This is a genomic window from Rhizobium sp. CCGE531, assembly GCF_003627795.1.
Taxonomy (GTDB): domain Bacteria; phylum Pseudomonadota; class Alphaproteobacteria; order Rhizobiales; family Rhizobiaceae; genus Rhizobium.
On sequence record NZ_CP032684.1, the window covers coordinates 3,984,600 to 4,041,163 of the forward strand.

At 60.7% G+C, this 56,564-nt stretch carries 47 protein-coding genes and 1 pseudogene (1 of these 48 only partly in view); 24 read left to right on the forward strand and 24 right to left on the reverse strand.

Annotated features, from left to right (window positions below; genetic code table 11):
- The 4 genes from CCGE531_RS19340 to CCGE531_RS19355 form a co-directional block, all read left to right on the forward strand.
- Positions 1-1,327, forward strand: the 3' portion of a protein-coding gene (locus CCGE531_RS19340) for a murein hydrolase activator EnvC (protein ID WP_245458911.1). 113 nt of this gene lie to the left of the window's left edge; the window shows 1,327 of its 1,440 coding nt (coding positions 114-1,440); its start codon lies beyond the left edge, outside the window; it ends in the stop codon at positions 1,325-1,327.
- Positions 1,317-2,642 carry a S41 family peptidase gene (locus CCGE531_RS19345; protein WP_120666244.1) on the forward strand — a complete coding sequence of 442 codons (1,326 nt, stop codon included), beginning with the start codon at positions 1,317-1,319 and terminating at the stop codon, positions 2,640-2,642. Before CCGE531_RS19340 ends, CCGE531_RS19345 begins: the two co-directional genes overlap by 11 nt.
- Before the next feature lie 221 nt (positions 2,643-2,863).
- On the forward strand, positions 2,864-4,048 hold the full coding sequence (locus CCGE531_RS19350) for a divergent polysaccharide deacetylase family protein (protein ID WP_120666246.1): 1,185 nt from the start codon (positions 2,864-2,866) through the stop codon (positions 4,046-4,048).
- Positions 4,049-4,063: 15 nt separating this feature from the next.
- On the forward strand, positions 4,064-4,600 hold the full coding sequence (locus CCGE531_RS19355; protein ID WP_120666248.1) for an RNA pyrophosphohydrolase: 537 nt from the start codon (positions 4,064-4,066) through the stop codon (positions 4,598-4,600).
- Between the two features lie 47 nt (positions 4,601-4,647).
- Here the strand turns inward: CCGE531_RS19355 and bfr are convergent, their stop codons facing one another.
- The gene (gene bfr / locus CCGE531_RS19360) at positions 4,648-5,133 is read right to left on the reverse strand and encodes a bacterioferritin (protein ID WP_162943939.1); all 486 of its coding nucleotides are present in this window, start codon (positions 5,131-5,133) and stop codon (positions 4,648-4,650) included.
- Positions 5,099-5,371, reverse strand: a complete 273-nt coding sequence (locus CCGE531_RS19365) for a (2Fe-2S)-binding protein (RefSeq protein ID WP_245459190.1) — start codon at positions 5,369-5,371, stop codon at positions 5,099-5,101. The genes bfr and CCGE531_RS19365 overlap by 35 nt, the downstream gene beginning before the upstream one ends.
- Here CCGE531_RS19365 and CCGE531_RS34815 point away from each other — a divergent pair.
- Positions 5,258-5,500 (forward strand): hypothetical protein, encoded by a 243-nt coding sequence (locus CCGE531_RS34815; protein ID WP_245459192.1) that lies wholly within the window; start codon positions 5,258-5,260, stop codon positions 5,498-5,500. The genes CCGE531_RS19365 and CCGE531_RS34815 overlap by 114 nt on opposite strands.
- Before the next feature lie 51 nt (positions 5,501-5,551).
- Here the strand turns inward: CCGE531_RS34815 and CCGE531_RS19370 are convergent, their stop codons facing one another.
- The 3 genes from CCGE531_RS19370 to CCGE531_RS34820 are packed head-to-tail and all read right to left on the reverse strand — an operon-like array spanning position 5,552 to position 11,479.
- Entirely contained in the window at positions 5,552-9,019 is a 3,468-nt protein-coding gene (locus CCGE531_RS19370; protein WP_120666255.1) for an error-prone DNA polymerase, read from the reverse strand.
- A complete protein-coding gene (locus tag CCGE531_RS19375; protein WP_245459196.1) occupies positions 9,016-10,443 on the reverse strand; it encodes a DNA polymerase Y family protein in 1,428 nt (475 codons plus the stop codon). The genes CCGE531_RS19370 and CCGE531_RS19375 overlap by 4 nt, the downstream gene beginning before the upstream one ends.
- Positions 10,444-10,483: 40 nt before the next feature.
- Positions 10,484-11,479, reverse strand: coding sequence for a hypothetical protein (locus CCGE531_RS34820; RefSeq protein WP_245458914.1), 996 nt, complete (start codon positions 11,477-11,479; stop codon positions 10,484-10,486).
- A gap of 277 nt (positions 11,480-11,756) precedes the next feature.
- Between CCGE531_RS34820 and CCGE531_RS19385 the strand changes: the two genes are divergently transcribed.
- Positions 11,757-12,194, forward strand: coding sequence for a metallopeptidase family protein (locus CCGE531_RS19385; protein ID WP_120666259.1), 438 nt, complete (start codon positions 11,757-11,759; stop codon positions 12,192-12,194).
- 53 nt (positions 12,195-12,247) lie between these two features.
- Here the strand turns inward: CCGE531_RS19385 and CCGE531_RS19390 are convergent, their stop codons facing one another.
- Together CCGE531_RS19390 and CCGE531_RS19395 are read right to left on the reverse strand one after the other, a co-directional pair.
- Entirely contained in the window at positions 12,248-12,454 is a 207-nt protein-coding gene (locus CCGE531_RS19390) for a DUF1737 domain-containing protein (protein ID WP_120666261.1), read from the reverse strand.
- A gap of 21 nt (positions 12,455-12,475) precedes the next feature.
- The gene (locus CCGE531_RS19395; RefSeq protein ID WP_120666263.1) at positions 12,476-13,417 is read right to left on the reverse strand and encodes a CoA ester lyase; all 942 of its coding nucleotides are present in this window, start codon (positions 13,415-13,417) and stop codon (positions 12,476-12,478) included.
- 111 nt (positions 13,418-13,528) lie between these two features.
- On the opposite strand from CCGE531_RS19395, the gene CCGE531_RS19400 reads away from it, so the two are divergent.
- From CCGE531_RS19400 to CCGE531_RS19445, 11 genes and pseudogenes are all read left to right on the forward strand, one after another.
- Positions 13,529-13,765: a hypothetical protein gene (locus tag CCGE531_RS19400; protein WP_120666265.1), complete on the forward strand. Its 237-nt coding sequence runs from the start codon at positions 13,529-13,531 to the stop codon at positions 13,763-13,765.
- A 194-nt stretch (positions 13,766-13,959) separates the two neighbouring features.
- The gene (leuD, locus tag CCGE531_RS19405; protein WP_120666267.1) at positions 13,960-14,568 is read left to right on the forward strand and encodes a 3-isopropylmalate dehydratase small subunit; all 609 of its coding nucleotides are present in this window, start codon (positions 13,960-13,962) and stop codon (positions 14,566-14,568) included.
- Between the two features lie 426 nt (positions 14,569-14,994).
- Positions 14,995-15,813 (forward strand): sugar phosphate isomerase/epimerase family protein, encoded by an 819-nt coding sequence (locus CCGE531_RS19410; RefSeq protein ID WP_120666269.1) that lies wholly within the window; start codon positions 14,995-14,997, stop codon positions 15,811-15,813.
- A gap of 329 nt (positions 15,814-16,142) precedes the next feature.
- On the forward strand, positions 16,143-17,255 hold the full coding sequence (leuB, locus tag CCGE531_RS19415) for a 3-isopropylmalate dehydrogenase (protein WP_120666271.1): 1,113 nt from the start codon (positions 16,143-16,145) through the stop codon (positions 17,253-17,255).
- A gap of 159 nt (positions 17,256-17,414) precedes the next feature.
- A complete protein-coding gene (gene lpxE, locus CCGE531_RS19420) occupies positions 17,415-18,179 on the forward strand; it encodes a lipid A 1-phosphatase LpxE (RefSeq protein ID WP_120666981.1) in 765 nt (254 codons plus the stop codon).
- Positions 18,180-18,402: 223 nt separating this feature from the next.
- Positions 18,403-18,657 (forward strand): helix-turn-helix domain-containing protein, encoded by a 255-nt coding sequence (locus CCGE531_RS19425; protein WP_112339939.1) that lies wholly within the window; start codon positions 18,403-18,405, stop codon positions 18,655-18,657.
- Between the two features lie 159 nt (positions 18,658-18,816).
- Entirely contained in the window at positions 18,817-19,566 is a 750-nt protein-coding gene (locus CCGE531_RS19430) for a glucose 1-dehydrogenase (RefSeq protein ID WP_120666273.1), read from the forward strand.
- A gap of 299 nt (positions 19,567-19,865) precedes the next feature.
- The gene (locus CCGE531_RS19435; RefSeq protein ID WP_120666275.1) at positions 19,866-20,375 is read left to right on the forward strand and encodes a DNA starvation/stationary phase protection protein; all 510 of its coding nucleotides are present in this window, start codon (positions 19,866-19,868) and stop codon (positions 20,373-20,375) included.
- Positions 20,376-20,476: 101 nt separating this feature from the next.
- Positions 20,477-20,667: pseudogene (locus CCGE531_RS34655) on the forward strand (hypothetical protein).
- A gap of 110 nt (positions 20,668-20,777) precedes the next feature.
- Positions 20,778-21,812 (forward strand): aspartate-semialdehyde dehydrogenase, encoded by a 1,035-nt coding sequence (locus CCGE531_RS19440; RefSeq protein WP_120666277.1) that lies wholly within the window; start codon positions 20,778-20,780, stop codon positions 21,810-21,812.
- A gap of 288 nt (positions 21,813-22,100) precedes the next feature.
- Entirely contained in the window at positions 22,101-22,922 is an 822-nt protein-coding gene (locus CCGE531_RS19445) for a lytic murein transglycosylase (protein ID WP_120666279.1), read from the forward strand.
- 97 nt (positions 22,923-23,019) lie between these two features.
- Here the strand turns inward: CCGE531_RS19445 and CCGE531_RS19450 are convergent, their stop codons facing one another.
- A complete protein-coding gene (locus tag CCGE531_RS19450; RefSeq protein ID WP_120666281.1) occupies positions 23,020-23,661 on the reverse strand; it encodes a carbonic anhydrase in 642 nt (213 codons plus the stop codon).
- 72 nt (positions 23,662-23,733) lie between these two features.
- A complete protein-coding gene (pdxY, locus tag CCGE531_RS19455) occupies positions 23,734-24,609 on the reverse strand; it encodes a pyridoxal kinase PdxY (protein WP_120666283.1) in 876 nt (291 codons plus the stop codon).
- Positions 24,610-24,901: 292 nt separating this feature from the next.
- Here pdxY and CCGE531_RS19460 point away from each other — a divergent pair, with 292 nt between their 5' ends.
- Both CCGE531_RS19460 and CCGE531_RS19465 read left to right on the forward strand, forming a co-directional pair.
- Complete coding sequence (locus tag CCGE531_RS19460; RefSeq protein ID WP_120666285.1) at positions 24,902-29,692, forward strand: NAD-glutamate dehydrogenase; 4,791 nt, start codon at positions 24,902-24,904, stop codon at positions 29,690-29,692.
- Positions 29,693-29,742: 50 nt separating this feature from the next.
- On the forward strand, positions 29,743-31,131 hold the full coding sequence (locus CCGE531_RS19465; RefSeq protein WP_120666287.1) for an MFS transporter: 1,389 nt from the start codon (positions 29,743-29,745) through the stop codon (positions 31,129-31,131).
- A 182-nt stretch (positions 31,132-31,313) separates the two neighbouring features.
- Here CCGE531_RS19465 and purH read toward each other — a convergent pair whose 3' ends face one another.
- From purH to htpX, 4 genes are all read right to left on the reverse strand, one after another.
- Positions 31,314-32,930: a bifunctional phosphoribosylaminoimidazolecarboxamide formyltransferase/IMP cyclohydrolase gene (gene purH, locus CCGE531_RS19470; protein WP_120666289.1), complete on the reverse strand. Its 1,617-nt coding sequence runs from the start codon at positions 32,928-32,930 to the stop codon at positions 31,314-31,316.
- A gap of 285 nt (positions 32,931-33,215) precedes the next feature.
- A complete protein-coding gene (locus tag CCGE531_RS19475; protein ID WP_245458929.1) occupies positions 33,216-34,862 on the reverse strand; it encodes a heparinase II/III family protein in 1,647 nt (548 codons plus the stop codon).
- A gap of 149 nt (positions 34,863-35,011) precedes the next feature.
- Positions 35,012-36,421 carry an RsmB/NOP family class I SAM-dependent RNA methyltransferase gene (locus tag CCGE531_RS19480; RefSeq protein ID WP_120666293.1) on the reverse strand — a complete coding sequence of 470 codons (1,410 nt, stop codon included), beginning with the start codon at positions 36,419-36,421 and terminating at the stop codon, positions 35,012-35,014.
- On the reverse strand, positions 36,418-37,404 hold the full coding sequence (gene htpX / locus CCGE531_RS19485; RefSeq protein ID WP_120666295.1) for a zinc metalloprotease HtpX: 987 nt from the start codon (positions 37,402-37,404) through the stop codon (positions 36,418-36,420). The genes CCGE531_RS19480 and htpX overlap by 4 nt, the downstream gene beginning before the upstream one ends.
- A 223-nt stretch (positions 37,405-37,627) precedes the next feature.
- Here htpX and CCGE531_RS19490 point away from each other — a divergent pair, with 223 nt between their 5' ends.
- The gene (locus CCGE531_RS19490) at positions 37,628-37,855 is read left to right on the forward strand and encodes a DUF1674 domain-containing protein (RefSeq protein ID WP_120666297.1); all 228 of its coding nucleotides are present in this window, start codon (positions 37,628-37,630) and stop codon (positions 37,853-37,855) included.
- A gap of 312 nt (positions 37,856-38,167) precedes the next feature.
- Here CCGE531_RS19490 and acs read toward each other — a convergent pair whose 3' ends face one another.
- Complete coding sequence (acs, locus tag CCGE531_RS19495) at positions 38,168-40,126, reverse strand: acetate--CoA ligase (RefSeq protein WP_120666299.1); 1,959 nt, start codon at positions 40,124-40,126, stop codon at positions 38,168-38,170.
- A 223-nt stretch (positions 40,127-40,349) separates the two neighbouring features.
- Here acs and CCGE531_RS19500 point away from each other — a divergent pair, with 223 nt between their 5' ends.
- Entirely contained in the window at positions 40,350-41,057 is a 708-nt protein-coding gene (locus tag CCGE531_RS19500; protein WP_120666301.1) for a DUF1013 domain-containing protein, read from the forward strand.
- Positions 41,058-41,180: 123 nt separating this feature from the next.
- Here CCGE531_RS19500 and CCGE531_RS19505 read toward each other — a convergent pair whose 3' ends face one another.
- Both CCGE531_RS19505 and CCGE531_RS19510 read right to left on the reverse strand, forming a co-directional pair.
- Positions 41,181-42,122 carry an IS110 family transposase gene (locus tag CCGE531_RS19505; protein ID WP_120663283.1) on the reverse strand — a complete coding sequence of 314 codons (942 nt, stop codon included), beginning with the start codon at positions 42,120-42,122 and terminating at the stop codon, positions 41,181-41,183.
- A gap of 386 nt (positions 42,123-42,508) precedes the next feature.
- Positions 42,509-43,168, reverse strand: a complete 660-nt coding sequence (locus CCGE531_RS19510) for a YggS family pyridoxal phosphate-dependent enzyme (protein WP_120666303.1) — start codon at positions 43,166-43,168, stop codon at positions 42,509-42,511.
- Between the two features lie 201 nt (positions 43,169-43,369).
- Here CCGE531_RS19510 and leuS point away from each other — a divergent pair, with 201 nt between their 5' ends.
- The 3 genes from leuS to holA are packed head-to-tail and all read left to right on the forward strand — an operon-like array spanning position 43,370 to position 47,562.
- Positions 43,370-46,000 (forward strand): leucine--tRNA ligase, encoded by a 2,631-nt coding sequence (gene leuS, locus CCGE531_RS19515; protein WP_120666306.1) that lies wholly within the window; start codon positions 43,370-43,372, stop codon positions 45,998-46,000.
- Entirely contained in the window at positions 45,990-46,511 is a 522-nt protein-coding gene (lptE, locus tag CCGE531_RS19520; protein ID WP_120666308.1) for an LPS assembly lipoprotein LptE, read from the forward strand. The genes leuS and lptE overlap by 11 nt, the downstream gene beginning before the upstream one ends.
- A gap of 13 nt (positions 46,512-46,524) precedes the next feature.
- The gene (holA, locus tag CCGE531_RS19525; RefSeq protein ID WP_120666310.1) at positions 46,525-47,562 is read left to right on the forward strand and encodes a DNA polymerase III subunit delta; all 1,038 of its coding nucleotides are present in this window, start codon (positions 46,525-46,527) and stop codon (positions 47,560-47,562) included.
- 101 nt (positions 47,563-47,663) lie between these two features.
- On the opposite strand, the gene CCGE531_RS19530 is transcribed toward holA, so the two are convergent.
- The 8 genes from CCGE531_RS19530 to hemE all read right to left on the reverse strand — a co-directional run bounded on the left by CCGE531_RS19530 (position 47,664) and on the right by hemE (position 56,564).
- Positions 47,664-48,548, reverse strand: coding sequence for a ParB/RepB/Spo0J family partition protein (locus CCGE531_RS19530; protein WP_120666312.1), 885 nt, complete (start codon positions 48,546-48,548; stop codon positions 47,664-47,666).
- A 33-nt stretch (positions 48,549-48,581) separates the two neighbouring features.
- A complete protein-coding gene (locus CCGE531_RS19535) occupies positions 48,582-49,379 on the reverse strand; it encodes a ParA family protein (RefSeq protein WP_120666314.1) in 798 nt (265 codons plus the stop codon).
- A 21-nt stretch (positions 49,380-49,400) separates the two neighbouring features.
- The gene (rsmG, locus tag CCGE531_RS19540; RefSeq protein WP_120666316.1) at positions 49,401-50,018 is read right to left on the reverse strand and encodes a 16S rRNA (guanine(527)-N(7))-methyltransferase RsmG; all 618 of its coding nucleotides are present in this window, start codon (positions 50,016-50,018) and stop codon (positions 49,401-49,403) included.
- A 30-nt stretch (positions 50,019-50,048) separates the two neighbouring features.
- Positions 50,049-51,929, reverse strand: coding sequence for a tRNA uridine-5-carboxymethylaminomethyl(34) synthesis enzyme MnmG (gene mnmG, locus CCGE531_RS19545; protein WP_120666983.1), 1,881 nt, complete (start codon positions 51,927-51,929; stop codon positions 50,049-50,051).
- A 106-nt stretch (positions 51,930-52,035) separates the two neighbouring features.
- Positions 52,036-53,355 carry a tRNA uridine-5-carboxymethylaminomethyl(34) synthesis GTPase MnmE gene (gene mnmE, locus CCGE531_RS19550; protein ID WP_245458932.1) on the reverse strand — a complete coding sequence of 440 codons (1,320 nt, stop codon included), beginning with the start codon at positions 53,353-53,355 and terminating at the stop codon, positions 52,036-52,038.
- Positions 53,356-53,508: 153 nt separating this feature from the next.
- Positions 53,509-54,774, reverse strand: a complete 1,266-nt coding sequence (gene rho / locus CCGE531_RS19555) for a transcription termination factor Rho (protein ID WP_120666320.1) — start codon at positions 54,772-54,774, stop codon at positions 53,509-53,511.
- 210 nt (positions 54,775-54,984) lie between these two features.
- Entirely contained in the window at positions 54,985-55,530 is a 546-nt protein-coding gene (gene hemJ, locus CCGE531_RS19560; protein WP_205586457.1) for a protoporphyrinogen oxidase HemJ, read from the reverse strand.
- Positions 55,530-56,564 carry a uroporphyrinogen decarboxylase gene (hemE, locus tag CCGE531_RS19565; protein ID WP_120666322.1) on the reverse strand — a complete coding sequence of 345 codons (1,035 nt, stop codon included), beginning with the start codon at positions 56,562-56,564 and terminating at the stop codon, positions 55,530-55,532. Before hemE ends, hemJ begins: the two co-directional genes overlap by 1 nt.

Consider the following 56,564-nt stretch of genomic DNA (forward strand, 5'->3'; position numbering starts at 1 on the left):
CGCACCGCAGGCGCCTGACGATCGCGCCGCAACGACCGCATCGGTGCCGACGGCGCAGCAGGCGCCCGACCCTGCAGGCGATCTCGCCCACAAGCGCGACGAAACCCGTGCCCAGCTGAACGAGTTGTCGAAGACGATCAATCTCTCCTCCGACAAGACGAAAGAGCTGGAAGACAGTATCGCATCGCTCGACAAGAGCACCGACAGCCTGCGCCAGGCGCTGATCGACAGCGCCGCCCGCCGCAAGGAGCTGGATCGCAAGATCCAGCAGAGCGAAAAGACGTTGACGGACCTTGCCGTCAAGGAAGGCAAGATCCGCGCTTCCCTGCATGATCGCCGCGCCCTGTTGGCCGAAGTGCTGGGCGCGCTCGAGCGCATGGGCCGCAACCCGCCGCCGGCGCTGCTGGTGACGCCGGACGATGCGCTCGCCTCGGTGCGCAGCGCTATTCTTCTCGGCGCCGTCGTGCCCGGAATGCGCAAGGAGACGGACAAACTCATCGCCGATCTCACGGATCTCAGCAAGCTGCATGCCGACGCAGCCGCCGAAAAGGCGAGCTTCACCACCACCATGACCAACAGTCTGGAGGAGGAGCGGCGCATGGATCTGCTGATTGCCGAAAACGACAAGCACAGCAAACAGAATGCCGCCCAGCTCGGGGCCGAACGCAAGCGCGCCGAGGAACTGGCGGGCCAGGCAACCAGCCTGGAGGGGCTCGTCGCCTCGCTGGAAAGCCAGATCGGCTCGGTGCGCGATGCCGCGGCGGCCGCGCGTGCGGAAGAGGCGCGCCGGGCGCAGATGACCGAACAGCAGCGCGAGCAGGCGAAGGCCCTGGCCGAGAACGGTGTGCCCGATAAAAACCGCATTACGCCCGCATATCCCTTCTCGGATCTTAAACAGAAGTTGGAGCTGCCCGTGGCGGGCGATACCCTCCGCCAGTTCGGCGACGACGACGGCACCGGCCACACGGCGATGGGGTTGACCATCGCGACGGGTCCGGAAGCGCTCGTCACGGCTCCCGCCGACGGCACGGTTGTCTACGCCGGCGCGTTTCGCAGCTACGGTCAGATGATCATTCTGGATACGGGCGACGGCTATCACATGGTGCTGTCGGGAATGGATGCGATCAAGACGCGTCCGGGCAGATTTGTCTTCGCCGGCGAGCCGCTTGCCACTATGGGCCAAAAAAGAGTCGCGAGCGCGACCGCATTGGCGCTGGAAACGGATCGGCCAACGCTTTACATTGAATTCAGAAAAGATGGAAAACCGGTCGATTCTCGGCCTTGGTGGACCTCCAAAGACACTGGAAAGGCACGCAATGATACGTAGGGCTTCTCTTGTTCTCGTTGGCGCATTGATGGGTGCGACTGCGATGGGCGTTATCTACTCGGCGGTAGCGCCGGCGGAAGCCGCTGGCACTTCCACCTACAAGGAGCTGTCGATTTTCGGCGACGTCTTTGAGCGCGTCCGCGCGCAGTATGTGACGCCGCCGCAGGAAGACAAGCTCATCGAAGCCGCCATCAACGGCATGCTGACCTCTCTGGACCCGCATTCGAGCTACATGAATGCCAAGGACGCCGAAGACATGCGCACCCAGACCAAGGGTGAATTCGGCGGTCTCGGCATCGAAGTGACGATGGACAACGACCTCGTCAAGGTCATCACCCCGATCGACGACACGCCCGCCGCCAAGGCCGGCGTTCTCGCCGGCGACTACATCACCGCGATCGACGGCCAGTCCGTTCGCGGCCTGAAGCTGGAAGACGCCGTCGAGAAGATGCGCGGTCCGGTCAAGACGCCGATCAAGCTTACCCTGATGCGCAAGGGCGCCGACAAGCCGATCGAACTCACCGTCATTCGTGACGTGATCGCCGTTGCCGCCGTCAAGTCGCGCGAGGAAGGCGATGTCGGCTATATCCGCATCATCTCCTTCACGGAAAAGACGACGCCGGACCTCGAGGCCGCGATCGCCAAGATCAAGAAGGATATTCCGGCCGACAAGCTGAAGGGGTATGTCCTCGACCTGCGCCTCAACCCGGGCGGCCTGCTCGACCAGGCGATCAACGTCGCCGACGACGTGCTCGAGCGTGGCGAAGTCGTTTCGACGCGCGGCCGCAATCCGGACGAAACCCGCCGCTTCAACGCCACGCCGGGCGATCTGACCGACGGTAAGCCGATTATCGTGCTCATCAACGGCGGTTCGGCCTCGGCTTCGGAAATCGTCGCCGGCGCCCTGCAAGATCTGCGTCGCGCCACCGTTCTCGGCTCGCAGTCCTTTGGCAAGGGCTCCGTTCAGACGATCATTCCGCTGGGCGATGGCAACGGCGCGCTGCGCCTGACGACGGCGCTTTACTACACGCCCTCGGGCCGCTCGATCCAGGGCACGGGCATCACGCCCGACGTCAAGGTCGACCAGCCGCTGCCTGATGATCTGAAGGGCAAGCTGACGGCGGAAGGCGAATCCAGCCTGCCGGGCCACATCAAGGGCCAGAGCGAAACCGACAAGGGCTCCGGCTCTTCGGCCTATGTACCGCCGGATCCGAAGGACGATATCCAGCTCAACTACGCGCTCGACCTGCTGCGCGGCGCCAAGACGGATCCGTCCTTCCCGCCGAACCCGGAAAAGGCAGTTTCCTCCAAGTAAGGAATGGCGCCGGGCTGGAAACAGACCCGGCGCTTTCATAAGCGGAGAGCGAGCGGGGCAATGCGTACCGTTCCGCCCTCCTCGGCCGAATGAAATCGGCCCTGTTCAAAAACAGCTTCGTTCATGTTTTAGCACTTTGAGTGTTGCGGGCATTTTGCCGCTCGGCCGCGAGCGGAATGCCCGAGGCCGGTACAGTTTTCCGCTTGGGGTGGATAGGAACTTTGGGAACGGATTTGCATGCACCGTTGGGACAGAATCGCCGCCCCGGCCGCCAGCGGCGTCTTCCGCCCTTTGGGCGCATTCTCGGCGGCCTCTGCCTGATCGCGATTGCCTGTTTTTCCCTCTATTCGGCGCTGCAACGCGACGAGCTTCAGAAGACCCGTCCGATCGAGACCGCAAAGAAGGAAGATCCCGCGCCAACAGCCGAAATCAAGCCGGCGCCGAACGACCAGGCGGCTTTGACTGAGGTTGATCCGCAATCCGGCGCCAACACCGCCCGCATCGTCACCGGTGACGGTTCGGTCGTCACCATGTTCAGCCCCACCAATCGCGACGGCAGCGGCCCGGTATTGATCAACGCCAATCAGGTGGGCCAGGACCCGCGCATGGCGGCAACGCCGAACGAGAACCTCCTGGAGGATTCGCCCTTCGGCAAGCTGCCGATCACCGCGCCGAGCGGCCTCAGGCCGATGGATCAATATGCGCGGCCCTGGTCCGGCGCCCGCGGTATCCGCATCGCCATCGTCGTCAGCGGCCTTGGCCTCAGCCAGACAGGCACGCAGCGCGCCATCGAGAAGCTGCCGGAGGAAATCACGCTCGCCTTTGCCGCCAGCGGCAACAGCCTGCAGCGCTGGATGCAGGAGGCCAGGCGCGGCGGCCACGAGCTCCTCATCCAGGCGCCCTTCGAGCCTTTCGACTATCCCAGCAACAATCCCGGGCCGGATACGCTGCTGACCTCGCTGTCATCAGCGAAGAATATCGACAATCTGCACAAGGCGATGGGCAAGATCACCAATTATATCGGCGTCATGAACTATCTCGGCGGCCGCTTCCTAGCCAATCCGAATGCCCTGGAGCCGGTGCTGCGCGACGTCGGCAAACGCGGCCTGCTGTTCCTGGATGACGGTTCTTCGGCACAATCGAAATCCGGAACGCTGTCGAAAACGCTGGAAGTGCCGCATGCCTTTGCCGATATCCAGCTCGACGGAGAGCTGCAGCAGGATGCGATCCTGAAAAAGCTTGACGAACTGGAGCGCATAGCCCGCCGCAACGGTTCGGCGATCGGCGTCGCCTCCGCTTTCGACGAGAGCGTCGACGCCATCAGCAAATGGAGTGAGGAAGCTGCCATGCGCGGCATTGAAATCGTTGCCGTCTCGGCGCTTGCCGACGACCCGAAACATCCCTGATCGCTGGAGAGAAAGATGAGCACGCACGCCCCCGTGAGAGCCGAAGACCTGCCCTACCGTCCCTGTGTCGGCATCATGATCCTGAACCGGGATGGCCTGGTCTGGGCCGGTCGCCGCATTCCGGTCGGCAATTCCGAGTATGACGGCTCGCCGCAGCTCTGGCAGATGCCGCAAGGCGGCATAGACGACGGTGAAGATGCGCTGAAGGCCGCCTATCGCGAGCTCTACGAGGAAACGGGCATGAAAACCGTGACCCTGCTGGCGGAAGCGACGGACTGGATCAACTACGATCTGCCGCCTCAGCTGATCGGTATCGGCCTGAAGGGAAAGTTTCGCGGCCAGACGCAGCGCTGGTTTGCCTTCCGCTTCGATGGCGATGAAAACGAGATCGCCATCAACCCACCGCCGGGCGGCCATGAACCGGAATTCGACGCCTGGGAATGGAAGCCGATGGAAGCGTTGCCCGGCCTGATTGTCACCTTCAAGCGTTCGGTCTACGAACGGGTCGTTTCGGAATTCAGCCATCTGGCCGGCCTGAAGGCCGAGGACTGAATACAAGAGAACCGGCCGCAAAAGCGGCCGGTTCTGCAAGGCGTGGGTTATTCCGCGGAATCGGCGGAGTCAGCGTTGAGCTGGCCGTATTTGGCTTCGCCGATCTTCCCGAGCAGATCGAGCTGGGTTTCCAGGAAGTCGATATGGCCTTCCTCGTCCGCCAAAAGCTCTTCGAACAGCTTCATTGAAACATAGTCGCCGGCATCGTGACAGATATCACGCGACTTCTTATAGGCCGAGCGGGCGTCGTATTCGCCGGCGAGATCGGCCTCCAGCACTTCCTTGACGTTCTGGCCGATACGCAGCGGCGCCAGCGTCTGCAGGTTCGGATGACCTTCGAGAAAGATGATGCGAGCGACGAGACGATCGGCGTGCTGCATTTCCTCGATGGATTCAGCACGTTCCTTTTTGGCAAGCTTGGTGTAGCCCCAGTCTTCGAGAAGACGATAGTGAACCCAATACTGATTGACTGCGCCAAGCTCGAGAAACAGCGCCTCGTTAAGCCGCTCGATGACTTTTTTGTCGCCTTTCAATGTCCGCTCTCCTGTTGTCTTCATGAAATTTTTTCAGGCGAGACATGAAATCAAATATTTCGGTTTCCGTCGAGTGGCGACGGGCATGATAGTCTTCGGTTGTCTGTATAATGATATCAACGACATTCGGGAAACAGCCGCAGCAACGGCCGCGCTTTTCCATGGCGTGATAGACCTTGGCCGGAACGATGAGCTGCCAACAGTCCTGATCGAGGAGTTCAGTGATGACGTCCCGGATTTCCCTGTCGGTGATGTAATTACAACTGCAAACCAGCATTCTTTGCTCAGCCCGTCAAACATGACATCCGCTGTCTTGTTATCTGCTAAAGAAGACGCCCTTTGTCAAGAAAGAAACGATTCATTTTGATCGGCGGGCGGGAGCATCGGCTCGCGCTCGCCAGCTGCGAGGCCCGGAATCTCAATGAAAATTGCGGCCTCGCGGCATGACTCTCGCCGTTTCGATGCTATTGCTGCGGCCTTCCGCCGCTGTTCCGGCACCGGCTCCGCGCGGCAGCAGAGCGGGCTTTTCCTTCTGCCGGTGGTCCATGGTCGGCCGCAGCGCTTCATCCGCCCGATCGCTGACGCCGAAACGCCGCGCCTCTCGCTGCAGGATGCCGAGCGCAGGCGTCATGTCCTCGATATGATCGACCACCACATGGATGACGCCGCTCTCGCTCTGCAGCCGACCACGGATCTTCACCAGCCGCGCACCCATGACGATGGCGCGGTATTTCTCGAATTTCTTTGACCAGACGATCGCATTGGCGACGCCGGTCTCGTCCTCAAGGGTCATGAAGATCACCCCCTTGGCCGAACCCGGCCGCTGACGCACCAGCACCAGGCCCGCGATCGTCACCATCCGCCCATTCGCCACCTTGGGCAAATCCCGGCTCTGCACGATGCCCTGCCGCGCGAAATCGGCGCGCAGGAAGGAAACCGGGTGCGCCTTCAACGATAGCGACAGATAGCGATAATCTTCGGTGACCTGTTCGCCGGGCAGCATTTCGGGCAGCACGACCGCCGGCTCGACCTGCAGCTCCGCATGATCGCTGAGATCGAAGAGGGGGAGCTTTTCGGCAGCACTTCCGGCATCGAGCGCCCGCACTGCCCAAAGCGCTTCCCGCCGGCTCAAGCCGATGGAGCCGAACGCATCCGCATCCGCCAGGCGCTCGATCTGCGCCTTGGCAAGCCCGGAACGCAGCCAGAGATCGCGCACGGACCGATAGCCATCGCCACGGCGCTCGGCGAGCTGCTTCATCTCCTCCTCGGACAGACCCTTGACCTGCCGGAAGCCGAGACGGACGGCACATTGCGCCCTGATGATCCCGCGCATCGACGCATGCCGCGGCTCGACCGCATCCTTGTCGAAGCGCGCCTTCTCCAGCAGGCAATCCCAGCTGGAACGATTGACATCCACCGGCCGCACCTCGACGCCATGCTCGCGCGCATCGCGAACGAGCTGTGCCGGCGCATAGAAACCCATCGGCTGCGCATTGAGGATCGCCGCGCAGAAGACATCGGGATAATAGGCCTTGAGCCAGGAGGAGGCGTAAACGAGAAGGGCGAAGGAAGCCGCATGGCTTTCGGGAAAGCCATATTCGCCGAAGCCCTTGATCTGCTCGAAACAGTTCTTGGCGAACTCGCGGTCATATCCCTTTGCAGCCATGCCTTCGACCATCTTCTCCTCAAAAGTATGGATGGTCCCGGTTCGCTTGAAGGTCGCCATTGCCCGGCGTAACTTGTCGGCCTCCGCAGGCTTAAATCCCGCTGCCGTAATGGCGATCTGCATGGCCTGTTCCTGAAACAGGGGAACGCCCAGCGTGCGCTTCAGCACCTCCTTCAGCTCTTCACTCGGATAGTCGAGCTCCTTTCCCGCCCGCTTTGCCTCCCGCCGCTTGAGATAGGGATGCACCATATTGCCCTGGATCGGGCCGGGACGGACGATCGCTACCTCGATGACCAAATCGTAGAATTCGCGGGGGCGCAGACGCGGCAGCATGCTCATCTGCGCCCGGCTTTCGATCTGGAAGACGCCGATCGTATCGGCCCGGCAGATCATGTCATAGACCGGTATGCGGTCGGGATACTCACCGCTTCCAAGGTCGGCGAGCTGCTTCTTCACGTCGTAATGCAGCAGCAGCAGATCGAAAGCCTTGGCAAGACAGGTCAGCATGCCGAGCGCGAGCACGTCGATCTTTAGTATGTTGAGATTGTCGAGATCGTCCTTGTTCCACTCGATCATGTAGCGATCGTCCATCGCCGTATGCATGATCGGCACCACTTCGTCCAATCGATCCCGGGTGATGACGAAACCGCCGACATGCTGGGTCAGATGCCGCGGAAACCCCATCAGCGTCGAGGCGTAGGAAAGGACGTTCCGTGTTGTCTTGTCTTTGAGATCGAGGCCGGCAATCTTCGCCTCGCGCTCGGACAGCTCTTCCGTCGACCAGCCCCAGACGCCGCTCGCAAGGGCAGACTGCACATCCTCCGACAGGCCGAAGGCTTTCGCCACCTCGCGGCCGGCCGAGCGCGCCCGATAGCTGGTGACCGCCGCCGTCAACCCGGCATGCTCCTTGTCGTAATGTCTGTAGATGAACTGAATGACCTCTTCGCGCTTCTCATGTTCGAAATCGACGTCGATATCCGGTGGCTCTTCCCGTTCCGTCGATATGAAGCGCTCGAAGAGCAGGGTCGTTATTTCCGGATTGACCTCGGTAATCCCAAGACAATAGCAGACCGTCGAATTGGCCGCCGATCCCCGTCCCTGGCACAGGATATTCTGGCTACGGGCAAACTCCATGATCCGATGCACCGTCAGGAAGTAAGGCTCGTATTGCCGTTCGCGGATGAGCTCGAGCTCATGCTCGATCTGCATCGAGACCTTTTCAGGGATCTTTTCAGGAAAGCGCGACCTGGCCCCCTCCCACGTCAGTCGCTTCAACGTCTCCGCGACGGTCTCGCCATCAATGCTTTCGTCGGGATAATTATGCTTCAGCTCATCCAGAGAAAAAGACAGCCGGCTAAAAAACTTCTGCGTATTGGCGATGGCCTTTAGATAATCCCGGAAAAGGCGCGCCATCTCGGCAGCGTCCTTCATAAAGCGCTCGGCATTGGCCGCCAGCTTGAAGCCGGCTTGCGCGATCGGCACATGCTCGCGGATCGAAACGACGATATCGGCAAGCGGCTTGCGCTCGGTTGCGTGATAGAGCGGCTGGTTGCTGGCGATCAGCCGCACCCCGTTGCGCTGTGCGATGATGGAGAGCGTGGCGAAGACCAGCCGGTCTCGCCCATCATAGGCTGGCGACAGAACCATATGCAGCTTCCTGCCGAAACGCATCCATAGCCGCTTCAGGCACTGCTCCAGCTTTTCCTGCCCCTCCGGCGTCTCGACGCTTGTCGCATCGGGAACAAGCGCCAGCATCATCTCGTCGCCCCATTCCATAAGGTCGGCTTCTTCGAGCTGACAGGAACCTTTCTCGGCCCTAAGATTGCCGGCGCTCAGCAGCCGGCAGAGATGCGCCCAGCCCTTGCGATTCTGCGGATAGGCAAGGATATCGGGCGTGCCATCCGAGAACATCAGACGGGCGCCAGGCTGGAAACGAACCGGCTTCAGGAACGGCTTTTCCGGCTTCCCCTGGGCTCGAAGCAGAAGATTTTCCTTGATGACGTCTTCATATTTCGCCTGGAGAACCTTGGTATGAGCATGCGCCTTGACTACGCCGGCAACCGAATTGCGGTCGGCGATCCCAAATCCGGAAAGCTTCAGGAGGGCGGCCTGCATCACCATTTCTTCCGGATGCGAGGCGCCTTCGAGAAAGGAGAAGTTCGTTCTCACCCCGATCTCGAAGAAAGGCACGGGTTCGTGAAAGCTCGGGCGCGCGTTCATGCGAAGACCCCATGCATATACCAGTTCGGCGGTGTCTCGGTCTGGCCGTAGAGCCCCTTGCGGAACAGCCAGAAGCGATGGCCCTCTTCGTCCTCGACCTGGAAATAATCGCGGGCAGGCTCTTGCCTGTCCTCGACCCACCATTCCGCCGAAAGCCGCTCCGGTCCTTCGGCCCGGTTGATCCGATGCATCACACGCCGCCAGCGGAACTGCCGGGGAGGGCCGTCGGGCACTTCGGCGGCAAGGGCTTCGATCGGCTCCGGCATGCGAAACAGCCGCAGCGGCCGCTCGCCGCGGAAGAAGCCGTAGCCGGCATAGTCGACGCTCGTCCGTCTTCGAGCAGCAAGGACATCCATGACCGGCACCGGCCGTACCGCCCGCTCGGGAATATGGCTCTGCCGCAATTCGAAACCCTGCAGGCAATCCGGCCCCAGCCGCGCGGCCACCCGGTCGACAAAAGCGGCGAGCGACCCGTCCTGGCGGCCTTCTCCGACGAAATCGCCCTGCATCGCGTCGAAGGGCGCATGCTGCAGTACATTGAGACGGACAATCTCGAAACCATATCCGACATCGAGATCGTCATGAATGGCGGTGAAGCGCTCCGTGAACAGGTTGGCGATCCGGCTCGGCTCCCGCAGCGGCTGCGATGCGCCGGCGGCAATGCGGAAGACCGCCCCATCCACCCTGAACAACAGGAGTTCGAAGGAGCGGCCGCCGACACCACGCGCCTCCAGTCCCGGCTTCAGCGTTTCGGCAAGCTGGCGGGCAAGCTGGAGAATATCGGCTTCCGCCTGCACAGGCTCGACCAGCCGGCGCTCGGCCGACAATTGCGCGACCGGCCGGCGCGGCGAGATCGGCTCCTCGACGAGGCCGACGGCCTGATCGAGCCGCAGGAGCAGCTGCGCGCCGAAGCGGCGGGCAAGCGGCGCACGCGGCGCGGCCAGAAGGTCGCCCACCTGCTTCAATCCCAGCTTCTGCAACGCGGCGATGGTCTCTTCGCCGAGCCTCAGCGAAGCCACGGGCAGCGGCGCCAAGGCCTCTTCCATGGCTTTCGGAGGAACAACACGGCTTTCCTCAAAACGGGCGACCGCCCAGGACAGGCCGGGCGCGGAGGAAATGGCGCCGCGCACATCGAGCCCCAGCCGGGAAATCCGGATCAATATATCCTCGAGCAGCGCCTCTTCGCCGCCGAAAAGATGGGCGCAGCCGGTAATATCGAGAAAAAGGCCATCCTTGCCGTCGATCGCCACCAGCGGCGTGTAGCGGTCGCACCAGTCAGCGATCGCTTCCAAAAGCTTGCGGTCCGCGGCGGGATCCTCCTCGACGACATCGAGATCGGGACAGATCGCCTTTGCCTCGGCCACACCCTGCCCCTGCTTCAGGCCGATCATCTCCGCACGCTCGTTGAGCGCGGTGAGCCGCATGGCATTGTTGAGCTTGCCGGCACAGGCGAGCGGCGGCGCTTCAAGCCTGCCTGTCGAACGCCAGGAGAGACCCCAGCGCTTGCGTGCGATGCGGTCGGTCGGCAGATGCGGGAAGGTCAGCGCCAGAATGCGCTGCGTATTCGCCGGGAAGGGCAGGGCGTTGAGCGTCGGGGACAGGGGCAAAGCGGCGGTCATGGGCATTCCACTCCAGGGTTATGGAAAGAGGCGCCGGGTTGTGGCTCTTTTCCAAGGTCAGACGAAAGGCCGGATGACCGATGCTGCCGCCAAGCACCGATCCGTCCGGCAGGGGCCGCGCCAGCGCCGGCGCGGGTTCGACGGAAAAGCGGAAGAGGGCGCTGCTCGCTTCCTCCTCGCCTCCCTGTCGCAACAGAAACAAGGGCCGCCCCGCCGCCTTGGCTCTCAGCGCCAGCCGCCGGCTTTCGGTCAGGCCGAAACGCGAGGGATTGCCGCGCACTTCCAGAATGACGAGAGCAAAGGCAGCACTCCCAAGCGCCGCCTCCGCCACCCAGAGCGCGTCTTCCAGCCTGCGCGGGGAAGCCTGCAGGAAAGCCTCGGGCTCCAGCCCGAAATTCCTGATGCCAATGGCATAGGGCAGGCCCGCCTCCATCGTGGCGACCGTATCGCCGATCCAGAGGATCGGAATTTTGGCCGCCTCTGCGCCTAAAGCTTGCGCATGCAGCCGCGCGGCAAGCGCAAGGGCAAAGCCGCTCGCCGCCCCCGCATCACGCAAGCCGAGGGAGCGGATTTCCGTCAGCGCATCGAGCGGCAGGCCGCCTTGCAGAGCGGCGTCGAGATCATCGACGCCGGTCGCAAGAAACGGCTGAGCAGGCTTAGCCTGAGCAGGCCCGGCTTGGGCAGGCAGTGGCTTTTCAATGCCTGCCGATCCCATGGCCGGCTTGGCCGCCGGCATCTCATGCGCCACTGCCGCCAGTGCCGGGATCGGCCTGCCTTCCAGTCGGGCAATGGTTTCACGCAGGGCAAAAAGCGTTTCCCGCGCCACGGCGGACTCGGCCATGACGTTAGCTCCAGATCGATAATGTTCCTGTTATGTTCTTATGGATTCCAGAGGTCGGGAAAAGAGTCAACACCCTTTTATAAGAAAATATTCCTTTGCCTCAGGCCGAATGGTTTTAGACCTATTCGGCCCAAAATCTGAATCCGCCCTAAAATCAAATAAATAGAGCATGATGTCGTCCGAAAACCGCTCTTACACTTTTCGGCATCACGCTCTAATCCGCTCTCGTAAAAGCCACGCAAAGTCTCTATATGACCAGCCAAGGAAGGAAGCATTCATGGCTCGCGTTGACCAGAGCGAAAACTGGCGGGATCGTCACTCGCCCTCCATCAGCACATTCGAATCTCTGGCAATGGAGGCCTATAGCCACCTACCGGAAGAATTTCGCTCGCTCACCGGCAACCTCATCATCCTCATCGAAGATTTCCCTGATGACGACGTGTTCGAGGACATGGCGCTCGAAACGCCCTTCGACCTGCTCGGCCTCTTCGAGGGTCGCGGCATATCGGAGCGTTACACCGCCCAAACCGGGGATATGCCGAACAAGATCCGTCTCTATCGCCGGCCGATCATCGATTACTGGGCGGAAAACGAGGAAACCCTCGGCGACATCATAACCCATGTCCTGATCCACGAGATCGGCCACCATTTCGGCCTGAGCGACGAGGACATGGAGCGCATCGAGGAGAGCGCCGAAGAGGCGACGGATCGCTGATACCAGCCGGACCGCAAGACGGCCGGGGAAGGGCGAAGAATTTCAGTCGCCGCTTACTGCTCCGAAAGCTTCATCTCCGGATCGTAGTCCTTGCCGGCCACGTTCTTGAGGACGGCCTGGCCGCACTGCATCTGGCCGGTCGTGGCATTGAAGGCATAGGTCGGCGAGCCCGACAGCTCCCAGCCCTTGTTCAGCGCCGCGGTCACCTTGTGGCAGAAGGACGCGTCGTCGGGACCGGTGAGGAAGCGATAGAGTTTCATCAAAGCATCTTTCGTAACGTATCAGCCCTCGCCCCGAGCCTGTCGAAGGGCGATGGAGCGCTGCTCGATCAGGTGAGCTTTATGAACCAGTCTTTCCGCCTGGACAAGGTGCAGCCGCTCCACCATTCGCCCGTTAAGGTTCACGACATTGAGAGCATCGGCACCCGGCTCGGCAAAGGCGGCAATGATGGCTTCGGCCTCGGCGATGGCTGTTACATCGGGGCCGAAATGCCGGTTGGCCGCTTCGATCTGGGTCGGATGGATCAGCATCTTGCCGGCAAAGCCCATGATGCGGCCCTGGCCGCATTCGGCCTCGAATGCTTCCGCATCCTTGAAATCGTTGAGGACGCTGTCGATGGCCTCGAGCCCATAGGCGCTGACAGCAAGCACCACCTGCATCAGCCAGGGCACGAGATAGGCGCGGCCGGGATGCGGCAGGACGCCCGTTTCCTTTCTGAGATCGTTGAGGCCGACGACGAAGCAATCGAGCCGGCTGCCCGCCGTGCGCCCGGCCTCGGCGATCGCGGCCGCATTCAGAATACCGCGCGGCGTCTCGATCATCGCCCAGATCCGCAGGCTTTCCGGCGCATCGGCCTCGGAGAGCCTGTCGCTGACATCAATCACGTCCTGCGGCTCGTCCACCTTGGGCAAGAGTACCGCATCCGGCTGCAGCTCCACCACCAGCGCCAGGTCCTCAGCGCCGAAATTGGAGGAAAGCGCATTGATGCGGATGATCCGCTCCTTGCCCGATAGCGGAGAAGCCGCGAAGAAGGCCCGCAAATTCTCCCGCGCCCCGGCCTTCTTTTCCGGCGAGACAGAATCCTCAAGATCGAAGATGACGGCGTCGCAATCGAGGCTCGTAAGCTTTTCGAGAGCGCGGCGATTGCTGGCGGGAACGCTCAAGACCGACCGACGCAGGCGGGCGGAACGGGAAGGGGAATTTTGGCTCGCGGATTGGCTCATTGTGCCGTTTTGCCGCGCTTTTAATCGCCAGGCAAGTCAACAAAAAGCCATGCTCCTCTTGCAGAGGGAAAGGAAGAGGACCACATTGCTGGGAGTAGAGAGGTCTCGACCATGCAGAATATCCGTTCCCTGTTCATCGCGCTTGCCGGTATCACCGTGTTTGCGGCCATGGCGTTGTTTACCGTTTCGGTCACGCTTGCCGTCGGCGGTATCCTGACCGTGCTCATGGCAGCCCGCGCGATTTCGCTGCGCATGAAGCCGGCACCGGTGCATGCCAAGACAAAGGCGAACGGCCAGCGCGAAATGCGCATCTGGAACGACGGTCGCGGCACCATCATCGACCTCTGAGGTTCAAGGCAGGGCAGGGGCGGCCCGGTATTGCCGGCCGCCGAAATCATTTGCCCATCCGGGCCTCGTCCTGAAGGACAGGCGAGCCAAAGTGGCGCCTTTTAGAGCATCTCCAAGATTCTCCTTCATTTCGGGCCGGATTTGCTCTATTGGCAGGATAATTCGTGCTTAGACGAGAATGAAGGCAGGACCCCATGGACAAGTTCGTGAAGTTGACCGGTGTCGCAGCACCCCTCCCGGTCGTCAATGTCGATACCGACATGATCATCCCGAAGGATTATCTGAAGACCATCAAGCGCACGGGCCTCGGCAAGGGGTTGTTCGCTGAAGCCCGCTACAATGAAGATGGCTCGCTGAACGAAGAATTCGTACTGAACAAGCCGGCCTACCAGAACGCCAAGATCCTCGTCGCCGGTGACAATTTCGGTTGCGGCTCCTCGCGCGAACATGCCCCCTGGGCACTGCTCGACTTCGGCATCCGCTGCGTCATATCCACAAGCTTCGCCGACATCTTCTACAACAACTGCTTCAAGAACGGCATCCTGCCGATCAAGGTCAGCCAGGAAGATCTCGACAAGCTGATGGACGATGCCTCGCGTGGCTCCAACGCCATCCTGACGGTCGATCTGGAAAACCTCGAAATCACCGGCCCGGACGGCGGCTCGCTCAAGTTCGAACTCGACGAGTTCAAGCGCCATTGCCTGCTGAACGGCCTCGACGATATCGGGCTGACGCTGGAAAAGGCCAAGGCGATCGACAGCTTCGAAAAGACGAACGCCGCATCGCACCCCTGGGCTGCCTGATCGGTTTATCCCTATTTTTGCATTTCGAAGCCGGGCCTTGCAGCCCGGCTTTTTTCATGCCGAAAAGGCCCCCCCTGCATGCGGGGAGAGGGCTGGGGTGAGGGGGGCTCAGGCCATCGACTTGATGGAAATCTATGATTTGTTTCGTACAGGAAGAGCGATAGGGCAGGCACCTTCCACCGTTTCTGCAGATCACCCATCGCAAATAGCGACAAGACTGCGCAACTATCGCCTTCGCAAACAGCCCCTCACCCTAACCCTCTCCCCGCAAGCGGGGAGAGGGGACTATTCCGCGAAAACAGCTCAGACACCGCCTTTTCCACCCGTTGTAATATGATCGACAAGAAGCGGGTCCATATAGGCCTGCCGAGGTTTTTCGGACCTCTCTCCCACCCCTAATTCCTCCCCACGCAATGGAGCCTCTCCATGACCTCGCTTCCCATTGTCGGCGCCGCCATGACGCTTGACGACGTCGAAATCCATCGCAACTGGCTGCTCGAAAAGCCGCGCGACCTGGAACTGCAGAGCTTCGTCGAAGCTGAAATCCTCAATGGCGACTGGGCCCCGCTGGCCGAGCGCGCCCGCAAGCTGCTCGCCGGCCACCAGGGCCGCCTTGGCATCCATGGCCCGTTCTGGGGCTTCGTCATCGCCTCGCAGGACCCGGATGTCCGCGCTGTCGTCTCCAGGCGCCTGCTGCAGGCGCTCGACGTCTGCGCCAATATCGGCGCCACGCAGATGGTCATCCATAGCCCCTATACGTCGTGGTCCTACAACAATCTCGACAACAACAAGGGCGAGCGCGAGAAGATCATCGAATATACGCATCTGACGCTGAAAGAAGCCGTCAAGCGCGCCGAAGATATCGGGCTCACCATGGTCATCGAGAATATCGAGGACAAGGATCCCCAAATCCGCGTCGGCCTCGCCGACAGCTTCAATTCGCCCGCCGTCGCTGTTTCCATCGACACCGGCCATGCCCATTATGCCCATGGCTACACGGGCGCTCCGCCGGTCGACTATTATGTCCACGCCGCCGGCAACCGCCTGCAGCATGTCCACCTGCAGGACGCGGACGGCTATGCCGACCGTCACTGGAGCCTCGGCGAAGGCAATATCCACTGGCGTGCCGTCTTTGCCGCCCTTGCCAAACTCGACAGCAATCCGCGTTTGATCATCGAGATCAAGGACAAGTCAAAGATCCCGGCATCATCAGCCTACCTCGCTTTGCTCGGACTGGCTGAGTAAGTCGCCGGAAGGGCGGGGGTCACAAGCCACCCGCCCTCGTGGTTCGAGACGGCCCTATGGGCCTCCTCACCATGAGGACTAACTCTCTCGCCCGACTCACAACTCACTCCGCCCTCATCCTGAGCCTGTCGAAGGATCAGGGCGGCCCATGACCGAGCAAAAAGATCAGCCCTCACCCTGAGGTGGCCCGCAGGGCCTTCGAAGTGTGAGGGCGGGTGATTGTCCGCAAAAGCCCGAAAACCGTACCGTTTCGGCTCCTTCCTCGCTTGAAAAGCCGCATTCGCAGGTCTAAAAACCCCGCAACTTTTTCTTTTCGCGGAGGCTTTCCCATGACAGTGCGCAATCTCTTCCTCCTGCCGGGCGACGGCATCGGCCCCGAGGCCATGGGCGAAGTCCGTAAGATCATCGCCTACATGAATGAGGCCAAGAACGCCGGTTTCGTCACCGACGAGGGCCTTGTCGGCGGCAGCGCTTATGACGCGCATGGAGCGGCGATCTCCGATGCCGACATGGCAAAGGCCATGGCGGCCGACGCCGTGCTCTTCGGCGCTGTCGGCGGCCCGAAGTGGGATGCGGTGCCCTATGAGGTGCGCCCGGAAGCCGGCTTGCTGCGCCTGCGCAAGGATCTGCAGCTGTTTGCCAACCTGCGCCCGGCCATCTGCTACCCGGCGCTGGCATCGGCCTCCTCGCTGAAGCCGGAGCTGGTCGACGGCCTCGATATCCTCATCATCCGCGAACTGACAGGCGGCGTCTATTTCGGCGAGCCGAAGGAAATCATCGATCTCGGCAATGGCCAGAAGCGCGGCATCGACACCCAGATCTACGACACCTACGAGATCGAGCGCATCGCCGGCGTCGCCTTCGAACTGGCGCGCACCCGCAACAACCGCGTCTGCTCGATGGAAAAGCGCAACGTCATGAAGTCTGGCGTGCTCTGGAACCAGGTCGTCACCGCGATGCACAAGGAAAAATATTCCGATGTGCAGCTCGAGCATATGCTGGCGGACGCCGGCGGCATGCAGCTCGTGCGCCAGCCGAAGCAGTTCGACGTCATCGTCACCGACAACCTGTTCGGCGACATGCTGTCCGACGTCGCCGCCATGCTCACCGGCTCGCTCGGCATGCTGCCATCCGCTTCGCTCGGCGCACCCGATGCCAAGACCGGCAAGCGCAAGGCGCTTTATGAGCCCGTGCATGGCTCGGCCCCTGACATCGCCGGCAAGGGCATCGCCAACCCGATCGCCATGATCGCTTCCTTTGCCATGTGCCTGCGTTACTCCTTCGGCCTGGTTTCCGAAGCCGATGCGCTGGAAAAGGCGATCGCCAACGTCCTCGACAGCGGCATCCGCACCGGCGACATCATGTCGGCCGGCAGCCGCCAGATCGGCACCGCCGAAATGGGCGACGCCATCCTGGCCGAATTCAAGGCCCTGTCGGCATAAATCACCTGAAATATTTCACGTGAAACACAAGACCCGCTCTGCGATGCAGCGCGGGTCTTTTACTGTTTGCAGCCTGAACACCACGCAGCGATCTTAAAAATACTGTTACAGGAGCCTGTTACTTGTCGAATTGATTGGAAATCAAAATGGGCGATGATTATGCAGGCAATCTTGACGTCTCTCGATAGGCGTTGGCGGCGAAGCGATGCGGCACTTGCACCGTCTCACTGGAAAATCTGCCTCTTTCTGACAGCCAATGCCGTGCTTCTCTCGGCGCTTCTGTTCGATTGGCCCGTTGGGGCAACCATCAAGGACGTTTCGCCGCCCCTTCACTTCTTCGGCAAAATGCTGACGGATTTCGGCGATTCCGAGTGGATCATCATCATCAGCGCTTTCCTGTTCTTCGAAGGCTGGGCTGGTAGCCGTCTGCTGCATTCGCAGCGCTGTCGCGGCAAGGCATTGCGTATCTGCCAGATCGGCGGCTATCTGCTGACGACCATCGTGCTTTCCGGCCTTCTCGCCAATTTGCTCAAGCGCGCCATCGGCCGCGCCCGACCGACCCATTTTGCCGATTGGGGCCCTTTCGGTTTCTCGCCCTTCAATGGCCGCGCCAGCTTCGAAAGCTTCCCCTCAGGCCATGCGACCACCATCGGTGCCCTCTTTGTGGCGCTTGCTTTCATGTTCCCGCGCTACCGCTACATCTTCGTGGCCTGTGCCCTGTGGCTGGCGATCACGCGTGTCATGGTCGGCGCGCACTATCCAAGCGACGTCATGGCCGGCCTGGCGCTTGGCGGCTGGTTTTCCTTCATGACGGCGATCGTCTATTCCCGCTACGGCCTGCTCTTCCGCATCAACGCCGCCGGCTGGCCGACGCCGAGATGGCAACTGTTCAAGGGCAGCAAGTCAGGACAAGCCAACGCTTGATCCGATCCGCACCATCGAGTCAAGCCGCGCCCACGGCGGACCAAGGCAATAAGGTTCCACCAGCCCCTGACGGCAGCTTTCAATTGCGATCGCACCGCAGGTTGCCAAGGCCGCCGCACATTCATATATCTGGCAAGCGGGTCACCGGAGGCGGTCAACCCGATTTCGTTCACTTGCGAAGAAAATCATGGATGCCGGGCCGATACGTTTAAGCGAAAGGCAGATGGGATTGATCTCCCGGGCACTTGCCGAACCACGACGTGTGCAGATCCTCAAGGAGATCGGCACGCGCAGCGAACCCATGCCCTGCAGCACGCTGAACGAGTGCCATGCCGTCAGCGCCGCGACGATGTCCCATCATATCAAGGAACTTGAGAATGCCGGTCTCATCGAGATCCAGCGGGACGGCAAGTTCGCAAACCTTGTTCTGCGCCGCGATACGCTGAACGCCTATATGGCGGAACTTTCCAAGATCTAACGATTCCGACGATGTCACCAGCATTTGTTGCCACTGCCCTTGTATCAGTTAGATGATTATCTAAATATCAAAGCGACGATGCGGATCTGTTTTCGGGTCGCATGCGCCAAATGATTCGATAATTGTAAAACTGTCTAACAATTTCTGAAGGAAGAAGACATGAGCAAACTGGCAGGCAAGGTCGCGATCGTGACCGGAGCATCCAAAGGAATCGGTGCAGGCATCGCCAAGGCGATGGGCGAGGCGGGAGCCGCCGTCATCGTCAATTATGCCTCAAGCCGCGAAGGTGCCGACAAGGTGGTGGCGGAAATCACCGCCAAGGGCGGCAAGGCACTCGCCGTCCACGGCGATGTTTCCAAGGCCGAAGACGTCACGCACCTCTTTGCCGAGGCTAAGCAGGCCTTCGGACGCGTCGATATCCTCGTCAACAACGCCGGCGTCTACAAATTCGCGCCGATCGAGGAATTCGCCGAGCAGGAATTTCATCGCCAGTTCAATATCAACGTTCTGGGCACATTGCTGGCCACGCAAGAGGCGGTGAAACATTTCGGCCCCGAGGGCGGTAGCGTGATCAACATCGGCTCCAACGCCGTCAGCATGAACTTGCCGACCGCTTCGGTTTACACGGCAACCAAGGCTGCCGTGAATTCCATCACCCAGATCCTCGCCAAGGAACTCGGTTCGCGCAATATCCGGGTCAATAATCTCGCGCCCGGCGGCGTCGAAACCGAAGGCGTCGTTGCGGCCGGCATCATCGGCAGCGATTTTGAAAAGCATCTCGTCTCCCAGACGCCGCTCGGCCGCCTCGGTCAGCCGACCGATATCGCTCCGGTCGCCGTCTTCCTCGCTTCGCAGGATGCCGCCTGGGTGACCGGCGAAACCATCTATGTTGGCGGTGGCCTGAAGTAGGCGCTATTTGCGATACCGCCCTCGGATAAGAGGGCGGTTTGCCGGGCGCGACACAACCCCGCGCCCGGCCAATATGTTACCGAACAATTGTCAAACCACCCCATTTTCCTATTTAGTATGCGTGTTCGGGTTTTCCGCTTAAGCACCGTAGTCGACTATGCCGCCAAGCGCGCATCTCGCCCGCGAAATTTCAAAACAACCCTGTCTTCGATGCGATCCCACGCAGCAGCGAATGTCATCGAACTCCCCTAAGATCCGCCGGCGATCGCTGTCGTGAACAACAAACGGAGGACGTCTTTATGAATACCGCCAATACCAAGTCGAAATTGGGTACGCGTACCAATCTCAGCGAGGAGGCGACACGCGATATTTCCGCAGCCTTGAGCGCCCTGCTGGCGGATGTCTTCGCCCTCTATCTGAAAACCAAGAATTTTCACTGGCACATGAGCGGGCCGCATTTCCGCGATTATCACTTGCTTCTCGACGAGCAGGGCGAGCAGATTTTCGCGATGACCGACCCCATGGCCGAGCGTGCCAGGAAGATCGGCGGAACGACCCTGCGGTCGATCGGTCAGATCGCCAAGCTACAGCGCATTCCGGACAATGACGCCGAATATGTCGATCCGCAGGATATGCTTGCCGAACTGGCGGATGATAATCTCAAGCTCTCCGCGGAAATGCGCGCCGTTCACGACGTCTGCGACGAATATGGCGATGTCGCCACCGCCAGCCTTCTCGAAAACTGGCTTGATGAGACCGAGCGCCGCACCTGGTTCCTGTTCGAATCCACCCGCATGTCCAACCGCTGATACCAGAAACAGCTGGCCTTCGAACGCAATACGTTGAAGGCGAGGCTCAATGATCCCGATTCCTCGCTCCCGCATCGTTGGGCCCGCATCGTTAGGCCCGCATTGATGGGAGCGAGGAAATCCTTGACTCCTGTGGAAAACATCTTAGAACCGGCGACGGAAAAGGAAGACTTCCATGGTTCGCTTCGAACAGCTCGATAGCTTCAGTCACCTGGCAGACCATGCCGGGCAGGATGTCTATTTTCCGGTTTCTTCCAAAACCAAGGCCAAAACGACGACGAAAACCGTCTGACGTCTCTGGCCTGCCGCTCTCTCCCCGGCTCGGCTGGGGACAGGACCCGTCGCCGATGGCCGCGGTTCCCCCCTCGCCCAAGAGGAGAGAAGAGAAAGAGAGCTTGAGAAATGGGTTTCAAAGTTGCAGTAGCGGGCGCGACCGGGAATGTCGGCCGTGAAATGCTCAATATCCTGGCCGAACGCGGCTTCCCGGCCGATGAGGTCGTGGCGCTCGCATCGGCCCGTTCGCAGGGAACCGAAGTGTCCTTCGGCGACCGGACGCTGAAGGTTTCCAACCTGGAGAACTACGATTTCTCCGACACCGACATCTGCCTGATGTCGGCCGGCGGCGACGCCTCGAAGAAGTTCTCGCCGAAGATCGGCGCCCAGGGCTGCGTCGTCATCGACAACTCGTCGGCCTGGCGCTACGACGCCGACGTGCCGCTGATCGTTCCGGAGGTGAACCCGGATGCCATCGCGCAGTTCACCAAGCGCAACATCATCGCCAACCCGAATTGCTCGACCGCGCAGCTCGTCGTTGCGCTGAAGCCGCTGCACGACTTCGCCAAGATCAAGCGCGTCGTCGTCTCGACCTATCAGTCGGTTTCCGGCGCCGGCAAGGACGGTATGGACGAGCTGTTCAACCAGACCCGCGCCGTCTTCGTCGCCGACCCGATCGAGAACAAGAAGTTCACCAAGCGCATCGCCTTCAATGTCATTCCGCATATCGATAGCTTCATGGAAGACGGCTACACCAAGGAAGAGTGGAAGGTGCTGGCCGAAACCAAGAAGATGCTCGATCCGAAGATCAAGGTCACCTGCACGGCCGTGCGCGTGCCTGTTTTCATCGGCCATTCCGAATCTGTTAACATCGAGTTCGAAAACGAGATCACTGCCGATCAGGCCCGCGATATCCTGCGCGAGGCACCGGGTTGCCTGGTGATCGACAAGCAGGAAGACGGCGGCTACATCACACCGTACGAATCCGCTGGCGAGGACGCGACCTACATTTCGCGCATCCGTGAAGACGCGACCGTCGAGAACGGCCTCAACATCTGGGTCGTCTCCGACAACCTGCGCAAGGGCGCCGCGCTCAATGCCATCCAGATCGCCGAATTGCTCGTCAACCGCGGCCTGATCAAGCCGCGCAAGCAGGCTGCATAAGGATTTATAAACCAATTTACGGTTTATAAATTCTTGCCGGCTAAGCAGGATCGAATGAAAGCCTCGCCCTTTCGGATGAAAGGCGGGGCTTTTGCAAATCGGTTTGGCGGCAATGTTTCACGTGAAGCGAAACATTGATCGCTAAAATGAAATAATGACAGAACGGTTGGATGCTGGCATGGTCCAGCGGCGACTAGACAGCGCATAAGCCTGGAAACTGGAGGGTTTATGCGCCTTTCAAAAAACGGTTACCGCGTTCGCGGCGCGATAAGAATTCGGGGACACTGAATGCGCATCACAAAGTCTGGAATGGCAACTCTCGTGGCGGGCGGGTTGTTGCTGGCGACGCCGATTGCCGCAAATGCGGCATCCTGTGGCAACACTTCCGCCGGTTTCGAGAATTGGGTGCAGGAATTCAAACGCGAAGCGCAAGGACAGGGCATCGGCCCCTCCGTCCTGGACAAGGCCTTCGCCAACGTTCATTACAATCAGCCGACCATCCGCGCCGATCGCGGCCAGAAGAGCTTCAAGCTTTCCTTCGAGGAATTCATGAAGAAGCGCGGCGGCCAGACGATCATCAATCGCGGCAAGAGCATGAAGCAGGCCAATGCGGCGCTCTTCGCCAGAATCCAGAAGCGCTTCGGCGTCCCCCCGGGTCCGATCATCGCGATCTGGGGCATGGAAACCGGCTTCGGCGGCTATATGGGCGACCAGCATACGCTTTCGGCCGTTTCGACCCTCGCCTATGATTGCCGTCGTTCGGCCTTCTTTACCGAGCAGCTCTACTCCGCCTTGAAGCTTGTCGGCGAGGGCTATCTCAGCCCATCCGCCCGGGGCGCGGCCCATGGCGAAATCGGCCAGACGCAATTCATGCCCAAGAATGTCGTTGCCTTCGGCGTCGACGAAGATGGCGATGGCAGGGTCGATCTTGTGGGATCGCGCGCGGACGCGCTCGCTTCGACGGCCAACTTCCTGCGCGGCCATGGCTGGCAGCCTGGCGCCGGCTATCAGCCCGGCGAGCCGAATTTCGCCGCCATCGCCGGCTGGAACGACGCAAGGGTCTATCAGCAGGCGATCGCCTATATCGGTCAGCAGATCGACGGCAAGTAAGCCGGATCTCATGAATTAAAAAAGGCGCAGCGACCGGATAATTCGCAGCGCCTTTTTCGTTTGATCTACCTGCCGCCCCACCAGGCGTCAGACCCCCTTAAACGTCGGGGCGGATGAAATCGCGGGTGCTTGGATCCATGATCCATAGCTCGCCGGTCGAGATATCGAACCACGCGCCGTGAAGACAGAGCTTGCCCTCTTCTTCCCGCGCCTTGATCTCCGGGAAGCTGCGCAGGTTCTCCAGCGAATTGCGGATCGAAATGCGCTCCAAGGCCGTCTGACGCTCGGCCGGTGTCATGATGTCGTTGCTCTGGATCTGTTCGGCGGCGGGCTTCAGCAAGCCCATCCATCGGCCGATGAAATCGCCTGGAGACAGTGGTTCGGCGTCGGGGTCGAGCGCGGCGCGGATGCCGCCGCAACGGCCGTGGCCCATCACGACGATATCCGAGACCTTGAGCGACAGGACAGCGAATTCAAGTGCCGACGAGGTCGCATGGAAATTACCATCCGGCTCATAGGGCGGCACCATGTTGGCGACGTTACGGATGACGAAGAGCTCTCCCGGGCCGGCATCGAAGATGATCTCCGGCGCCGAGCGGGAATCACAGCAGGCAATCACAAGGGTCGATGGATTCTGGCCGAGCTCCGCAAGATTGCGATAGCGTTTGCGCTCATCGACGTAACGCCCGCTCATGAAGTTGCGATAACCGTTCAGAAGGGTGTCGGGAAAGCTTTGCATGACATTGGATTACAGCGCAGTTCGGCCGATGGCAACTGTTGCGCTGCAAAAAGCGTTAACCACCGCAAACCGCTATTTCTTCCGCCGCTGCGCCGGGTGGACGAGGTGCCGCAACTGCACCATTGCCATCGGCGTCGACAGGCTTGTTGAATCGGCGGCGAGCGTCAGCTCATCGCTGCCGCGCTTGACGGCGCGCGCCAGCACCTCGTAAACGCTGGCCGTCGTCAGCTGCAGCGCCCTTTCCTCATCCATGCCGGAGAGCAGGCGCGAAAGGAATACGGCGGACAAGAGATCGCCAAGTCCGTTCGGCGCACCTTCGATGCTGCGATGCTCGGCAAGCAGCGCGTTTCGGCCGCTGAGATAGAGGTTTCCGATGCCGCCGGCCATCATCGGCACCGCCGAGGTCACCAGCATGCGTGACGGTCCGAGGGCAAGGGCCGCTTCCATGATGGCGTTGTTGTCCTCGAGCGGCGCGCCGGCAAGCCAGGCAAGCTCATAACGGTTCGGCGTTGCCAAGGAGGCCAGCGGGATCAGGAGATCGCGGATGGCTTCGGCCGTTGCCTCGGGCACATAGAGGCCGCCGGCATCGCCGATGACGGGATCGCAGGCATAGAAAAGATCGGGGTTCTTTTGCCGCAGGGCAGTCACCAGCCTGGCGACCGAGCGCGCCTGCGCGGCATTGCCGAAATAGCCTGAGAGAACCGCCTTCACTTCGGAAAGCCAGGGTGCGGCGATGAGATCGTCGATGGCGTGGTCGAAATCAGCCTCGCTGAAGGTCAGCCGCGTCGAGCGGCCATGGCCGGGATGCCAGGGCAGAACGATGGTCGGCAGCGCCCAGACGGGGTGCCCGAGTGTTTCCAGCGCGAAAACAGCCGCACGATTGCCGACGGACCCTCTGACGACATGGCTGGAGATGACGATAACGGCGCCGGCCGACATTTGCGACATGATGTTGCTTTCAGTTCAGGGCTTCGCACTGCATGGCGCCGTTGATGATCCCTTTCGCGCCACTCTGTCAACCGCGCTTCACAGAGTCATGAAAACCTCTGTTGACGAGCTCATTCCGCCAATTTCACGCCAATGTTCATCTGCTTTGCACCGGAAGCGCATATTCCGGCAAGATTCTTGAAAAAACGGAGCAAAATCGGTTCCAAAGCAACCAAATTCGCATTCTTTTTGCCAGTTTTTTCGCTAAACCTTCTGTTACTGTGGTCAAAATTCGAAAATCGGGAGGAATTTCATGACGCCCAAAACCAATCCGAAACGGGAAAAACAGATTGAAGCGGCACGCAAAATAGCCGCGACGGCGGGCGAGGCGCATCTCGATCCCGAAATCCTGTTCGGCCGGGCCAGCAATGACGATATGGAGCGATACACTCCGGAGATGCTGGCTCTTGCTGCCGCGCACGCGGCCAGGGAACTGGCAGCCTGGAGCGGTACCTCTCCGCGCGTCAGCATCGAGCAGGTCGCCAATATCGAGCCCGATGGCGCCGCCGTGTCGATCCTCTCGATCACCGACCACAACATGCCCTTCCTTTACGAATCGATCATGGGCGAGGTCACCAGCAGCTACCGCGACCTCCATATGGCCGTGCACCCGATCCTGGTCGTCGAGAAGGGCAAGCAGCCGGGTCTCTATTCCGCCGATCACCCGAGCGACCCTGCCCATCGCGTCAGCCATATCCAGCTTCATCTCTCGCCATTGACGGCGGCACAGGCAACGGATCTGACCAAGCGGATCCAGAGCGTGCTCGACCAGACGCACCTCACCGTTTCCGACTGGAAGCCGATGCTGTCGCGCCTTGATACGGTCATCTCGGAGCTTTCCACCTATGAGGCGGCCGGCCGCCGCAAGAGCGATCGCGACGAGGCGCTCGCCTTCCTTGCCTGGCTACGGGATGGCAACTTCACCTTCCTCGGCATGCGCGAATATGTCTATTCCGGCAAGGGCGCCAACGCCAAGGTCGAGCGCGATCGCGGCACCGGCCTCGGCATCCTCTCCAATCCGGACGTGCGCGTTCTGAGGCAGGGCAAGGACGCCGTCACCACGACGCCGGAAATCCTTGCCTTCCTCAACGGGCCGGATTTCCTGATCGTCACCAAGGCCAACGTCAAATCGATCGTCCACCGCCGCGCCTATATGGATTATGTCGGCGTCAAGCGCTTCGACGCTGATGGCAACGTCACGGGCGAGCTGCGCATCGTCGGCCTCTTCACCTCCACGGCCTATACCAGTGCCGCCGCGGAGGTGCCGCTGCTGCGCTCCAAGGTACAGAAGGTCAAGGATCATTTCGGCTTCGATCCCACAAGCCATTCCGGCCGCATGCTCGAAAACACGCTGGAATCCTATCCCCGCGACGACCTCTTCCAGATCGACACGACGCTGCTCGCGAGCTTTGCCGAGCAGATCAACGACCTGGCAGACCGGCCGCGCGTGCGCGCGCTGCCGCGCATCGACCATTTCGACCGCTTCGTCTCGGTGATCGTCTATGTCCCGCGCGAGGAATATGATTCCGTCGTCCGCGAGAAGATCGGCAACCACCTGAAGTCAGTCTATGACGGCCGCGTCTCCGCTTACTATCCGGCTTTCCCGGAAGGCGGCGTGGCGCGCGTGCATTTCATCATCGGCCGCAGCGCCGGCAAGACGCCACATATTCCGCAGGCCAAGCTCGAAGAGGCAATCCGCGCCATCACAGCCCGCTGGGACGAACGCTTCGTCATGCTGGCTGGCCCGAAGGCGCCGAACATCTCGGTCAGCCAGGCCTTCCAGGAAGCCTTCTCGCCGGAAGACGCTTTTGCCGATCTGCCTAATATCACAGCGACTGCCGGAGCCGAGCCGATCCGCATCGCCTTCTATATCCGCAAGGACGAGGCCGGCGACATTCTCTCGCTGAAGATTTTCCATGGGCAGGGCAACCTCGCGCTGTCGCGCCGCGTGCCGCTCCTCGAAAATCTCGGCTTCAACGTCATCAGCGAGCGCACTTTCGATATCTATGTCACGGCCAAGGACGGCACGACCGGCCATGTCGTGCTTCACGACATGGAGCTCGAAGCCCGCAACGGCGTGACCATCGATCTCGCACGCCATGGCGCGGCATTGGAAGAAGCCTTCCTCGCCGCCTTCGGCGGCACGATCGACAATGATGCCTTCAACCGGCTGATCGTCTCCGCCGATCTCTCCGCCCGCGAAACGAATGTATTGCGCGCCTATTCCCGCTATCTGCGCCAGGCCGGTATCGCCTATTCGCAGGATTATATCTCTTCGACGCTGGATAAATATCCGCGCATAGCCGCTTCGCTTTTCCGCCTCTTCCACGACACGCTGGATCCGAAACTCAGCGACAAAAACCGCACGAAGAAGCTTGTCGACCTGCACGCGTCCATCGAAACCGAGCTCGCCGACGTTCCAAGCCTCGACGACGACCGCATCCTGCGCCGCTACGTCAACGCCATGGACGCGACGCTGCGCACCAACTATTTCCAGAGGAACACGGACGGCACGCCGAAGGCCATGCTCGCCTTCAAGCTCGATCCGAAGCTGCTGGACGGCCTGCCTGAGCCGCGGCCCTTCCGCGAGATCTTCGTCTACGGCGTCGAAGTCGAAGGCGTGCACCTGCGCTTCGGCAAGGTGGCGCGCGGCGGCCTGCGCTGGTCTGACCGCGCCGAGGATTATCGTACCGAAGTGCTCGGCCTGGTGAAGGCGCAGCAGGTCAAGAATGCCGTCATCGTGCCAGTCGGCGCCAAGGGCGGCTTCTATCCAAAGAAGCTTCCGGTCGGCGGCAGCCGCGACGAAATCTTCAATACCGGCCGCGAGGCCTACAAGACCTATATCCGCACGCTGCTGTCGATCACCGACAATATCTCCGGCGCCGATATCATCCCGCCGGCCGATACCGTGCGGCTCGATGGCGACGACCCCTATTTCGTCGTCGCCGCCGACAAGGGCACCGCCACCTTCTCCGACACCGCCAATGCGCTGGCCCAGGAAGCCGGCTTCTGGCTGGATGACGCCTTCGCCTCGGGCGGCTCGGCCGGTTACGACCACAAGAAAATGGGCATCACCGCCCGCGGCGCCTGGGAAACCGTGAAGCGGCATTTCCGCGAGATGGATATCGATATCCAGACGACGCCCTTCAACGTCGTCGGCGTCGGCGACATGTCCGGCGACGTCTTCGGCAACGGCATGCTGCTGTCGCCGAAAATCCGCCTGCTCGCCGCCTTCGACCATCGCGACATCTTCATCGATCCCGATCCGGACATGGACAAGACGCTTGCCGAACGGCAGCGCATCTTCAACCTGCCGCGCTCGAGCTGGCAGGATTTCGACAAGTCCGTTCTGTCGAAGGGCGCCATGATCATCTCCCGCTCGGCAAAGTCGGTCACGCTGACGCCGGAAGCGGTCGCCGCCATCGGCATAGAAAAGTCGGTCGCAACGCCCTTCGAGATCATGACGGCGATCCTCAAGGCGCCGGTGGACCTGCTGTGGTTTGGCGGCATCGGCACCTATGTCAAGGCACAGACCGAAACGGATTCGGAAGTCGGTGATCGCGCCAACGATCCGATCCGCATCACAGCGGAAGAGGTCCGCGCCAAGGTGATCGGCGAGGGCGCCAATCTCGGCGTCACGCAGAAGGGCCGCATCGCCTACGGCCTCAAGGGTGGCCGCTGCAACTCCGACGCCATCGACAATTCCGCCGGCGTCAACACCTCGGACGTCGAGGTCAACATCAAGATCGCGCTTGCCAATGCCATGCACGACGACCGCCTGACGCGAGCCAAGCGCGATATCCTGCTGGCATCGATGACCGACGAAGTCGGAACCCTGGTGTTGCGGAACAACTACCTGCAATCCCTGGCGATCTCGCTGACGGAGCGCAAGGGAACCGGCAACGGCCTGGAACTCAGCCGCTTCATGAGCGTGCTGGAAGGCGCCAAGCAGCTCAACCGCAAGGTCGAGACCCTGCCCGACGATCAGACCTTCACCGAACGTTATGCCAACGGACGCCCGTTGACCCGCCCTGAAATCGGCGTGCTGCTCTCCTATGCCAAGATCGTTCTCTTCGACGCGATCGTTGCGAGCGACTTGCCTGACGATCCCTATTTCACAGCCACCCTCGGCCGCTATTTCCCGGCCAAGATGCAGCGCTCGAACGCCACGGATATCGAAAGCCATCGCCTCCGCCGCGAGATCATCGGCACGGCGCTTGCCAACGAAGCGATCAACCGTGGCGGCCCGGGTTTTGCGGTCAGCATGATGGACGCGACGGCCGCATCGGCCGCCGAAGTCGTCAAGGCGACCGTCATCGCCCGCGACGGCTTCGATCTCGACCGACTCTGGAACGATACCGACGCGCTGGATGGCAAGGTCGGCGGCCAGATGCAGAACCGCGTCTATAGCGAGATCACCGAGGTCTATACCGCGCTGACGCGCCTCCTCTTGAAGACGGGAGCCGCCAAGGGCGATATCGAGGAAACAGTTAGTCGGCTTAGTGCGGCTTTGAAGAAGCTGCGCGCCGTCTTCCTCAGCCACATCCCGGCGGATTTCGCAGCCGAGATCGCCGCCCGCGAGGCGGAATATCAGGCCGCCGGCCTGCCGGAAAAGCTGGCTTCGGAGATCGCGACGATCTACGCGCTCGTCCTCGTGCCTGAGATCATGCAGATCGCCGAACGCACCGGCGATACGCTAAACCGGGCGGCCGAAAGCTACTTCGCCGTGTCGCAGACCTTCCGCGTCGGCCGTCTGCTGCTCGCCGGCAGCCGGATCGTCACCGGCGATCACTATGAGAGCCTCGCTCTGGCGCGCAGCCTCGACCAGATCGCCGGCGCCCGCCGCGATATCGTCATCTCCGCCTTGTCCAACCATCCGAAGGACAAGCTGCCGGTTCAGGCATGGCATGCGGAGGACCGCATCCGCATCAATCGCATCGCCGAAGAACTCGGCGGCCTCAGCGAAAGCGGCGATCCCAATCTCGCCCGCATCACCGTCGCCGCCGGCCTGCTCAGCGATCTTGCGAACGGCCGGGCAAGGTGACACAGTCCGCCCCGACCCCGGTAGATGGGTGAGAGAGCAAGGGGCTGGATTTGGTGACGATCGAAATCGATAATGACGTGCCGGCAAAAGTGCCGGCACGGGGCATTTGGGGCTGGATGTTCTTCGACTGGGCGGCCCAACCCTTCTTCACCGTCGTCACCACCTTCATCTTCGGCCCCTATTTCGTCGCGCGTCTGACGGCCGATCCCGTCTCCGCGCAGACGACATGGAGCAACATGGCGACGATCTCCTCGGTGATCATCGCCATCCTCTCTCCGGTCCTCGGCTCGATTGCCGATCAATCCGGCGCCCGCAAACCATGGATCGCCTTCTTCGCCGTCATCAAGATCGCCAGCCTCTTCTGTCTCTGGGGGGCAGCACCGGGATCGCCGGTCATCTACCCGGTGATCTTCATGATCCTCGCTTCGATCTCGGCCGAATTCTCGATCGTCTTCAATGATTCGATGATGCCGCGGCTGGTCGGCAAGGATGATGTCGGCAGGCTGTCGAACGCCGCCTGGGGGCTCGGCTATCTCGGCGGCATGATTGTCCTCATTACCGTCGTTACGCTGCTCGCCGGCAATCCACAGACCGGAAAGACCATCCTCGGCCTGACACCACTCTTCGGCCTCGATGCCACGCTTGGTGAGGATGCGCGCATCACCGGGCCGATTTCGGCCGTGTGGTATCTGATCTTCATCCTGCCGATGTTCTTTTTCACGCCGGATGCCGCCCGCGGCCTGCCGCTTCGCGGCGCCGTTCGCTCGGGGCTGCGGGAACTCAAAACGACGCTCGGTGAACTGAAGCGCCGGCGCGGCATCAGCCTCTTCCTCATCGCCCGCATGATCTATCAGGATGGCGTCAACGGCCTGCTGATCCTCGGCGGCACCTTCGCGGCCGGCATGTTCGGCTGGGCGACGATCGAGATCGGCATTTACGGCATCATCCTCAACGTCATCGCCATCTTCGGCTGCTTTGCCGCCGGTTATGTCGATCGCTGGCTGGGCTCGAAGACCACCGTCGTCATCAGCCTGACATTGCTGCTTGTCGCCACCTTCGGCATCATCTCGACCGGACCGGGCTTCACGCTCTTCGGCCTTGTTCCGCTCTCGACGGTCAGCTCCGGTGGCCTGTTCGGCACGGCGGCGGAAAAGGCCTATATCGGCTACGGCCTGCTGATCGGCATCGCCTTCGGCCCCGTGCAGGCCTCCTCGCGCTCTTATCTCGCCCGCAGCGTCAGCCTTTCCGAGGCCGGCCGTTATTTCGGCATCTACGCGCTCTCCGGCCGCGCCACCAGCTTCATGGCGACACTGTTCTTCTCGCTGGTGACTTATTGGAGCGGCTCGGCCCGCCTCGGCATGGCAACACTCGTCATCTTCCTCGCCGGCGGCCTGCTGCTTCTGCTGCCGACGCCCTATCCGGCCGACAAGGCGAAGTAGGGATATCTCCCTATCGATTTAGGGATATGCCATGAGATGATTATGCCTCATGGCGAAGATGATTAGCCCTCATGGTGAGGAGGCCTGGAAGGCCGTCTCGAACCACGAGGGCGGATGTGGTGACCACTGGGGCCACCCTCGTCCTTCGACGGGCTCAGGATGAGGGTGGAATTAGCTGCCGTTTAATGCCGGAAATGGCGAACGCCGGTGAAGACCATCGCGACATTGTGCTCGTTGGCCGCGTCGATGACCTCCTGGTCGCGCATCGAGCCGCCGGGCTGGATGACAGCCGTGGCGCCCGCGGCGATCGCCGACAGCAGGCCGTCGGCAAAGGGCAGGAAGGCTTCGGAAGCGACGGCCGAACCGCGCGTCAGCGGCTCGGCAAGGCCCATGGCCTTGGCGGCTTCTTCGGCCTTGATCGCGGCGATGCGGGCGGAATCGACGCGGCTCATCTGGCCCGCACCAATACCCGCCGTCTGGCCATCCTTGGCGTAAACGACGGCGTTCGACTTCACGTGTTTGGCAACACGAAAGGCGAATTTCATGTCCTCAAGCTCCTGCGCCGTCGGCGCGCGCTTGGTGACGACCTTGAGCTCCATATCCTCGACCAGTGCATTGTCGCGGTTCTGGACCAAAAGGCCGCCGGAGACAGTCTTGGCGGTCAGGCCGGCAGCACGCGGATCGGGCAGGGCGCCGACCGAAAGCAGACGAAGGTTCGGCTTGCGGGCGATGATCGCCTTGGCTTCCTCGCTGACTTCGGGCGCGATGATGACCTCGGTGAAGAGCTTGACGATCTCTTCGGCGGTCTCAGCGTCGAGCAGGTTGTTCAGCGCGATGATACCGCCGAAGGCCGAAACGGAATCGCAGGCGAGAGCGCGCTTATAGGCTTCCACCAGGCTCGGGCCGGTGGCAACGCCGCAGGGGTTGGCATGCTTGATGATGGCGCAGGCCGGACCCTTTTCCGGCAGGAACTCGGCAACGAGCTCATAGGCAGCGTCGGTGTCGTTGATATTGTTGTAGGAAAGCTGCTTGCCCTGGAGGAGCGTCGCCGTCGAAACGCCGGGGCGGTTTTCGCCCGTCACGTAGAAGGCGGCCTTCTGATGCGGGTTTTCGCCATAGCGCATCTCTTCGCGCAGAACGCCGCCGATGACGCGGTGGCGCGGCGTGGCGATATCGAGCGCTTCGGCAAACCAGTTGGAGATCATCGCGTCATAGGCAGCGGTGCGGGCAAAGGCCTTGGCAGCCATGCGCTTGCGGAAATCATAAGTGGTCTGGCCGGCATCGGCGGAAAGCTGCGCCAGCAGCTCGGCATAATCGGCCGGATCGGTCAGCGTCGTCACATAGGCATGGTTCTTGGCCGAAGCGCGGATCATCGCCGGGCCGCCGATGTCGATATTCTCGACCGTCGTCGGATAATCGCCGCCTGCCTTGCGCACATCCTCGAAGGGGTAGAGGTTGATGACAGCCAGATCGATGCCTTCGATGCCATGCTCCTTCATCGCGGCCTGGTGCTCGGCATCGTCACGGATGGCGAGCAAACCGCCATGCACCTTCGGATGTAGCGTCTTGACGCGGCCGTCCATGATCTCGGGAAAACTCGTCACTTCGGACACATCGGTCACCGCAAGACCGGCAGCCGCGATCGCCTTGTGCGTGCCGCCGGTCGACAGCAGCCGCACGCCCTGGTCGCTGAGCGCGCGCGCCAGCTCGACGATGCCGGTCTTGTCGAAGACGGACAGAAGTGCTGTCTTCACCTTCACTTTGTCGGGAGCAGGAATTTTCTTGGAAACGACGGCCATGGGCTTTCTCCGGTCTGAAGCAATTCCAGGAAAAGTGCGCAGCGGTTTTCCGTCCGGAATTGCGAGATAACAAAAACAGAGCTGATACGCTCTGGCATGGGGAGACGAGATGTCCGGCGGAAATGGCGCGGGACGATAGAGCATGATGCCGAAAAGTGTAAGCGGTTTTCGGACGACATCATGCTCTACTTCTTTGATTGTAGAGCGGATTCAGATTTTAGGTCGATCCGACCTAAAATCATCCGGCTCTAGTGCCGCCCCGTTAGCATAGCTGACGCGCTTAGCCTATGGCCGATGGGATAAAAACCAGCGGATTTCCGCTTTTTCGGCGATCCGGAAAACGATCTCGAGCTGATCGGAAGAGCGCATGCCCGAGGGATCGGCAAAGAAGATATCTTCCGCGACAAGCACCTCGTTGCCCGGCGAGGAGAAGACCCAGGTCTCTCCATCCGGCGCGATCAGCAGCGCGGAATCCGTTTCCGTCTGCAACAGGCTGATGGAGGGGTGGATATGGAAGCGCGCCGAGGCAATGCCTTTACCCTTCGGCGGCTGTTTCCTGCCCTCCGGCACGAAGAACCGGTCGCGGCCGGCGACGATCGTGCCGCTGGCATTGAGGCTCAGCTCACGCTCGTGGGCGTAGCCGAAGGCGGAAAGATAGCCGTCATGGGCGGCTCGGACATAATCGCGCCCGTCTTCGGTCTCGGCGCGCTCGACGATGACCTTCTTGACGCCGCCGACCATGATCGGCCCTAACGATTTCGACTTGGAAAACTGAGACGACGAGGTGTCGTTGAGCGTGACGGTCGAATGCGCCGCGGTCGCTCGCGCAGCCTGTGTAAAGCGATCGCCCGCAAACTCCGGCGAACCGGAATTGATGATGAAGCGCGTTTTGCCCGATGACATTTCGAAGGAGAGACAGCCCGCATGCGCCTTGCGGCTGAGATCGGCCGAAGCGGCAGTCCCGACGTCGACGATAACGACGGCCGAACCGGCCGCCAACCGGTGATATCTGGTATGCGGCAGGGCCTTGAAAGCCTGTCCCGCCGTCTCGTCATAGCGCAGCACCGACATCAATTCGTTGGCAAGCGTCGAGGTCGCGCCGTTGAACAGCGCCAGATCACCATCCTGGTGACGAAAGAAGCGCAGCGCCGGATACATGCGGTCGATGCCGGGAATAAGCCGCACCGGCACGTCATGGCCGAGATTGACATAGGTCTGGCGCAGCGGCAGCAGATCGAGCAGCAGTTCCAGCGACGCGCGCGGATTGCGGGAGATATGGCCGCCATCCTGCAAAATCTGTCGGTCGATCTCGCGATCGAGTGCCTGACCGGCACGTTTCAGCGTAAGCGCGCTACTCGGCATGGCGACCGAGGACATGGCAAGCGCGATGCGCACGCGGAACCGGGTCACGCCATCGGGCGACGACGATACGATCCGGCGCAGAAAGCGCACATGGAAGACGAGCATCCGCATGAAACGGCGATAAAAGCCGCTGTCGGTGCCATGCAAAAGCACCGGCGAATGCGACAAGAGCGCGATCAGCCGCTGCGCCGCTATGTCAGGCGACCAGGCAAGACCGTGCAGCCGACGGCCGTGAACCGCAATCCAATCGGTGAGGATCGACCGCGCCATGGCCGAGGCCTGGTCGCTTTTCTCCGCCCGCAAATGCCGCAACCAGCGAAAATTGTGCAGCCGGGTGGCAAAGGCCAGCGACGGCAATTCGAGCGAGAAGGGCGATGCGCCCTGCGTTTCCAGAACGCGCCCGGCAAGCAGGATGCGCCCGTTCAGAAGCTCTTCGACGAAAAAGGGATCGACGCTGCGAAGATCGGTCGGCGCCACGATCAGCCGTTCCGGCACACGCATCGTGTGGCGGGTGAGACGCAATCGCGTCAACGCCGCGCGGCGCGACATCCGCCGCCATGCTTCCCGCATGTATGAACTCACTAAACCCTGCCGCAGACCTGCATATTTGCTTCTGCTTACTCTCATTATCCGTGGTTAAAAAGAGGTTACCGATATACCGATTAAGGACATATTACCGGGTTTTTTAACCTGTTCACGAAAGCTGTTGGAAATAACGCCTATTTCGTGCGTCGAAGCATGACCGCATAGAAGCCATCGAGGCCAGAGGCAAAACCTTGCGCCAGCGGTAACATATCCGGCGTCGTGCGGAAGGCTCCGAGCGGCGAAATCGCCGCTTCCAGACCTGGCCAGTCGCCCGCCGCGATCGGAACCCGTTCGACATTGTCCGTATCGGAGAGCAGGCGCGCGACCAGATCCTCGCCCTCTTCGGGATCGAGCGAGCAATTGGAAAACACCACCAGGCCGCCCGGCTTGACCAGCGTCAAAGCGTGGCGAAGCAGGCGCTCCTGCAGGGCAGCCAGCTTGGCGATATCCTCCGGCCCCTTGGTCCAGAGGACATCCGGATGGCGGCGCGTCGTTCCCGTCGAGGAGCAGGGGGCGTCGAGAAGGGCGGCATCGAAAAGTTCGTCGGGCTGATATTTGCTCATATCGGCAACGACGGTCTCGGCCTCCATGCCGAGGCGCGCCAGATTGGCGGAAAGCCTCTTCAGGCGGTTGGCGGATTGATCGAGTGCCGTGACCTTGGCACCCGCAAGAATGAGCTGAGCCGTCTTGCCGCCCGGCGCTGCGCAGAGATCCGCCACGCGCTTGCCGTCAAGCGAGCCGAAAAGCTTCGCCGGAATGCTGGCGGCGGCATCCTGCACCCACCACTCACCCTCATCGAAACCTTCAAGCGAGGGAATGGACCCTTCGAAAGCGGCAAGCCGCACGCCGCCCGTCGGCAGCACGACGCCGTTCAGCCGGCTCGCCCAGCCGCTAGCATCGGATTTCACGGTGAGGTCGATGGCCGCCGGCTCGAGCTGCGTGTCGGAAATTCTGAGCGCGGCGGCGGCGCCATAGGCCGCCTCCAGGCGGGACAGAAACCAGTCCGGCATGGCTGGCACCTTGGCGACCTGCTCGAGGATGTCCTGCTTTTCACGACCGATGCGGCGAAGAATGGCGTTGACCAGCTTGGCGAAGCGGCGATTGCGGGGATCGCGGTTGGCCTGCTCGACGGCAAGATCGACGGCGGAATGATCCGGCACGTCGAGATAAAGGATCTGCGTCGCGCCGACGACAAGCACGTGATGCAGCGCGCGGGCGCCTTCCGGCAGCGGTGAATCGAGCAGCGACGATATCGCCGCCTCGATGCGCGGCAGGTGACGCAGCGCGCTGTTCAAAATGGCGCGCACCAGCGCACGGTCGCTATCGCTGAGCGTCGTATAGGCAACGCTGCCGCCTTCGGCGTCCAGCATGCCGTCGAGCGGCGTCTTGCGGTCCAGCACGGCTCCCAGGATCTTTGACGCCGCAGCACGCGCTGCAAGGCCGGGCTTGAGCGGAGACGAATCGACCGGCCGGGATTGCTGAGGCCGCTTGCCCGATCGTTTTCCGTCTCTGTTGGAAGCGTTGTTTTTCGTGTCAGAACTCAAGACCAGGGACCCTTCGGCGGTTGCGAACCACCGCGACCCGTATTCGGCACGGAGCGCGATTTGCGCCCCGGATTAGCAGTGAAGGACGCTCCCGTCGAGCCAAAGCCGGAAGATGGCGTGATCGGCGGGGCGCTGCCGCCGCCGGAACGGGCCATTTCATGCAGCGCGGCGATGCGGTTTTCCGTGTTCGGATGCGTGGAAAACAGATTGTCCATGCGCTCACCGGAGAGCGGATTGATGATAAACATATGCGCCGTTGCCGGATGGCCTTCGGCCGCCTCGTTCGGAATATGCTCCGCACCCCGCGCGATCTTGCCGAGCGCGGAGGCAAGCCAAAGCGGATTGCCGCATATTTCTGCGCCGCGACGGTCGGCCGAATATTCGCGTGTCCGGCTGATCGCCATCTGCACCAGCATGGCCGCCAGAGGAGCGACGATCATCGCCACGAGAACGCCGACCATGCCGAGCGGATTGTTGTTGTCGCGACGGCCGCCGAAGAAGAAGGCGAAGTTACCGAGCATGGAAATGGCGCCGGCAAGGGTCGCGGTGATCGTCATGGTCAGCGTGTCGCGGTTCTGCACATGCGCAAGCTCGTGCGCCATCACGCCGGCCACTTCCTCCGGCGTCAGCGCGTGCAGCAGGCCGGTGGAGGCGGCAACGGCGGCATTTTCCGGGTTGCGGCCCGTCGCAAACGCATTCGGCTGCGGGCTGTCATAAAGATAGACCTTCGGCATCGGCAGGCCGGCATTGCGGGTAAGATCGCGGACGATGCGGAAGAATTCCGGGGCGCTGCGCTCATCCACCTCCTGCGCTCCATAGGTGGAGAGCACCATCCGGTCCGAATTCCAGTAGGAAAAGAAATTCATGCCGGCGGCGACGACGAATGCGATCAGCATGCCTGATTGACCGCCGATCAGATAGCCGACGCCCATGAACAAGGCGGTCATGAAGGCAAGCAGCATGGCTGTACGCATGAGATTCATCGAGGGGTCTCCAACACATCTGTCGTCCAAACCTTTTTCTTTGCAGCCGGACGCGCCGGAGCCGGATGATTTCAGGTCTCCTCGACCTGAAATCTGAATCCGCTCCGGAATTAAAAAAGCAGAGCATGATGTCACCCGAAAACCGTTCACACTTTTCGGCATCATGCTCTATGATTTGGCTATTCCTCCCCTCATTTCAATATTTCGGAGGTCGTGCGAGACCATGCAATCAGCAGATAACGACAATAATATCGACACCGAAGCCGGCGAAATCCCCCGCAAGCCGCTCTCGCCTGCCGCCAAGCGCGCCCTTGCCGAGGCCGAGGAGCGCCGCCAGGCGCAGGAAGCTCAGGCCCAGGCGGAGTTGCCCACCGAAATCGGCGGCCGCGGCGGCGCCGACCCCGCCCGCTTCGGCGACTGGGAGATCAATGGCCGGGCGATCGATTTTTGAATCTCGCTTCGGCAATTGCCGTGCCTGATATGGTGCGGCGACTACGGGGCCTATCTCGCCCCTGGCGGGCGAGAAAGCGATTTCACTGGTTTAGGAATTGCGATACCAAGAGCGCCGCATATTCGACGGCCTAGCGCAATTTCTAAGCCATTGAAATTGCAAGAGCGGGGGCGTTGCTTGCTGATATAGCGCTACGAAAATCAGCGCGTCCCTACCTACCCCCTCCCTTGCAAAATCTAGCACTTAGCCTTGCGGCTAAATGCTGATTTTGCTTTCCCGCCCGCTAGGGGCGGGATAGAGCAAGCGCCTAGCTCAAGCCGCATCCGGCTTGTTCTGCCTGTTGACGATCAGATCATCGACGACTGCCGGATCGGCGAGCGTCGAGGTATCGCCGAGCGCGCCGAAATCGTCCTCGGCGATCTTGCGCAGGATGCGGCGCATGATCTTGCCGGAGCGGGTTTTCGGCAGGCCGGGCGTGAACTGGATCTTGTCCGGCGAGGCGATCGGACCGATTTCAGCGCGCACGTGCTTCACCAGCTCCTGCCGCAGCGTATCCGAGCCTTCCTGGCCGACCATCAGCGTCACGTAGCAATAGATGCCCTGGCCCTTGATCGAATGCGGATAGCCGACAACGGCCGCTTCCGAGACATGCTTGTGCGACACCAGCGCCGATTCCACCTCCGCCGTGCCCAGCCGATGGCCCGAGACGTTGAGCACGTCGTCGACGCGGCCGGTGATCCAGTAATAGCCGTCCTCGTCGCGGCGGCAGCCGTCGCCGGTGAAGTACTTGCCCTTGTAGGTGGAGAAATAGGTCTGGCCGAAGCGTTCGTGGTCGCCGTAGATCGTACGCATCTGGCCCGGCCAGCTGTCGGCGATGACGAGATTGCCGTCGGCCGCACCCTCCAGCACGTTGCCCTCATTGTCGACCAGCTCAGGCTTGACGCCGAAGAAGGGCAGGGTGGCCGAGCCGGGCTTGAGATCGGTCGCGCCTGGAAGCGGCGTGATCATGTGGCCGCCGGTCTCCGTCTGCCACCAGGTATCGACGATCGGGCAGCGGCTGTCGCCCACTACCTTGTAATACCATTCCCAGGCTTCCGGATTGATGGGTTCGCCGACCGTGCCGAGCAGGCGGAGGCTGGAACGCGAGGCGCGCTTGACGAACTGATCGCCCGCCCCCATCAGCGAGCGGATCGCCGTCGGCGCGGTGTAGAAGATATTGACCTTGTGCTTGTCGATGACATCCCAGAACCTGCCCTGGTCCGGGTAGTTCGGCACGCCTTCGAACATCAGCGAGGTCGCGGCATTGGCGAGCGGCCCGTAGATGATATAGGAGTGACCCGTCACCCAGCCGACATCGGCCGTGCACCAGTAGATATCGCCCGGATGATAGTCGAACGTATATTCATGCGTCATCGCCGCATAGACGAGATAGCCGGCCGTCGTGTGCAGAACGCCCTTCGGCTTGCCGGTCGAGCCGGAGGTATAGAGAATGAACAGCGGATCTTCCGCCTTCATCTTCGCCGGCGGACAATCGGCCTTCACCTTGGCGATTGCCTCGTGATACCAGAGATCGCGGCCGGGTTCCCAGCCGACCTTGCCGCCGGTGCGGCGCACGGCGATGACGGTCTTGACCGAAACCTTCTGCCTGGCAGCGATCCCGATCGCCGTATCGGTGTTGTCCTTCAGCGGGATCGACTTGCCGCCGCGAACACCCTCATCGCAGGTAATGACAACGGTCGACTGGCAATCGACGATGCGGCCGGCGAGCGCTTCCGGCGAGAAGCCGCCGAAGACGACCGAATGCACCGCACCGATGCGGGCGCAGGCAAGCATCGCATAGGCGGCCTCCGGGATCATCGGCATATAGATGGTGACGCGGTCGCCCTTCTTGACGCCGTGCTTCTTCAACACGTTCGCCAGCCGGCAGACCTGCTCGTAGAGCTCGTTATAGGTGATCTTCTTGTCGAGATAGGGATTGTCGCCTTCCCAGATGAAGGCGACGCGATCGCCGTGCTTCTTCAGATGCCGGTCGATGCAATTATAGGAGACGTTGGTGACGCCGTCCTCGAACCACTTGATCGAGACCTTGCCGGTAAACGAGGTGTTCTTGACCTTGGTATAGGGCTTGAACCAGTCGATGCGCTTGCCGTGTTTGCCCCAGAACTTGTCGGGATCCTCGACGCTCTGCTCATACCATTTCCGGTACTTCGCCTTGTCGATCAAGGCGCGCGCCTTGACCGGCTTCGTTACAGGATGAATCCTCTCCGACATTGTTTCCTCCTCAAATCCTCACACTCCGATTTGTAACCGCGAGCGCTCTTTCCGCGCAATCAATAGCAGGTCAAACTACGACAGCAATTGGACAAAGTGCATTTCATCCGCAAAGAATTGCAATTCCGCGACACTGTCGCTATATAGAGCCGTATTTCCCGGACATTGTGGTGTTACACCCCGGACCGCGACACCGGCGCGGACTGACAGAAGGACTATATCCATGGCTCAACAATTGCTCATGCCGAAGGCAACTGCCATCTGGCTTGTCGACAATACGGCCTTGTCATTCGACCAGATCGCGCAGTTCTGCAAGCTGCACCCGCTCGAAGTGAAGGCCATTGCCGATGGCGAAGCCGCACAGGGCATCAAGGGCCTCGATCCGATCTCGACCGGTCAGTTGACGCGCGACGAAATCGCCCGCGCGGAAGGCAATCCGAACCACAAGCTGAAGCTTTCCGAGCCGAAGGTCCGCGTGCCTGAATCGAAGCGCCGCGGTCCGCGCTATACGCCGGTCTCCAAGCGCCAGGACCGCCCGAACGCCATTCTCTGGCTGGTGCGCAACCATCCGGAACTGAAGGATGCGCAGATTTCCCGCCTCGTCGGCACCACCAAGTCGACCATCGAGCAGATCCGCGACCGTACGCACTGGAACTCGGCCAACCTGGCACCGATGGACCCGGTAACGCTCGGCCTCTGCAGCCAGATCGACCTCGACATGGAAGTCGAAAAGGCCGCCAAGGGCCGTCCGCTGCCGACGGCCGCCGAACTCGGCGCCACACTGCAGCCGGCCCAGGAAACCGAAAAGCTCGGCTTCAGCTATGATCGTGACGAGCCGAAGGAAAAGGAAATCGACGCCGACGCCGTTTTCGCCAAGCTGAAGTCGCTGAAATCCACCACACCGGACGACGAAGACGACGATCAGTTCTGAGATCCGGCTACCGGACGTTATGCAAAGCCCCGGTCCTCGACCGGGGCTTTTTTGTCGGAAGACACGGGCCATCCTCGCCCTTCGAGGCTTCGGCCCCTTCGCCAAGCTCGGGACCTTCGCACCTCAGCAACCGTGTTGGTTGATCCAGGGTGTCCGTCTTCGGACGATTGTGTTGAGGATGGTTGCGAGTTTTCGCATAGCGGCGACGATGGCGACCTTTGGCGGTTTGCCGGCATCGCGCAGCCTTGCGTAGAAGGCCTTGATGGTTGGCGAACAGCGGAGGGCTGACAAGGTCGCCATGTAGAGGGCGCAGCGCACGGCGGACCGTCCACCTGCGATATGGCGCTGGCCGCGCATGGCGCCGCTGTCGTGGGCCATTGGTGCAACGCCGATCAGGGCGGCAAGTTTCTTGTCATCGATGCTGCCGAGTTCAGGGAGTTCGGCGATGAGAATGGCGGCGGTGATCTCGCCGATGCCGGGCACGGAAAGCAAAAGATCGCGCCGTTCGACCATATCGGGTTCGGTCTCGATGGCCAGGGTGATGGCCGTGTCGATGCGGGTAAGCTGCGCCTTGAAGGAGGCAAGCAGCTCGTGAATGAGGGCGGCGATATCCGCAGATGCATGTTCGAGGCGGTTCTTCTCGGCAACGGCCATGTCGATGAGTTGCCGACGGCGGGCCACCAGCGCGGCCAAGGCGATGCGGCCGTCGTCGATATGGGGGATCTGTGCCGGCCGCATCGCCTTGGCGAAGTGCAGGATGACCCGGGCATCGACCTGATCGGTCTTGGCCAATCGGCCACTGGCTCTGGCAAAATCGCGGACCTGGCGGGGATTGACGACGGCAACCGCAATACCGGCCGCCATCAATGTGCGCACCATGCGCATCTCGTAGCCGCCGGTTGCTTCGACGACGACCAGACTAGCTCCCGCGACCGCGGCTGCAAGCCCATCGCAACCTGCCGCATCATTGTTCCATCGCGCCACCGATGTGGCGCCGTCGAGCGCGACGTCAAGATAAGCCTTGGAGACGTCTATCCCGACCATAACATCCTGTGAGGCATTCATGGGTGCTCCTCCTTGCAACGCGGGCTCGAAGCCCAGCCAACCGTTCGAGCAGAAAGGATGCGACAGAGGCGCTTGCTGAGGTACGGGTTCAAGACCCAAGGATGACACGCACCTCCGTCACGCCACCCATCTTACACTATCGCCAACGTACAAGGGTGAGGATGGAGTAGGCACGTCGCATAAATAAAGCCCGCGGCCTACCGCACGAGGTCAGTTCGATATGGCATTCTGCGCCGAAGATTAGCCCTCATGGTGAGGTGCGGAGGCTCCTGAGCTTGTCGAAGGGGCCGGAGCCTCGAACCACGAGGGCGGGTGGTGGATGACTACACACATCTCCGCTCGCCCATAACGGCGTTGCTTATTATTTAATCTGGCTTCGACGAAATCTATCGCGCTCCAAAAATCGCGGAGCCAACGCGAACGCTGGTCGCGCCGAAGGCGACGGCGGTTTCGTAGTCGCTCGACATGCCCATCGAGAGTTTTTCAACGCCTGCCTGTTCGGCGAGCTTTGCGAGCAGGGCGAAATGCGGCCCCGGATTTTCGTCCGCCGGCGGAATGCACATCAGGCCCTCGACCGAAAGCCCGAGTTCCTTACGGCAAAGATCGACGAAAGCGACGGTATCATCAGGCGCGATACCGGCCTTTTGCGGCTCGAGGCCGGTATTGACCTGCACATAGAGCCTCAAAGGCTTGCCCTGTCGCTTCATTTCATCGGCGATGGCGCGCGCGATCTTTTCCCGGTCGATCGTCTCGATGACCTCGAACAGCGCCACGGCATCCGCGGCCTTGTTCGATTGCAGTGGCCCGATCAGGTGCAGCTCGATCCCTGATGTCTCCGCCTTCAGCTCCGGCCACTTGCCCTGGCTTTCCTGCACGCGGTTTTCGCCGAACACCCGCTGGCCGGCCGAAATCGCCGGGCGAATCTGATCGGCATCGAAGGTCTTGGAAACGGCAACGAGCTGCGCGGAGCCGGCCGCTCGACCGGCCTGGCGCTCCGCCGCCGCAATATGGGAACGGACTTCGTTCAGGCGCTCTTGAAGTTCCATCTTTCCGCCTCGATATTCGCGCTTGCTTCTTCAGACTTTGCAGTAACGAGGCTGATGGCCTTTGCCAAGGGCGAATGCGCCGGAATCCGGCTTTGCTTTGCAAGATAAGGCACTTGCTGCACCTGCTAAACTTGACGCTTGGGTGGTTTCGTGGTGAAGGTCACGCCTTAATCCCCATGATTTTCCGGAATGCAAGAACAGATGTCTATCGAACGTTATAATCCGCGCGACGCCGAGCCCCGCTGGCAGCAGAAATGGAACGAAGAAGAAGTCTTCGTGACCGACAACGCCGATCCGCGCGAGAAATACTACGTTCTAGAGATGTTTCCCTATCCGTCCGGCCGCATCCACATGGGCCATGTGCGCAACTATGCCATGGGCGATGTCGTCGCGCGCTATAAGCGCGCCCGCGGCTACAACGTCCTGCATCCGATGGGCTGGGACGCCTTCGGCATGCCGGCGGAAAACGCCGCGCGCGACAACAAGGTGCATCCGAAGGAATGGACCTACCAGAACATCGCCTCGATGCGCACCCAGCTGAAGGCCATGGGCCTGTCGCTGGACTGGAGCCGCGAATTCGCGACCTGCGACGTCGATTACTATCACCGGCAGCAGATGCTCTTCATCGACATGATGGAGAAGGGCCTGGTCTATCGCAAGAAATCCAAGGTCAATTGGGACCCGGTCGACAATACCGTTCTTGCCAACGAACAGGTCATCGAGGGTCGCGGCTGGCGCTCCGGTGCTCTCGTCGAGCAGCGCGAACTGACGCAATGGTTCTTCAAGATTACCGAATTCAGCCAGGAGCTGCTGGACGCGCTGGATACGCTGGACCATTGGCCGGAAAAAGTGCGGCTGATGCAGAAGAACTGGATCGGCCGGTCCGAGGGCCTGACCGTCCGCTGGGAAATCGTGGCCGAAACCGCCCCCAACAGCGATCGCGAAATCACTGTTTACACGACCCGGCCCGATACGCTGTTCGGCGCATCCTTCCTGGCGATCTCGGCCGATCATCCGCTCGCCAAGGAAGCCGCCGCCAAGGATCCGGCCATTGAAGCCTTCTGCGAGGAATGCCGCCGCGCCGGTACTTCGCTTGCCGCCCTGGAAACGGCGGAAAAGAAGGGCATGGATACCGGAATCCGCGTCCGCCATCCCTTTGACCCATCCTGGGAACTGCCTGTCTACATCGCCAATTTCGTGCTGATGGACTATGGCACGGGCGCTATTTTCGGCTGCCCGTCCGGCGATCAGCGCGACCTGGATTTCGCCCGCAAATACGGCCTGCCCGTCGTGCCCGTCGTCATGCCGAGGGAAGGCGATGCCGCAAGCTTCAGCGTTGGCGACGTCGCCTATGACGGCGACGGCGTGATGATCAATTCCCGCTTTCTCGACGGCATGGGCATCGAGGAAGCCTTCGAGACGGTGGCAACGAAGCTCTCGGAAACGAGCCTCGGCAATGCACCGCAGGCCGAACGCAAGGTGAATTTCCGCCTGCGCGACTGGGGTATTTCCCGCCAGCGCTACTGGGGTTGCCCGATCCCAGTCATCCATTGCGACGATTGCGGCGTGCTGCCTGTGCCGAAGCAGGATCTGCCGGTCAGGCTGCCCGACGACGTGACTTTCGACCAGCCGGGCAACCCGCTCGATCGGCACGCCACCTGGCGGCATGTCGCCTGCCCGCAATGCGGCAAGGATGCACGGCGTGAAACCGATACGATGGATACCTTCGTCGATTCGAGCTGGTATTTCGTCCGTTTCACCGCGCCTTGGGAAAATCAGCCGACCGACAAGGTCGCCGCCAACCACTGGCTGCCCGTCGATCAATATATCGGCGGCATCGAACACGCGATCCTGCATCTGCTCTATTCGCGCTTCTTCACCCGCGCCATGCGCGAAACCGGCCATCTCGACGTGAAGGAGCCCTTCAAGGGCCTGTTCACACAAGGCATGGTGGTGCATGAAACCTACAGCCGAGGCAATGGCCTGACACGCGAATGGGTGTCTCCGGCCGATATCAACATCGAGGAAGTGGACGGCCAGCGCCGCGCCACGCTGCTCTCGACCGGCGAGAACATCGCCATCGGCTCGATCGAAAAGATGTCAAAGTCGAAGAAGAACGTCGTCGATCCCGACGATATCATCGCATCCTACGGCGCAGATACCGCACGCTTCTTCGTGCTCTCCGATTCGCCGCCCGACCGCGACGTCATCTGGTCGGAAGCAGGTGTCGAAGGCGCCCATCGCTTCACGCAGCGCATGTGGCGCCTGGTGTCCGAAGCCGCCGACATGCTGAGGACGGTCGAACCGACTCCGGCTAAGGAAGGCGAAGCGCTGGCGATTTCGCAGATCGCCCATCGCACGCTGAAGGCGGTTCAGGGTGATTACGACAAGCTCGCCTTCAACAAGGCCGTGGCGCGGATTTACGAGTTCGTCAATGCGCTGGCGGCGCCGCTCAGCAAGATCGCAGCCGGCCAGGCCGATGCCGCCTATCGCTCAGCTGTCCGCGAAGCCGTCGAGATCCTGATTGCATTGGTCGCGCCGATCACGCCGCACCTCGCCGAAGAATGCTCGGCAGTGCTCGGCAATAGCCATATGATCGCTACCAGCGCATGGCCGGTCTACGACGAAGCTCTCGTCATCGAAAACGAGATCGTCTATCCCGTTCAGATCAACGGCAAGAAGCGCGCCGAATTGACAATCGCGCGCGATGCGGATCAGAATGCCGTGCAGCAGGCTGTGCTCGCCCTGAATGCTGTTACGAGCGCATTGAATGGTCAGGCGCCAAAGAAGATCATCGTCGTTCCACAGAGGATCGTAAACATTGTCGTCTGATAGTCTTTTCAAGTTCGCCCGCATCGCCGGCGTCGCCTCGCTTGTGGCCGTTGCCGGCCTTCTGTCCTCCTGCCAGGTTCGGCCGCTCTACGCCGTCAGCACGGGTGTCACGCAGAAGCTCTCCGAAGTTGCTTTCTCCGACGTCGGCTCGCGCGTCGGCCTGGAGGTCCGCAATCAGCTGATCTTCATTGCAGGTCGGGGCGCCGGCGAAACGAAGACACCGAAATATACCGTCGACCTCAGTGTCGCCTCCGGTACCGGAGGCGTTATCTATCTGCCGTCGTCCAGTACGTCGGCAGCAGGACGCACCACAGTGACTGCGTCCTTCACGCTGAAGGAGGCAGTCACTGGTAAGGTGCTTAAATCCGGCAGTCGCTCGGTAACGTCGCTTGTCGACTTCCCGACGCAGGAATTCGCCAAGCAGCGCGCAATCCGCGATTCGGAAGACCGCGCGGCCCGCGAAGTTGCCGAGATGGTGGCTGTCGACATCGCAGCCGCGCTCAGCCGCTGAAAAAGAGCGCGGCATGGCGGAAATCAAGTCTCACGAATTCGACGGATTCCTCCAAAATGCCGCGCGAAACTACCGCATCTTTGTCATTTATGGACCGGACCGTGGACTGGTTTCCGAACGTGCCGCGCAAATTGCCGGCAAGACCGGCGTCGACCTGAAAGACGCCTTCTCCCTTATCAAGCTCGACGTCGCGGATCTGCAGAATGATGCCGGCCGCCTGCTTGATGAGGTTAACGCCATCGGCCTGTTCGGTGGCGAGAAGCTTGTCTGGATTCGCGGTGCCGCCAACGAAAAGGCACTCATCGATTCGCTGCAGATCGTCGCCGGCAATCCTCCGGACGCCAGCTTTCTCATCGTCGAAGCAGGAGATCTCAAAAAGGGATCAGGATTGCGCAAGATTGCGGAGCCGGCTCGCAGTGTCGCTACCATTCCTTGCTATGCCGACGACGTCAGAGCTCTCAACAGCCTGATAGATACTGAGCTGGCAAATGAGGGGCTGCGTATCGCACCGGCCGCTCGTCAGACCTTGCTGGAGCTTCTCGGCGGCGATCGCATCGCGTCCCGCAACGAGGTGCGCAAGCTTGCCCTTTACTGCCGCGGCGAGGATATGATCGAGGAGCAGCACGTCATCGAGATCATCGGCGACGCCAGCGCGGTTTCCGCGGATGATGCCGTCGACGCTATCCTCAAGGGTGATTCAGAGGCTTTCCTGCGCGCCATGCAAAGGATTGCTTCATCCAAAACCCCGATGTTCCTCGTGTTGCAGGGCTGTCTGAGGCAATTTCAGATGCTTGATACGATGCGAGCGGAGATGGATGAGAAGCGGCTCGCTCCCGCTCAGGTCATGCAGACGCATGGCCGCCATCTGCATTTCCGTCGCAAGCCCGTTATCGAACAGGCACTCAGAAGCTGGACTGCGCCGGCCATCGCCCGGGAAATGAACAGATTGCAGAGCGCCATCCTTCAGACACGCCAGCGCGCCAGCCTGGAAGACACCATTGCCACCCAGACCCTGTTGGCGACCACGTTGCAATCAGCTCGGAAGGGTTAATGTTTCACGGGAAACAGCCGCGGAAATAGCGCATGGGTCCGATTGAAATCGGATCCGGCTATTCTTTGGCCGACTACAATTGCAAAGCTTGCGGGCTGCCTTCAGCGCCGCTCCAGCAGCCGACAAATCTCCTCGAGCTGCTCCAGCGTCTTGTAGCTGATCTTCACCTGGCCGCCATTGCCACGATGATTGATCGAGACGTCCAAACCGAGCGTATCGGACAGCGTGCGCTCCAGCGCCAGCGTATCGGAGTCCTTTTCATCCTTGCGGGCACCGACGGGACGGGGATCGTTCTGCGCCTTGATGTCATTCTGCGCCAGTCGCTCGGCATCGCGCACCGACATGCCCTTGGAAACAATGGTGCGGGCCAGCGAGGCCGGATCCGACGTCGACACGAGAGCACGCGCATGACCGGCAGACAGACTGCCGCCAGCAAGCATATCCCGCACCGGATCGGGCAGCTTCAGCAGTCGCAGCGAGTTGGCGACATGACTGCGGCTCTTGCCGATGATTTCGCCGAGATCGTTCTGCGTATAGCCGTGCTCGGCGATCAGCTGCTCATAACCCAGCGCCTCTTCCAGTGGATTGAGGTCGGCACGCTGGACATTTTCGACAATCGCAATTTCAAGGGCGGTCTTGTCGTCGACATCCCGGACAATGACCGGAATTTCGATCAGGCCGGCAAGCTGCGCCGCCCGCCAGCGTCTTTCGCCGGCTATGATCTCGTAACGGTCCGCCGAAATCGTGCGGGCGACGACCGGTTGGACAATGCCGTGCTGGCGGATGGAGCTGGCAAGATCATGCAGCTCGGTTTCATCGAAATAGCGGCGTGGGTTTCTGGGGTTACGGCTGATGAATTCGATCGGCACCAGACGATCCGGGTTGACGCCCGGCTTGCCCGCATCCACCGGCGTCGGCTGGTCCATCTCACCGATGAGAGCCGCCAGCCCGCGCCCGAGACGCCGCTTCGAAAGATCATCATTCATCACCGATACTCACTCTGGGACAATACTATAATATCATGCTGCAGCCTTGCGCTGCCGTTCTCTCTGGATCACTTCCGAGGCCAATTGCAGATAGGCCTGGCTGCCCGCGCATTTCAGGTCGTAGAGAATCGCCGGCTTACCATAGGAAGGCGCCTCGGACACGCGTACGTTGCGCGGTATCAACGTATGGTAGACCTTTTCGCCCAGATGGGTGCGGACATCGCTGACGACCTGCTGCGCCAGATTGTTGCGGGAATCGAACATCGTCAAAACGATCCCCTGAATATCCAGGGATGGATTGACCGTACGGCGAACCTGGTCCACCGTTTCCAGGAGCTGACTGAGACCCTCCAGTGCGAAAAATTCGCACTGCAGCGGCACCAGCACGGAATGTGCCGCCGCCATGGCATTCATCGTCAGCAAATTGAAGGACGGCGGGCAATCGACCAGAATATAAGAGAAGGCGAGGGCCTCCGATGCATTCAAAGCCCGGCGAAGCTTGAAAACGCGATCCGACTGCTGGGAAATCTCCATTTCAACACCGAGCAGATCCATCGTCGATGGCACGATGAAGAGATTCGGGACTGCCGTCTCCTGGACCGTATCCATGATCGAATGGGTGCCGACCAGCAGATCGTAGGAAGACAGCTTTCGATCCCGCCGCTCGATACCCAGACCCGTACTGGCATTGCCCTGCGGATCGAGATCGACGATCAGAACCCGCTCGCCGATCGCGGCAAGCGCAGTCGCCAAGTTGATGGCAGTCGTGGTCTTGCCGACGCCGCCCTTTTGATTTGCGATGGTAATAATCCGGTTTCGCTCGCCGATCATCTGCCGCATATCCAATTATGGTTAATTCAGGCGTCGCAGGCGACTTAGCTCCAAAATAACGGAATCTCGCTCGACAACACTCCGATGTTTTACCAGATCGAATTCCCAACGGCCACGGGCTTTCTCAAGCTCACGCTCGTAATCCCGGCCTTTATGCAGAAAAAGTCGCAGATTTTCATTGCGCTCGCGCCAGGGCGCCGCGTAACCCAGCAACAACTCCAACTCTGCGAGCGCCCGCGCCGAGATCACATCACAATCCTGGATGACTTTGGACGCCTCTTCGATCCGGATAGCGTGTACAGCGCCCCGCGCTTGGCATTCCCGCAGGCATACGCGCAGAAAAGCGGCCTTCTTCTGATTGCTCTCAACTAAATCGACGTGTCCGGCACCCATTTCCGCCAGAAAAATGGCGGTTATCACGCCGGGGAAGCCACCGCCGCTACCCAGATCAACCCAATGGCTCGGAGCTGAATGAAGCTGGAAAATTTGCGCACTATCGGCAATGTGGCGACGCCAAAGATCGTCGACGGTGGAAGGTGCGACAAGATTGATGGTTTTCGCCCACTTCTGGAAGAGCTGCGCAAAATGCTGCAGCCGCTCCTGTGTTTCACGTGAAACACGCACACCGTTCAATTCCATACTTCGGACTCTCCAACCTTGCAGTAGTAATCAGGAGACGAGCTTCCGCTCATCCTGATTGCTCGTCTTCTTGAGATGCGCTAGCAACAGAGAAATAGCCGCCGGAGTCATTCCGTCGATCCGCGACGCCTGAGCTATGTTCTTCGGATTTGCCCCGATCAGCTTCTGTTTCAGCTCGTTGGACAGGCCTGAGAGAGCGGCGAAGTCAAAGTCTGGAGGAATGGCGCGCTCTTCCTCTCTCCGGGCCTGTGCGATATCCGCTGCCTGTCGATCCATATAAACGGCATAGGCGGCTTCGATCTCGATCGCTTCGGCAATGCCCCGTTGCATGGATTGCAGCTCCGGCCAAAGACGAGACAATGCTTCGATCGATTGACCCGGATGCGAGAGAAGTTCGTAAGCGGAACGCCGCTGGCCATCCTTGTTGAGATGCATTCCGGCCTTCTCAGCCTCGTTCGGCGTAATCTTCAAATCCTTCAGGCGCGCGCGTGCCTGCTCGAGCTTCGCCAGATAGCGGTCAAAACGCGATGCGCGGTCAGCATCTACGCAACCAATAGACAAGCCAACCGGCGTCAGGCGCACATCCGCATTGTCCGCGCGGAGCGATAGGCGATATTCCGCGCGCGACGTGAACATGCGATAGGGCTCCGCGACACCCCGCGACGTCAGATCGTCGATCATCACGCCGATGTAGGAGTCCGTCCGGCTGAACTCGATTGCTTTACCGTCGGAAGCAAGACGCGCCGCATTCAGGCCGGCAACGAGGCCCTGCGCGCCAGCCTCTTCATACCCGGTGGTGCCATTGATCTGACCGGCCAGGAAAAGCCCGGGAATCTTTTCCACTTCCAGAGAGAGTTTCAGTTCGCGCGGATCGACATGGTCATATTCGATCGCATAAGCGTATTGAAGAATCTGGACTCGTTCCAGACCCGGAATGGTTTTGATGAAATTCTCTTGAACCTCCTCGGGAAGGGAGGTCGATATGCCATTGGGATAGACGGTGGTATCATCAAGCCCTTCCGGCTCCAGGAATATCTGGTGGCCGTCGCGCTCTCCAAACTTGACGATCTTGTCCTCGATAGAGGGGCAATAGCGTGGTCCGACGCCCTCAATCTGTCCGGAATACATCGCCGATCGCTTCAGATTATCCGCAATGATCCTATGTGTTTCCGGTGTCGTTCGGGTCACGCCACATTCGATCTGCGGATTGACGATGGAATCGGTCATGAAAGAAAAGGGCGTGGGATCCTCGTCGGCGCCCTGTCTTCCGACAGAGTTCCAATCGATCGTCGTGCCGTCGAGGCGAGCCGGCGTTCCCGTCTTCAAACGTCCCAGGGCAAGGCCATGTCGCAGCAACGTCCCTGAAAGGCCAATCGAAGGCTCTTCGCCGACGCGACCAGCCGGAATTTTCTTATCGCCGATATGAATAAGGCCGCGAAGAAAGGTTCCGGTCGTCAGAACAACGGCGCCGCAGCGGATGAGCCTGCCATCCTTCAAAGTAACGGCTGACACGCGTCCGTGCTCGAGGACGAGATCAAATGCATCCCCCTCGACGACATCGAGATTGGCGATCGCTCCGATTTCGGCCTGCATAGCCAAACGATAGAGCTTGCGATCCGCCTGCGTGCGCGGACCGCGCACCGCAGGTCCTTTCTTGCGATTGAGCATGCGGAATTGGATACCGGCAGCATCGGCAACCCGTCCCATCAAGCCGTCGAGCGCGTCGATTTCCCGCACCAGATGGCCCTTGCCGAGACCGCCGATAGCGGGGTTGCAGGACATGACGCCGATCGTATCCCGCCTATGTGTCACCAGCGCCGTGCGTGCGCCCAGACGCGCAGCTGCGGCTGCAGCTTCGCTGCCAGCGTGGCCGCCACCCACAACGATCACATCATATACTTCATCGAACATCATCAAGTCCTCGGTCGTGCCGACTGTTTGGCACACCAATTTCAGGAGTCAAGAAGGTTTCACGTGAAACGCTGGTCCGCGGCCCGATCGACATGTTTCACGTGAATCATTTGCCTACGCAAAATTCGGAGAAAATGACATCCAACAGGTCTTCGACGTCGACGCGCCCTGTTATGCGCCCGAGGCTCGCCGCCGCCCGTCGCAAGTACTCAGCCCTGATATCAAGGCCTCGATCCTCAGCCGCAAGTGCTGCCGCAATGGCAGTGAAGCTCTCGCTGAGCAGCGTCCTGTGCCGCAAACGGCTTGGCAATGCCAATGATAAGGATTCTGAACGATCCTGAAGATCTTGTCGAAGAAATTGATGCAACGCCGACAATCCCGCGCCCGTCTCCGACGAGATAAGCACGTCATAATCATCCGCACCTTCGCTGGGATGCAGGTCTGATTTCGTCCCTAGTGTGACGATCTTGCCCGAGAAACCCGGAAAGTCCTGCTGCGGGCGATCGCCGATCTCCGCCAATGACAGGACGAGGTCGGCGTCAGCCACGGTCTTAAGGGCGCGGCGTATCCCTTCGCGCTCGACAATTTCCTCAGTTTCCCGCAAGCCAGCCGTATCATAGAGCTTGACGGCATATCCTTCGATATTCAGATCGACATGCAGAACGTCACGCGTCGTCCCGGCAATGTCGGTGACAATCGCCACTTCTCGCTTTGCCAGCGCATTCATCAGGCTGGATTTGCCGGCATTCGGTGGACCGGCAATCACCACCTTCAAACCGTCGCGGATAATCTCACCCAGATCTGCGCCCTTGAGATGATCGGCCAGTTCCGAATGCAGTCGCTTCATATCCGCCCACACCATATCCGATACCGAGCCCGGCACATCATCCTCGTCGGCGAAATCGAGTTCCGCCTCGATCAGGGCGCGTGCGCGCGTCAACCGGTCAGCCCAGCCGTTATACAGATCCGATAGCCCGCCGGCGGCGTGCTCCAGCGCCAGCCGCCGCTGCATCTCGGTTTCGGCACTGATGAGATCTGCTAGGCCCTCAACCTCGACAAGATCCATCTTCCCATTCTCAAGGGCACGACGAGAGAACTCGCCATGGTCAGCGAGGCGGCACTGATCGAACGTGGAGAGCTCGGTCAGAAGCGCATTCGCGACAGCCTTGCCGCCATGAACATGAATCTCGACGCAATTCTCCCCGGTAAAAGAGGCTGGTCCAGGAAAGATCAAAACGAGGCCGCGGTCGATGATGAAACCGTTACGAGCCCGAATTGTTTTCAGTGCGGCCTGGCGCGGAGCCGGTAGCGTCCCGGAAAGAGATTGCGCGACGTGAAAAGCCAGGTCCCCGCTGATGCGGATCACGGCAACCCCGGCCGGCAACCCGCCGCTAGATAACGCATAGATAGTGTCGTTTGCCATCATTGAATTGATCCGCATCCGAATCGATTGCTATTAACGCCTTGCGTCGAGGAATCTTCGGTCATTAAAACGAAATCGGGGCCGCGAAAAGGCGGCCCCGATCATACCATGTAAACAGCGCCACCAAAGCGGCCACCGGAAGAATCCGGCTAATGATTAGGTGTTCATCGAGTCGAAGAAATCAGGGTTGTTCTTTGTCTGCTTGAGCTTGTCGATCAAGAACTCGATCGCATCGGTCGTGCCCATTGGCGCGAGGATGCGGCGCAGGACGAAGATCTTCTGGAGATCCTGGCGCGGCACAAGCAGATCTTCCTTACGCGTACCGGACTTGAGAATATCCATCGCCGGGAAGATGCGCTTGTCGGCAACCTTTCGGTCAAGGACGATTTCCGAGTTACCGGTACCCTTGAATTCTTCGAAGATGACTTCGTCCATGCGGCTGCCGGTATCGATCAGCGCCGTGGCGATGATCGTCAGCGAACCGCCTTCTTCGATATTGCGGGCAGCACCGAAGAAGCGCTTCGGGCGCTGCAGCGCGTTGGCGTCGACACCACCGGTCAGAACCTTGCCGGAGGAGGGAACAACGGTGTTATAGGCGCGGCCCAGGCGGGTGATGGAATCGAGCAGGATGACGACGTCACGGCCGTGTTCAACGAGACGCTTGGCTTTTTCGATCACCATTTCCGCGACCTGGACGTGGCGAACGGCCGGTTCGTCGAATGTCGACGAGATGACTTCGCCGCGGACGGAGCGCTGCATGTCGGTCACTTCTTCCGGACGCTCGTCGATCAAGAGAACGATCAGATAGCAGTCAGGATGATTGGCCGTGATCGAATGGGCGATATTCTGCAGCAGGACGGTCTTACCCGTGCGCGGCGGCGCGACGATCAGGCCGCGCTGACCCTTGCCGAGCGGCGCCACCAGGTCGATCACGCGCGGCGAGAGATCCTTCGACGTGGGCACGTCAAGCTCCATGCGGAACCGGTCGTTCGGATAGAGCGGCGTCAGGTTGTCGAAGTGAACCTTGTGACGGATCTTTTCGGGATCGTCGAAATTGATGGTGTTGACTTTCAGCAGCGCGAAATAGCGTTCGCCTTCCTTCGGGCCGCGGATCGGTCCCTCGACCGTGTCGCCCGTCTTCAGCGAGAAGCGGCGAATCTGGGAGGGGGAGATGTAGATATCGTCCGGGCCGGGGAGATAGTTGGCATTGGCGGAACGCAAGAAACCGAAGCCGTCCTGCAGAACCTCGACGACGCCCTCGCCGATGATTTCCACGTCCTGGCTCGCCAGTTCTTTCAGGATGGCAAACATCAATTCCTGTTTGCGCATGGTGCTTGCATTCTCGACCTCGAGCGACTCGGCAAACGCCAGGAGATCGGTCGGGGATTTATTTTTCAGTTCCTGAAGCTTCATTTCAGCCATGAAGGGAATTACTCATTTTTAGGAGGGAAAAGGCAATGTTGCTCGTATTCAGAACCGCGATAGGGGCGCTCGCGGGCGACAGAATGGATACATGCCACGAAGAGAAGATGGCGGGAAAATAGCGACTCACTTTCTGAACCGCAAGGGGGGCACGCAAAATGAGGGAAATTTTAGCGTCGCCCCTCATGTCGCCCCTGATAGAGCGCCACTTTACGAAAAAGGCTTCACGACCACGAGGATGACGATTGCGATCATCAGCAATGTCGGCGCCTCGTTCATGACACGCCAATAGCGCGCCGAATGCTTGTTTTCATCGCGGGCAAAGGCGCGTACCGCACTGCTGAAATGACCGTGAACAGCCGATAGCAGCACGACGAGACCAATCTTCGCATGCAGCCAGCCGCCCCGGAAACCATAGACAGACCAGGCAAGATAGAGCCCGAAAATCCACGTCAGGATCATCGCCGGCGTGATGATGTAGCGCAACAGGCGCTGTTCCATCACCTTGAACGTCTCGGATTGCTGCGAACCCGGCTCGGCATCGATGTGATAGATGAAAAGCCGCGGCAGATAGAACATGCCGGCCATCCATGAGATCACCGCGATGATATGCAGGGCCTTGATCCAGAGATAAAGATCGGCCGGATGCCAGGCGAACAGGCCGATCGCCAAAACGGTGAAGATCAGGATCATGAAATAGGCGCGCCGCCCGGCTCTCTGGCCTGGCGCGGAATCCGTCTGCTTTTCCACCGCCATCAGTTCCTCCATCCCCGCACGCGCTCGACGAGCGCAGCAACATTGGCCGGATCCGCCTGTGGCGTAATGCCATGCCCGAGGTTGAAGATCAGCGGACCATTGCCAAGATGCTGCAGAATATCGTCGATCCCGTCCTCCAGAGCCTTGCCTCCGGCAACCACACGCATGGGATCGAGATTTCCCTGCACAGGCCCGTCCTTCTGGAGCTCCTGTGCAAAAGCCAGCGGCACCGACCAGTCGAGACTGATCGCATCGGCGCCGGTCTTCTGGCGATAGGTCTTCAGCAGATAACCCGCGCCCTTGGCGAAAGCGATAATTCGCGCCTGTGGCCGCCGTGCCCTGACCAACGCAATCATTTTCGCAACCGGCTTGACGGCAAATGCCTCGAATTCCTTCTCGCCGAGTACGCCGGCCCAGGAATCGAAAATCTGTACGGCATCGGCGCCGGCATCGATCTGCTCCACAAGATAATCGGCGGAGATGTCGGCAAGCAGCATCAGCAGATGTTCGAACGCCTTCGGGTGGCGATAGGCAAACAGCCGGGCAGGGGCCTGATCGGGCGTCCCGTGGCCGGCGATCATATAGGTCGCAACGGTCCAGGGCGCCCCGCAGAAACCGAGAAGCGTCGTTTCCGCCGGCAGCTCCCGCCGCAACCGCCGCAGCGTTTCCATGACCGGCGCAAGGTGCGCCATGATGCCCTTCGGCTTCAGTGCCAGGATTCCGGTTTCATCGATCGGATCCATCTCCGGTCCATGCCCTTCGGTGAAGCGGACGTTCCGCTTCAGTGCATCAGGGATGACCAGGATATCGGAAAAGAGAATGGCCGCATCGAAGCCATAGCGCCGGATCGGCTGCAGCGTCACTTCTACAGCGTGGTCGGGCGTATAGCAGAGATCGAGGAAGCTTCCCGCCTTCGCGCGAGTTTCACGATACTCGGGTAGATAACGGCCAGCCTGACGCATCAACCAGAGAGGGGGAGGGGTGACCGTTTCTCCGCTCAGCACTCGCATGATCTTCCGGCGTTCATCGATCAC

Bases quoted from the DNA above. Each gene is read 5' to 3' on its own strand.
- hemJ (WP_205586457.1), bottom strand. From the start codon at position 55,530: ATGGCGGTGGAAAAGCAGACGGATTCCGCGCCAGGCCAGAGAGCCGGG.
- leuD (WP_120666267.1), top strand. From the start codon at position 13,960: ATGGACAAGTTCGTGAAGTTGACCGGTGTCGCAGCACCCCTCCCGGTC.
- CCGE531_RS19445 (WP_120666279.1), top strand. From the start codon at position 22,101: ATGCGCATCACAAAGTCTGGAATGGCAACTCTCGTGGCGGGCGGGTTG.
- CCGE531_RS19390 (WP_120666261.1), bottom strand. From the start codon at position 12,454: ATGAAACTCTATCGCTTCCTCACCGGTCCCGACGACGCGTCCTTCTGC.
- holA (WP_120666310.1), top strand. From the start codon at position 46,525: ATGGCGGAAATCAAGTCTCACGAATTCGACGGATTCCTCCAAAATGCC.
- CCGE531_RS19530 (WP_120666312.1), bottom strand. From the start codon at position 48,548: ATGAATGATGATCTTTCGAAGCGGCGTCTCGGGCGCGGGCTGGCGGCT.
- mnmG (WP_120666983.1), bottom strand. From the start codon at position 51,929: ATGTTCGATGAAGTATATGATGTGATCGTTGTGGGTGGCGGCCACGCT.
- CCGE531_RS19400 (WP_120666265.1), top strand. From the start codon at position 13,529: ATGCAGAATATCCGTTCCCTGTTCATCGCGCTTGCCGGTATCACCGTG.
- purH (WP_120666289.1), bottom strand. From the start codon at position 32,930: ATGGCCGTCGTTTCCAAGAAAATTCCTGCTCCCGACAAAGTGAAGGTG.
- CCGE531_RS19385 (WP_120666259.1), top strand. From the start codon at position 11,757: ATGGCTCGCGTTGACCAGAGCGAAAACTGGCGGGATCGTCACTCGCCC.
- CCGE531_RS19345 (WP_120666244.1), top strand. From the start codon at position 1,317: ATGATACGTAGGGCTTCTCTTGTTCTCGTTGGCGCATTGATGGGTGCG.
- CCGE531_RS19410 (WP_120666269.1), top strand. From the start codon at position 14,995: ATGACCTCGCTTCCCATTGTCGGCGCCGCCATGACGCTTGACGACGTC.
- CCGE531_RS19510 (WP_120666303.1), bottom strand. From the start codon at position 43,168: ATGGAACTTCAAGAGCGCCTGAACGAAGTCCGTTCCCATATTGCGGCG.
- leuB (WP_120666271.1), top strand. From the start codon at position 16,143: ATGACAGTGCGCAATCTCTTCCTCCTGCCGGGCGACGGCATCGGCCCC.
- mnmE (WP_245458932.1), bottom strand. From the start codon at position 53,355: ATGATGGCAAACGACACTATCTATGCGTTATCTAGCGGCGGGTTGCCG.
- CCGE531_RS19375 (WP_245459196.1), bottom strand. From the start codon at position 10,443: ATGCGGCTCACCGCGCTCAACGAGCGTGCGGAGATGATCGGCCTGAAG.
- CCGE531_RS19440 (WP_120666277.1), top strand. From the start codon at position 20,778: ATGGGTTTCAAAGTTGCAGTAGCGGGCGCGACCGGGAATGTCGGCCGT.
- lpxE (WP_120666981.1), top strand. From the start codon at position 17,415: ATGCAGGCAATCTTGACGTCTCTCGATAGGCGTTGGCGGCGAAGCGAT.
- CCGE531_RS19475 (WP_245458929.1), bottom strand. From the start codon at position 34,862: ATGCGGGAAGCATGGCGGCGGATGTCGCGCCGCGCGGCGTTGACGCGA.
- CCGE531_RS19460 (WP_120666285.1), top strand. From the start codon at position 24,902: ATGACGCCCAAAACCAATCCGAAACGGGAAAAACAGATTGAAGCGGCA.
- acs (WP_120666299.1), bottom strand. From the start codon at position 40,126: ATGTCGGAGAGGATTCATCCTGTAACGAAGCCGGTCAAGGCGCGCGCC.
- CCGE531_RS34820 (WP_245458914.1), bottom strand. From the start codon at position 11,479: ATGGCCGAGTCCGCCGTGGCGCGGGAAACGCTTTTTGCCCTGCGTGAA.
- CCGE531_RS19435 (WP_120666275.1), top strand. From the start codon at position 19,866: ATGAATACCGCCAATACCAAGTCGAAATTGGGTACGCGTACCAATCTC.
- CCGE531_RS19490 (WP_120666297.1), top strand. From the start codon at position 37,628: ATGCAATCAGCAGATAACGACAATAATATCGACACCGAAGCCGGCGAA.
- CCGE531_RS19450 (WP_120666281.1), bottom strand. From the start codon at position 23,661: ATGCAAAGCTTTCCCGACACCCTTCTGAACGGTTATCGCAACTTCATG.
- CCGE531_RS19395 (WP_120666263.1), bottom strand. From the start codon at position 13,417: ATGAGCCAATCCGCGAGCCAAAATTCCCCTTCCCGTTCCGCCCGCCTG.
- CCGE531_RS19370 (WP_120666255.1), bottom strand. From the start codon at position 9,019: ATGAACGCGCGCCCGAGCTTTCACGAACCCGTGCCTTTCTTCGAGATC.
- CCGE531_RS19430 (WP_120666273.1), top strand. From the start codon at position 18,817: ATGAGCAAACTGGCAGGCAAGGTCGCGATCGTGACCGGAGCATCCAAA.
- CCGE531_RS19500 (WP_120666301.1), top strand. From the start codon at position 40,350: ATGGCTCAACAATTGCTCATGCCGAAGGCAACTGCCATCTGGCTTGTC.
- htpX (WP_120666295.1), bottom strand. From the start codon at position 37,404: ATGAATCTCATGCGTACAGCCATGCTGCTTGCCTTCATGACCGCCTTG.
- pdxY (WP_120666283.1), bottom strand. From the start codon at position 24,609: ATGTCGCAAATGTCGGCCGGCGCCGTTATCGTCATCTCCAGCCATGTC.
- CCGE531_RS19425 (WP_112339939.1), top strand. From the start codon at position 18,403: ATGGGATTGATCTCCCGGGCACTTGCCGAACCACGACGTGTGCAGATC.
- CCGE531_RS19535 (WP_120666314.1), bottom strand. From the start codon at position 49,379: ATGATCGGCGAGCGAAACCGGATTATTACCATCGCAAATCAAAAGGGC.
- leuS (WP_120666306.1), top strand. From the start codon at position 43,370: ATGTCTATCGAACGTTATAATCCGCGCGACGCCGAGCCCCGCTGGCAG.
- rho (WP_120666320.1), bottom strand. From the start codon at position 54,774: ATGGCTGAAATGAAGCTTCAGGAACTGAAAAATAAATCCCCGACCGAT.
- CCGE531_RS19355 (WP_120666248.1), top strand. From the start codon at position 4,064: ATGAGCACGCACGCCCCCGTGAGAGCCGAAGACCTGCCCTACCGTCCC.
- rsmG (WP_120666316.1), bottom strand. From the start codon at position 50,018: ATGGAATTGAACGGTGTGCGTGTTTCACGTGAAACACAGGAGCGGCTG.
- CCGE531_RS19505 (WP_120663283.1), bottom strand. From the start codon at position 42,122: ATGAATGCCTCACAGGATGTTATGGTCGGGATAGACGTCTCCAAGGCT.